The following is a 57,671-nucleotide window of genomic DNA, read 5'->3' on the forward strand; positions in this document are numbered from 1 at the left end:
ATTTTGCCTGAAGAGCACAGGGGACGCTCTCTTCATTCAATTTAGCCTTACTTCTTCAGATCGTTAAGCGGGAGTTAAGGAATAATAATTGCCGCTAGTTACTGAACTATTTCCTGCCATAACGGCCTAATTAAGAAGGAAATTAATTTTTACTTCACAATGATATAAAACGCCGATGTCTGCCGATTCTAATCAGCGAATTTTCCCTACAGCGGTTACCACAACAGACCGGCCGACTATTGCCATGCCGGTCGACAATGACCAACGGCAATGTTTTCAAGGACTCCGGGAAGTACAGGCTTGCGCTGACACCCTCACAGTATGGGAAAAAGCGCCTGGCAGCCCACCCTGCACATGGCAACAACTGAATTATACCGAATGGGGCCGCCAGCCTGCCGTTCATCGTGACAGGAAATATTACTCACACCAGACAGAGACTCCTCTGATCGCCGGGTTACGCGATCCCATAGACGCACTGAAGATCGGCCTATCAACATTGTGGGAAAAAATTAAACGCTTTTTTTCAGGTAAAGATCTGTTTTTCTTAAGCAGGCAGATAAAAGCAAACGCGCTGACTCACATACAAAACGGCATAAGGCCCTGTCAGGACAGTAAGCAGACAGACCGGGGAGGATTTATAAAACGCGGGCATGCTCACTTAGGCATTGCACTGCCAACCTGCGACAATGATAAGCTTTATATTGCTGTTGATCCGGCTGTTAACAAGCTTGGACCTGGTTACTCCCCCCAACTCCCCCCTGTTATTCCTGAGGGACTCGAAAATACGGACCTGGTATTGATCTCCCATGCCCACCTGGATCACTTTAAAGATCTCCCTCTCTACCGTCTCTACCCGCAAATGCCGACGCTTTTTGAACGGATCATCCAACCCTTTGAACAGTTCATTCGTCGTCTTTCCGGGCACCCTGAGGTCAATGTCGTTCCAACTGCCCCTATTAGAACCCGACTGTGTTTCCCCGCAGGCTCTGAACAAATAGATCCACTATTCAATGAAACCCTCGAAAATAACTGTAATGATGGTACACCTGTCGGCTTGGCAGCTGATGCCTTTGTGCCTTACACCATTAAACGACCCGGCAGTGATGATACCATCGCAACATTGGTCGCCATTCCCACCAAGCACTGGGCGGGTACAAACCCCTTAACCAACTTCCACAAAGCCCCAGGATTCGGTTATCTCTTGATGACGGAAAAAGAGTGCATTTTTGATGCAGGTGATACCGGTTACTCCCCTGAATTGTATGATGCCGTTGCAGCCATTGCGGCAAAGAATCCACATCCAGGGGGACCAAACTATGTGACGGCGCTTTTCAGTCCAGCAGGGCCAGATTTTGAACGCAAGCACATGGAAAAAACCCATCAGGCCACCATTGATACGGCAAGATGTATCACAAAGCTTCAGCTTATACCCTTTATTCAGGAACAAATCCGCAACGGCATCACCGACAAACAGCAGATACTGCGTGATTTCATGGCACAGACAGAATGCCATTTCATCCATTGGGGCCACTACAAACTTGGGCCTATTCACTTTGAAGACCCTTGGATTTGTTGGCTTAAACTGATCTTTGATTGCAATGATGTTGATGTTGATGTTGATGTTGATCTAGCCACGTTAGGCGAAGGTGCTACAGATCTGCAGCCTTTCATGGATAGCCCGGAATACCAGGCAACACAGATAGCGGTAAAAGCACAACTGAGAGCAGATATCGATCAGATCAATGCGTTGTTTGACGATGGACATCAACAACACTGGGATATGCAGGACATCGCCATGATCCTCATGAAAACCCTGCTCACTCAAGTCGCCACAAACCACGAAACGTCTTTCGGACACGAACAACACGGTAGCGTTGCTGAATGGGTCACCAGCGATTCCCACAGGATTCGGCCTGAAAATTTGGCGACACAGACACTGTCAAACTGGTTTTTCACCCATCCGGATGATCGATCAGAAAGGTCATTTCGTGGCATGTTTGAGCGTCCTCGCAACCCTAACCTTGCTGATAGGAATATTTCAAGCACCTCTCTGTCACGTGGGCAGCCTGTTCCTGCGCCTGATTTAAGCATCACCGTTCACTAACACAGTGCATAAAAAAACACCAAACACACAAGGAGCAAGGGATTCTTACTATTTGTTATTGCTATGTCATTGATTTTTAAGCAAATAAATTTTTTTGATGGGTTAGCATGTCTAACAATTTCGTACCCAATCGTCCTGAATCGGCTCAAAAGTACCCAAAAAGTACCCAAGCCCTGACAGGCAATTTGAAACTAACAATTTGTGAGTATCGGTAACGAGCCCATTGCCCCTACAACCCCGCTCCGGTAAAATCCCCCCGCTCACCGTATCGGTCAAGACGGGTACCTCCATCGTGATCGACGCACATGCGGTGAGTGCAGCGTGATCCATGACACGCGAGTCCGACCCTGGGAACCTGCCTAACCCGTGACCAGGGTTCGGGCGAACTAAAAAAAGGGCTCCTCGGCCCTTGTTCCTTTCTTGATCCCCTTCATACCATCACAATAAACTCACGGCCCCGTCGAAATCCTGCGCGGCCAGATGGATGTAACGCTGGCTGGTCTGAAGGCTGGAGTGCCCCATCAGCTTCGAGATATGCCAGGGGTTCGCACACTGCCTGGCCAGCAGTGTCCCGAAGGTGTGCCGGATGTCGTGGGGCTTGAAGTCCTCGATGCCCAGCGCTTCACAAATGCGCATGTGCTCCTTATACACACGGCCATAGTTATACCAGCGCTTCGGGAAGACCTTTCTGCCGGGCTCCCGGGTCAGCGACCCGATCACCTCGCGCACCTTGTCATGCATGGGCACCGCCCTGACCCTCAGCTTACGGGGCTGCCCCTTCCAGTGACGGAACACCAGTGCGTCTTCGGTCACATCCTGCCAGGTGAGATTGCGCAGCTCGCCGATGCGACAGCCGGTATAGAACAACACGGTCAGGAATCCGCGATAAAGCGCATCGGCCTCGGCCAGGTACGCCTCCCGTTCCCCGGGTTCGAGCCAGCGTACCCGTGCATCATCGATCCGGTCGAAGATGGGCCGGAAGATACCCGAGACCATCCTCGATTGCTCGCAGTAGTTGATTACGGCATTCAACTGCCGGAGTTCCCGCTCGATGGTGTTCGCCTTGTTCTTCGAGTGGAACCGTTTGATGTACCGGTTTACGCTCTCCTGGCAAAACAGGTGCGCCCGGACATCCTTCCAGTAATCTTGCATTCTCAGCAGGATATTGTGAGAGCGAAGCCCGAGCCTGAGTCCGGGCTTCTTGAGATAGGCGTCGACCAGATCAGCGATGGTGTACAGCTCGCGGTTGGTCTTGTCGTTCATGGCGTCATAGTAGAACTGCGCCATGAACTGCTCGGCCCGTCCGTAATCCTTACATCGGGTCGAGCGCCGTACCCGCTGGCCTCCGACTGTGCCGACCATCTGCCATGCTGATGAGTCGTCTCTCCGTGTCAGTTTCAGCGCCATGGTTTTACCTCCCTGTTAATGCTGCTCCCTGTTCAGCTCCTCTAACTTGTCAGCGATCAAGTACCGTCCTGGCTATCTCGCTTTCGCAAACAGATCCTTGAACTCAGACTCGTATTTCTCGTCATAGTTCTTGTCCCAGTCGATCGGCAGGCCGCCTGATGCCGCGACGTACTGCTCCGGCGACACTGACTCGTAACACTCTTTCAAGGCAATGGCCATCGCGGTCCGGGTCGGTACTTCGAGCCGCTTCTTGATATGGTGGATCATCACCTTCACCGTCGACAGCGTGACGCCGAGCCGCTCGGAAATCTCGTCGTTCCTGGCTCCGCGACAGAGCATCTGTGCCACGGCGTGGGCTTTGGTCGACAGTTTGAAAAAGCCCTGGAGCGCCGTGCTGTTCTCGGGCTCGCGTACAATCTCGGCTCTCGGCGCTGGCGACAACCCGCTACCGCTGGCCATGCGCCAGATGGTCGCCATGCTGTTCTGATGCATGTCGCCGAGCGCCTGGATCAATGCCATATGCTTTGCTTCGAGATCCCCGAGGCGGGTATTCAGCGTGTCAATCTCCGCCTTGAGTGATGCGACAGTCTCTTTCATGCGTGAGCCTCCAAAGCGTCCGTCCAGGAATTATCGTTCTGTTGTTTTGTTGACTGGTTGTTGTCCATCGGTTTAATAAAACCTTCCGATGTGCCTATTTGTACAGGAAATAGGTTACATCGTCACGCCAAAGGGAAATATATTTACCCTTTATGTCACTTTTACAACACACGATGATAAACCTTTGTTAGGGTAGAGTTACCCGCTGCATTGAAAGCCTCCGCCCGCTCCCGTCTATGCGGGCTTTTTTTGCCCGCTACAGCCGCCTTCCCAGCAGTATCTTCGCGATCTGTTCCAGTGCCACAGTGGTCAGGTCTTTGATGGCATGCACAACGACATGCCTGGGATAAAAGTTGCGCACGGCGCTGTCAACGATCCCGATACCCAGCACCTCGACGCCATCATCCTCGATATCCCTGATCGAACTGTACAGGTGCCGGGCTAACCGGGTGCGGTCATTGGTTCCATTGATCATCGGAGCGCCGTCGCTCAGGACCATCAGCACCTTGCGGGGTTCCGGCCTCACTCGCAGCCGGTCATAGGCCAGCAACAGACTCTCACCGTCACAGTTACAGACATAGGACTTGCAGGGTACCCGCTCGACAGCGACGAGACTGGTGCGACAGAGGTTCAACGGTTGATTGAACGCCTTGAAGATCGCCATGTTAATCGCTTCAAAACGGGTGAAGTTAAATCCCCGGGGATGCCGGGTGTCATAGTCATCACGCCGCATGTAAGCATCCATGCTCGACCGTAACTTCACCGTCGCCGTACTGTGCCGGTTGGTGCAGAACCCGAGGATTTCATACTGAACGTGGGTCTTTTCCAGCGCCTCGGCGATAGCGATCACCGATTGCATGGCGATGGTGTTCTTGCCGTTCCTGATCATTGAAGTGCTGAGGTCCACCAGCACGGTTACCGCCGTCTCGACATCGTTGTCCTCTTCGCGGAACCGATAGACATCATCCTCGGCGTTGTAGGCTCCGACCAACCGCCGGGGATCAAGGCGGCCTGCTTTCTGGCTGCCTACCCAGCGCACATCCCGCCGGGCGGCCAGCGCCGTCTCCAGTTTCCGGCGCATCACATTGATCTTGCCAGCGGTTTCGTTCACCGCCTCGTCGTAACGGCTGAGATTGTCCTTGTCCCGCATCAGGGTACCGATCTCGTCGTCGGTGGTCTTGTCACTCCACGTATCGAACTCGGTCGAGAAGGTGCGATACTCTGAACCATCGCCGGTATGGTCGGCAACGGCATCCTTGATCGCCGCCGTTACGTCACCCCGCAGTCCTTTGGTGCCGCCGACTTTCAAGCGTGGGTCGTCGTGGTCGGCATCATTCACTCCCGGCTTACCATCGCCATCACTGGGGGTGTCATCGTCGGCGGTATCGACCGAGTTATCACCCTCCGAGTCATCATGGCCGGTACCATTACCGTCATCGTCTGCATCATCGTCGCCGTCACTGTCTGGCTGCGAGCCACGGCCTGAGCTGTCCGAGTCACCCGATCCGTCACCGTCCGAGTCTGCATCCCCGGCGTCATCGCTATCACCCGTGTCCGTGTCTGAATACGCATCATCGTCTGGCTTATCGGTCCCGGGTTCCAACTCGACGATGGCATCGAAGATTTCGTCGGCGAGTGCGAGGGAGTCCTGTGTACTGGCAAGCCCGGTGATTCGAGCCGCCCAGTCGACACACATCCGGTATTGCCCGGCACTCATTCTGGCCTGCACTGCACCGAGGAAATCGCTGAGGTCGTCGCCCCTGAGGCCGTTGTTGACCCGTCCCATGTTGGCCAGCGTCACGGGGACAAAGGCGTACCATGGTGAGTCCGTGTCGCTCGCCATTGTCTCAAGCATCTGTCGACACACGGCATTGGCGACGGCGGTGAGGTTGTCAGTGGCTCCCTCATAGTCCTGCATCACGAGCCGTTCCATGCGGGGATCTTCGATGCCGTTGGCGATATCCTTCCTGAAGGGGGTTCCTGCTTCGATGGCTTGTCTGGCGTAGCTCTGGAACGCCTCCATGTCGGTGTAACGCAGGTGCCCCGTCTCGTGGTCGATGTAACCACGGCTCACGGCGACCTGGTTTTCGTCGAGGGTGGATTTCAGATCGAGGGAGGGATAGATGATCTTGTTGCCGTCGGTTCCCGCCATGTTGCCACGGAACACGATGTCGATCCGCTCGTTGCGACCGAAGGTTCTTGAAGTGCCCCGGCACTCGTGGGTGAAGTCCGACGCCTTCATGGATGTGGTTTTGCGTTTCATCTGTGTACTCCTTTACAAAAAACGGCCCTATGGCCGTCGAAAACTGGTGTGTCGTCCATGCCACACTGAAATCTGTAGCGGGTTAGTCTTTAAAACCCGGCACCGGGGAACACCCGCTGGGCGATGCCACGCAGAACGATCCGGTCCTCGGGGTTGGCGCGGTTCAGGATGGTGTTACTGATGGCGAGATTGATAGCGTCGGCAGTACCGATGCGAGTGTGGTAGAAGCTGTATTCCTGTGCCGCCCCGATGATGTTGCGCAACGAGACCGGCTCGGTCACTTCAACGCTGGTGAAAGCGACACGGTGCTCGTGGACATACTGCATGAGCTTGTCTGCCATGTCGTCATCAAGTGTCGGCACCTTGCTACGAAGTACGGCCAGTTCATCATCGCGGCGCATGTAATCGACGGGGATGAAGTTATGGAAGCGATTGAGCAGGGCTCTCGACAGCACCCGGGTACCCTGGTAGAGACCGCTGTCATCGCCCTGGCCCTGGGTGTTGCAGGCTGCGACGGCACGGAAGAACGGGTGTGCCTTGATGCGGCGACCGCCATCGTCGGTGATGGTTAGCTGGCCCTGATCGAGGGCGTTCTGGAGTGCGTACAACACATCTGGCCTGCCCACATCCAGTTCGTCGAGAAGCAGGATGGTCGGTGAGTTCATGGCCTGGGGGAGAACACCGTCGACGTACCTGGATACCGTGGTACCGTCGTCGTTATCGAGTTTGGTCTGGCCAACCAGATCGAGACGGGAGATATCGCCGTCGAAGTTGACCCGACGCATGGGCCAGTTCAATTTGGCGCAGACTTGCTGGGCGAGGGTGGTCTTGCCGGTACCGGTGTGGCCGTAGAGCCAGGCGTTCTTGCCTGCGACGATGGTCGAGAGATAGGGCAGCAGGGTATCGACGTTGAAGGCGTAGAACTCGTCGGCCTCCGGCACCCACGGATGCTCGCCGTCCCACTCGAAGTAAGGCACGTCGAAGTCGAGGGCGTTGCGGGTCTTCTCGTCGGTGGTGGGCACATTGAATACATCGCAGGCTTTGCGGTAGGTGATTTCGCCTGCCGGAATCGAGAGGTCGGTGTCGCTGTCGTAGGCGTCGATCTTGCCGGTGATCTTCGGGGTGTCGTCTGACATGCGCTTCAGCCTGGCGATCTCATCATCCTGCTGCTCGGCCAGATGGCGGAACTTCATGCCCATGTTGATCGCATCGACGAACTGGTTCATCGAATAGGGAGAGCCGGTCGCCCTGAGCAGGTTGTCGATGGCGCTCATGACACCGTCGTCACCATTGACTGTGAGGGGGTTGGGCAGCTCGAAGGCATCGGCTTTCGCTATCAGCTGGCTTTGCGCGGTGTCTGTAGAAGCGGCAGGCTCGGGGACTGCGGGTGCGTTCATGTCATCGTCCTTGAAGGTTGGTGTGGGTGCGGGATGACTGCCGCGTATTGCTTTGAACGCAGCATCAATGACGTCGATCGTCCATTCCTTGTGGCGACCGAAGGAGTCGGTGTTGTCGTTGAATGCGAGATCCTTGTCCGATATGGCGTCGATGAATTTCTGGAACACGTCGAGACGTTCGATCCTGTTCACCGTGATTGCCTTGACGATCATGAACACCAGCACCTTGTTGTGTACCTTGTCCCGGAAGCAGGTAGGCAGTGGCTTGTTGATCCGGATCGGGTGATCTGTGCGGTAAATCCAGTTGGACGTCTCGAATATGTGTTGCCAGTTGTATGACCTGTAGGCTTTCTTGAAGGCGAGATGCCACCACTTGCGCAGCTCGGCCCGGTTGTTTCGGTTGTCGTACAATTCCTTTGGCGAAGGTAACTCCCTCGCACTTTTACGAGTAGCCATTGTTGAACTCTCCCTGTTGGTTGCACCGTTGATGCCGGACAGCATCAGGCTCTGCACTGACTCATACTCTTTGAGTATCCCTGTGCGAGAACGGTTTAAGGGCTTGTGTTTACCAATGTCTAACCATTGGTCATGGTTTGCAAACTAACGCACTCAGGACATGAGCCAGGCGATCGGGTCGAAGGGGGATTCGGGGTGTGGTGCGGGCGTGATTTTGGTGTTCATGATGAACAGTAATTCGTTCGCTGTTGAGAACCCGTAGGCGTCGATCACACGGGATTCGAGGTTGTCCTTGAGAAACAGCAACGCCGGTTCCCAGTCGTTCAAGCCACCGTCGCTGGTGATTTGCAGAACACCGTCTTCCTCGACCGCCATGCGCAGACAGCCCAGCGCTACGCACACGGCGAAGTCGTAGGGTTTGCGGGCAGTTTTACAGAAATTGAAGTCATCGTTCCCTTTTTGCAGGATGTGAAAACCCTCGTGGCCGAGGTCGATCCTGTTACCATCCGGGTCGTCGGGATGGCACCCGTTGAACGACATGATGTTAGTCACCTCATCGCCATCGGATTCGAACAGGGTATGGGTTGTGAAAACCTGCCCGGCATCAGTGGCGACGATAGTCTTTTTGGCTGGGGATTTGTCGCATACAGCGAGCGCCAACGGTAATGGATCACCCGAGCAGGTAGCGTCGGTCTTTGGCAGCTTCGGGTAAACCTCGCACCACAATTGCCTGAAGGTGTGCCACTCACGCTCGGTGAAATGCTTACGCTCACCGTCCATCTTCCAGTAATGTGTATAGCCCATGATGAATCCTCCCTGTTATTCATCGAGAATGACTTGCTCTGAATAGCACCAGCGCCCCTCCCCGAAAGTGAACACGACGAGGTTGTCCCGCACCGCTTCGACATTGATCCGGTCGACGCTGACACCGTATTTCTCACGGGGCCTGGGTGTCAGCTCCATGCTGGCGATGGTTCCCGAGACGGGTTCGCCTCGTCCGAACGCTGGCCGGTATCGAATGGTGTCGCCGATGGTGAGGTGGGTTTTGCTCTTGTAGGCGTTGATAGGCATGGCTCGTCCTCCCTGTGGCCATGAAAAAATGGAGGCTGAAGCCTCCTTTTTCTTAACAGCGAGACAGGTCTCGTATCATTTGGAACTGTCTGGCCTGCTCGGGTGTTATTTCCTGAATCCCCTGCACTCGATAGACATACTCACCGCCATCCCGGCAGGCCCGCTGGTCGGGAAACTCGTCGAAGCAGGGTTCGTTATGACATTCATCGGTGAGCGCTTCAATACACGCCATGTCCTGATTCCTGGCCTGGATGACGTGATAGGTATGCTTTTCGTACTCACCAATGTGTAAACGGAGTCGCACGATGAAGAACCGGTATGGATTTTCCAGCCTCGGCAGCAGCGGTGCGTCGTCGTCGGAATGGATCTGTTCTGCACAGTAGGCATTGACCAGTTGCTGGACATGCACCTCGAAGGTGGTCAGGTCTGGCTTGCCGAGTTCGATGTACAGCCTGGCGGCGAGATTCCCGGCAATGTCGTCAACAAACACGCCCGGCGAGTTGAGGCCCTCTTCCCGGTTGAGGTAGGCCACCTCAATTGCCCTGGCATAGTCATACAACCAGAATACCGCCTCGCAATGACCATCATCATCCCCACTGATATCCATGAGGTTGCCATAGTATTCGTCGAGATAGTGAACGAAGTAGTACAGGTGGCAGGCAATGTTCCTGAAGTAGTTCAGATTGCAGGCGATGTGGTTTGAAACGGACTGGTTCATGATTGATTCTCCTCATGGGGCTATGTTGAACGATTCTTCGCGAACAAGGATGGCGTTGTCGTCTTGCACCGCGATAACCAGATCGATATGGATCACGCTGCCACCGTCCTCGTTGAGCTCATCCTTGAAGATGTCTCGCATGATGCCCAGAAAATCCTGAACGGCTTTCCTGTGCGACTCAGCCTCAATGAAGAAGACTTCGTTTTCATGAAATTCGAGACGCCCTACAACAAGGTAGTGATTCACATCACCACCCTATGTTCGTCGTAAAACTTGCGATGAGCGGCCTTGGCTGACTCGACAGTCACGTTCCTCCTTTGTTGGATGAGAGTCTTGATGATGTCTTCAAACCTGCGAAACCGGTTTTCGACTGTGCCGTCCCGGTAAACATTGACCTCTACGACCTCGGCCTCAAAACCGTCCACCATTTCTTCATCGACGTTGTGGAGATCCACTTCGGCCTCCCACTCAGAGGCGTAGAGGTTGAGGCAGTCTTTACCGGTTGAGTAATAATCACCCCACATCGTCGGGATGACGATGATATAGGCGGTTATGTAGTCCTGGTGTTGCATTGGTTTCCTTCCCTGTAGTCACAAACATATTGCCTTGAGCTGGGGCGATAGCGCCTTGCAGACAGCATCCCAGTTCCAGTCAGCCTCGGGCTGTTGCTTGATGATTTGCAGCGTAGCGTCTGACCTTGTGCCCAATCGCTCTGCAACCTGATAGACCGCACCGGGATCATCGCCTGCGGACGGGTCGGCGGAAAGAATGAGCATGCCGTCAACGATGACCGCGACGTCGTTTCCGTTCCGGGTGATTTCGATGATGGTTATAAGCACGGTGGTTCCTCCCTGTTGCCTACGTATGTATTGACCAGTCAGGGTCGCCGATGGTTCCGTGATTGAGCAGGACACCGTTGAAGTAGCCCCAACCCTGCTGGTCTGGCTCACCCGAGGGTATTCCATACTTGCCAACGTGGACGGTGTAGCGAGCAAATCCGATTTCCAACGGCAGGCCGGTAGGTTTGTCAATGTCATTGCTGTTAACACAGATAACCGTCTTCATCATGTGCCTGGCTTCGACGTTGTTCTCCCATTGCCATTGTTCGAGCGGGGTGTCATCGCGCTCATTCTCGGGCGTTAGGCATCGTTGCTGGTAACTGGCCTCCATGAGCCATGACGTGATGCGATCGCGGACATAGTCATACCTGCGCATGGCTTCGGCGACGGCCTGTTGGCTGATCGAGTCGGCAAATACGATCATGTGAAATCCTCCATGATTTGCTTGCGTTGATTGAGGGGAACGCGATGGCGTATGAATTGCTTGACCCTGTGCTGTCTGGCCTTTTCGATCCGTGCCCGTTCCTGTTGAGCGGCGTCGATGGCGGCGTCTTTGCACCAGTCTTCACCGATATAGCCCCGGCACGAGTCCAGTTCATTGCCATGGCGGTCGAGGATTCGATAGCACCAGCAATCGCCCCGTTGCCATGTGTCGTATTCTTCGAGGACAGCTCGCACGTATTTCTTGAGCGGAGTTTTCTTGTTGCCCTTGAACTCATCGACGATAGACCTGGTGGCCACGAGATAACCGTACAAACCACTGTCCCAGCCACACGAAAAAGGTTCGAGCGAGAAAGCCAGACCACTGTGGTCGTAGCAGTACACGGGAAATAAACGACAGTTACTTTCTCTGGCGTAGCGCTTGAGTTCGTCGGCGTCGTTGAAACCGTGGCGATTGCCATAGTGAGGGTGGAAGGACACGAGGGTAAGGTCGTCGTGGTCTTCCAGTGGGTCAGCGCAATCGTCGTCACGCTCGAAGACGATGCGTAGCTGTTCAAAATCGATGTCATCCATGACAGTGTTCTCCTGTAACGCACAAGCGCCGGTGTTGTGCCGGGTGTCGATTGGTCTTTCACCCGAGGGTCACCATACCTTTCAGGTATTCCTGTGCGAGAAAAGGGTTACCGGATGCGATACGACGGGATGAGTTTCCACTGCCCTCGTACCCACACGATCTCGTAGGTTGGCATGTCGACAGGTTGATCCCGCTGCTCGCGTTGTTGTTTGGGTTGACGTTGTGGTCTGTTCATCGTGTGGCTCCTCTGTGAATTTCAGGCGCAAAAAAACCCGCACAAGGCGGGTTGGTTTCGTCCTACGGGTGAATCACTCACCCATGATCATGCCCACGAGCGCGGCACGTTCGTCGATGTTCATGCCAGCGACCTCGGCCTTGAGCTGGTCGACGAGGCCAGGCTGGGTTTGTGCAGGTGATTCCTGCGCGAGAACCGCATCCATCGCGGCGAGCTTCTTCGGATCTTTGGTGCGGCTGCGGATCGTGCGCAGCTTGCCTGCGGGTATGCCCTCGTACCTGGCCATGAGCGCGTCGAGGCTTGTTTCGTTGCTGGCCTTCGGCTTGCCTCGCTTCGCGGCCTGCTCCTTCACCTGCGCTTCGACCTGCGCGGGAACCGTGCCACCGAGCGCCTTGACCGTCTCGACGGCGAACGGGTTGGGTTTCTTGCCCTTGGCCATACGCGACTCAATCCTGCGGGTGAGCTCTGCGCAAACGGCCTCGTCGCCGAGTTCTTTGCGTGCCTGCGCGATGTTGGCTTTCGAGATTGATTTGACGTCCATGTGTGAATCTCCTTCGCGATACTCGCGGAATCGGGGAAAACACCACCAGACCAGCTCCGGTGGCTCACGGCCCCTTCTCATACTCTTCGAGTATTCCTGCGTGTAAGGACGACGAGAGGCCGGATCATGTGTTACGGGTTGGGGGGTGAGGGGTGGCGCGGATTGTCCGAATCCGTGAACGCGACAGCGGGTGAGTGCAAAATGCCTTTCCTGTGCACAAATAGCGATTGAAAATCAACGAGTTACGGCATTTCCGTGTCGAAAACGTGTCACGCAGAGGAGAAAAAGACGGACGAGCGAGAGGCTACGATAGGGGGGGGCGGGGTCGGGACCGCCGACCGGAGTCCCGCCGACAGTTGCCATCCCTGGTACCGCGCGCATTGCCAGCAAAATCGGGGACTCAAGCTACGTTCGTATCCTTATCGTGGTTTGCATAACCGCCATGTCCTCCTATCCTTCCTGCCACATCAATGATACGGGCGGGTTGTATGTCACACACATTCACACTGGAAGAACAGGTAGAGCAAAACGCTCGCGGTATCGGGATCATTAACGACCTGCTGGAAAAACAGCGCGTCGCCATGGTCAAGCTGCTGAACAAGACAGATACCATCGAGGCCTACCAGGTCAAGCATGCCGAGATCATCGGCTCCCTTGCCACCAGGCTGGAGCTGTTCGAGACCCGGGTGGAGACCCGCTTCGCACAGGCCAACCAACGGTTCGACGACCTACACCAATCCCTGAACCACCTGACCGACAAACTGGACTCCGTCATCAGCCTGGTGGAACGCGCTCCCTGATCCCCATTGCCTATAATGCCCAGTACACACACGGCACGGGCAACAGACGATGACCGCCAGGGATAAGGATGTCCGGGCACCGGAGGAAGGCACCCCCCACCTCAAACCGGGCATGACCTTCGCCGAGATGGAAAGCCAGAAAGGGCGCATCGCCAATGGCGAGCGGCGTTCCGCCGTCGCGCAACACAAGACGGCCCGCAAAGACGCCGACCCCCGCCCCGCCAAACCCGGCGATGCGGCCATCACCCAGGGCGTCGACGCCCGCGACATCGCCCGCCTTCGCACCCGCCTCTACAACATCGTCACCGAACAGACCGAACGCGCCCTCGAAGTGATGGAAGGCAAGCGCTCCTGGAACCAGCAGCAGGTGAACCTCTACCGCGCCCTGCTGAACAAGTGCGTGCCGGACCTGAAGCACACCCTCAACGAGGTGCGCCACAACGACGCCACCAAACTCACCCGGGAAGAACTCGAAAAGATCATCCACGAGGATGACCGGGACGACACACCACCGGGCTAACGACAACAATGATACCAAACAGCGCCAGGGAACCCGGCCATGGGAATCATTGTCCACGTCACCTTTCACAGCAAGCGCAGCAGGATCAACGCTGATCCTCCCGTTCAGTCGTTACCTTCTCCTCTCGCATCCGGTACGCCGGGCGACCTGACCCGCCGAAGGTCACAGCCACACCGGGATGCACCCCATGATTTATAACCGCGAGAAAGCCCGCCTCCCGTCCACCCTGTCGGTTGAGGCGTTCGCTGACCGAATCCGCGAGATGAACACCCTCGACATCCCGAAAGAGGAGCGCATCCGGGCCTTCAGCGCCCACCTGCACAGGGTGATGGCGGACCACCTCACCGACCGGCAAACCGCCACCGAACTCTACGCCGCCTACCTGGCGAGAAAACAGGCGGAATAACCCGCATGACCCTTTCCCGCAAGGAGGCGGCCAGGCATTTACTCAAGCTCCACAAGGCGGAAGCCTCCTACGCCGGGTACATCGAGCTGCTGCACCCCGGCTTCACCCTGACCCCGTTCCAGCGCCTGCTGGTCACCGCCCTCGACCTGCTGGAAAAAGACGAACTGCGGGCGGACTTCCTCGACGTGCACCTCCGCGGCAAAACCCCGGACCTCAACGCCCGGACAATCAACAACCTCATGGTCAACATGCCGCCCCGGCACGGCAAGTCCTCCTACATCACTGTCGATTTCCCCAGCTACTACATGGGCCGCAACCCCTGCCGTTACACCATGTCCTGCTCCTATAACTCGGAACTGGCCACCGGCTTCGGTCGCCAGGTGCGCGAGAACGCCGCCAACCCGGTCACGGCCCAGGTGTTCCCGGCCTTCGGGATGAGCAAGACCAGCCGCGCCGCCGACGCCTGGCACACCACCCTCGGCGGGGCCTACTACGGGGTGGGCATCGGCGGCACCACCACGGGCCGACCGGCCAACCTGCTGATCATCGACGACCCGATCAAGTCGAGGGAAGAGGCGGAGTCCGCCACCATGCGGCGCAAGGTGTGGGACTTCTACACCGGCTCGCTCTCCAACCGTCGCCAGCCGGACGTGCAGGGCTCGCCCCCCAAGACCATCGTGGTGCTCACCCGCTGGCATGTGGACGACCTGGCCGGAAAGATCATGGAAACGGAGGAATGGAAAAACGGCGAATGGCTGCACATCAATTTCAGGGCCATCGAGGAGCGGGAGGTGATCGTCGAGCGCACGTCCAGGCGAGCACTGCCGGAAGACCACCCGGACTACCTGGACGCCAAAACCTTCCGGACCACATCCCCCTCCAAACGCTACATCGAGAAAAAAGCGATCCGCGACGTCCCGCTCTGGCCGGAACGCTTTCCGCTGGCATTCCTTTACGCCCAGCGCAAGCTCAACCCGCGTGACTTCGAATCCCTCTACCAGCAGAACCCCTATATTGAAGGGGGCAACATCCTCAAGTCCGAGTACTGGCGCTACTACGACCAGCCCCTCGACCATTACCTCTCGATCATCATGGCCGCCGACACAGCCTTCAAGAAGAACAGCCAGAATGACTACAGCGTGCTGGCCATCGGCGGGCTGACGCCCCACGGCGATATCCACCTGCTCGACCTGTTCCGTGGCCGGTGGGATTTCCCGGAGCTGAAACACAAGATCACCACCCTCTACGCGACCTGGCGATCACGGGGGATGCGGGCGGTGCATATCGAGGACGCGGCATCGGGCCAGAGCCTGATCCAGGAACTCCGCAAGAACAGCGGGGTGGCGATCGTGCCGAAGAAAGTGGAACGGGACAAGGTGGCCCGGGTCTCGTCGATCACGGACATCATCGAAGCAGGCCGGGTCTGGCTCCCGGCCACCGCGCCCTGGCTGGATGAGTTCATCAGTGAATGCCTGGCCTTTCCCGCCAGCACCCACGACGACCAGGTGGACGCCTTTTATATTCTCGTCGACGCACTCTCGCGTATCCACATGAGTCCTGCCGACTTCGACATCCCGATCAACCTGCGAGGTTCCCTGCGCCGCACCGGCACCTCAGCACTCGACGACCTCATGGCACCGGATCGGGAACCTGACCGCGACATCTCATGGACCAAAGACAAGGCCGACTCACCTTTCGGCGGTAGCCTCAACCACTCATTCGGTCTTAACTCAAAAAGCTGGAAGGGATGGGGGGGTTAAGCCGTCAATTCAACGAAGACCAACCTGACAATGGGCTTGAACAATCGCCCCCCTTCTTTTTACACAAACATTTTGTACCGTTACGATTGCTTCTCTGCATTACCAGTCAGTTTTTGATACACACCAAGGCCGATCACCACAAGAATTGCAGCGATCAGCAAGAAAGCCGGATACCTTAAATCACTGATATTTTTTTTCCCGGCATCAAAAATAAATACCAGGGCTTCCAGACTTACAGCGATAGCAATGATGGCGAGGAACTTTAATAAGGTATCTCTCTGTTTCGCGGGTGATTTCGCGCCACGGGCGCAAAGAACCTCTTCCTCCATCAAAAATCTGGAAACATCAAAAACTGCCATGGCAATAACAATCAAACCGATTGCATTCAGGAGAGCCTTTACCAGCAGGGTTTCTCCGTAAACGGATAACCAAATATCCAATAAGGCAACAATGATCATTGCGAGACTGATTGTAGCCAGACATAAGCTTATCAGACTATAAAAAACACGCCCCATCAGGTCCGTGATATCTTTTATGCCACTCATATTCACCCCGATACCCTTATTTGCTGCTAACAGGGACCGGACGCAACCTGAACGCTCCGCTAGTCCCACACCATGACTCATGCGGAGCAAGATGGACGTTGGTTTAAATCATTTTGTAGGCATATTTCTGCCCACCCCGGCCAAACAACGCTCCTGAAGTATTTGTGCAGTCATGATTTTGTCAAGACTGTCAGCGTTGACAGCGGCTGACAGGGTGTCGATAAGGCGAGCGGTGCATATCGAGGACGCGGCATCGAGCCAGAGCCTGATCCAGGAACTCCGCAAGAACAGCGGGGTGGCCATCGTGCCGAAGAAAGTGGAACGGAACAAGGTGGCCCGGGTCTCGTCGATCACGGACATCATAGAAGCAGGCCGGGTCTGGCTCCCGGCCACCGCTTCCTGGCTAGACGAGTTCATCGCCGAATGCCTGGCCTTCCCAGCGAGCACCCATGACGATCAGGTCGACGCTTTCTATATCCTCGTCGACGCACTCTCGCGCATTCACATGAGTCCCGCCGACTTCGACATCCCGATCAACCTGCGGGGTTCCCTGCACCGCACCGGCACCTCGGCCCTCGACGACCTTGTCCATGCACCAGAAAGACGCATAGGGTTTGCCGTCCTTCCGGTAGTGAATGTGGTCCGGTTCCCCCAGCAGCTTATCGACCAGCCGCTCGGTCCAGTACGGCCTGATGAGAATCCTTGACCGGAGGATCATTTCTTTTTCTTCGGTGATGATATTTCTCATGGATTGTCACTTCTTGTTCTGTCTTCGGGGTCAGCGCCGGGTGTCGACGTTTCGCCAGCGCGCTGTAGAAACGGCCAGGTTAACCTTATCAGATGTGGGGTGCGCTTGTACTGATGCTGTTCGTGGTTACGCTGTCAGGTTCGCTTACAGCTTCTGTTCAGCAGGGCATTTTTCAGGGAGAGCAGTGATTTTTTGAATTTGATAGGCAGGGCATTACTCTTGAATTGATATTTCAAATGTAATCAAGATTCAAGACCCTGCCCCGTTTACGGACGGATGTGGAAAGTTAGAATTACTGCCCAATATGTCAGAGATACCAATACATATTAACAGGAGAATATCCCCCTAAATACTTGATTAAGATGTTTTTAGGAGAAAATAAGATGCCTACTACCTCAGGAACACATCAGGACAGTCAACATTTTACCCTCCTGCGAAAAAGTCTGTCCGCTCCTGAACTTACAAAGCACAAAAGCAAGACAGCGTCATTTGCGGTTGAGAAAACAATTCAAAGTGACCAAAAACGAAATTTGGAAAATAGTAAAACACATAGTAAAAGTCTCACTACCTTTCAAATAAAAACACACAGCCCTGACCAGATACCATATGACCTGAATTCAGGTGACAAAAAAAATATGACGGAGAATACAAAAGAATTTCACACGCACGATTTAATAGTACACAAGACCACAGCGGAACAGTTCACAGACTGGGACAAAGAAAAGCAGTCACTTGGTGTCAGAGCATTATTCGAGACAGCATCATCAACCGTGTTTATCTACAGCAAAGAATCAGACTGTGATAAAGTTGAAAACTTATTTAAAGATACTACATCTCGTCATGCTGGCATTCTTCTATTCGGGTGCGTAGAAACAGGAAAGGAAGTTAGCTACAAGTTAATTTCAAATGATCAAGAGGTGATGCATATTCTATCCAATTACAATGAAAACCTATTCAAACAAACAGAAGAAGATCAGCAAATGCCGATGATTCTTGATAATACCTACGCAGTTACTGTAAGTCCAGATGTAATAATGCGATATACTACATCATCCAGAGTCGCTAGACTGCCTCATATAGAAACGGTTTTACAAAATAGTCGCTGGAGAAAGGACCCTGAGCTTTTAACGTCAACACTGAGTCAAAGCAGGGCTAATCCTGATATTGTACTACGTGGGGTTATTCAGGATGACGATAGACTGGTATCACCCGGTTATTTTTATTGTGACGCACATAATGCAATAACCCAGCAGTTAATCAATTTTCAGAGAACCAGACCATCAAACCCACTAAAACTGTCATTCCCGGCAATGGAAGGTAGAGGGGGGGTATTTTCTATTGGAGGCGTACCTTTTCACCAATACAATTCAAGGTCTTATAATGACTATTTATGCGCACATCTTGGCATTTTTATAAATACAGAAGAAGCCTTTCGCCCGGTATTAAAAGTTCCTGAAGGAGTCTCTGTTGTAGAGCTTACGCCTCAGAAACACCATAGTATGGTACCAGCTATAAAGTCTCGGCAGGAGCAGCCTATACCTGATTATATTCAGGTCTTGATGATGACTCTGGTTCAATACATTATTTCCAGTCTGGAATATCAGCGCGCCCTGCCAAGATGTGAAAGAATTCCTAAACCGTCATGTGATGCGAACACTGAAAAGTCAACTGATATTGATATTGAAAATGCAATTACGAGAATCAGTGGCAAGACCTTCCTAAAATGTCCAACAGCTACTGGTACGTATTCTGGCACAACTTGAACACCTATTCTGGTAACTCTTGAACACTTTTGCCGTTTTTCCAGAATCGGTGTTCAAGTAAACCAGAATATGCAACCGGTTGGATTCAAGCTTCCGGATTAGCCCTGAGAACAGAATTTTGCTTTGATGGGCAGTGGATTTGATGGACAGGTCTTCCCTGGTAAATCTCGATTTCAGATATTACCAAGGTTCAGAACAGGAATGCGACCTGTGTTGTTTTCCTACCGTCAGGCTTAACGGCTATCGGTTACACCATACCGGATACCGGCCTGACAACATCATTATTCAATGTAAGGGTGACAGTTTCTTTATCCTGAATGACTGAGATATCGTGGTCATGGTCAAACTGGTTTTCGTATTTCGTTGTCACTTCGAAAAACAACGCCATGACCCCGTTATCGTTGAAGACGGGATGCGTCACAGGAATTTGTACGTACCCCATCTGGACCAGCAAGTCCACCAGGTTAAGTACCCAGACCTAAGTTTTCTCAGCGCCCAAGCCCACGCCCTGCGAGCTGTAGGCGATAAAATATGAGGATATTTATGGCTGGGTACTTATCGCAATACGCACTGAAGCCATATCGCTCGTAGGTATCGCTCAGTGAACTGTTTATCTGTAGATCAAGTGCCATAAAGCCACCACGGTTAACATGATCAATGGGTGGTGCGAACCTGGTTATCCCAGACGGTGCCTTCCCAGTTTGAGATAAAGCCATTTTCCGCACAGCTATCACAAGCCCAAACCAAAACCCCGGCAGGGTTTAACCAGCCATCGATACAACCGGAACACCGGGACATGGTGTTACGGGAATGGCATTTTACATCCGTATTGATAAGAGGCAGGGAGAGTTCCCGGCTAAGCTCGGCGACGATACTGGTGATGAACACCGACATCAAACGCGCAGGCTCAGGCAATGCCTGAATGTGGGCCGGGTCTTCCGGTATATGGCGTAAGTCGGTCACGTAACTCATAGCACTCTCTCCCTGAGCATTTTGCACTTAATGTAGCTCAGGGTGGTAAGAGTTACCATTACGCACCACCGGCAACCTGTAACGCTCACAATGCCTGGGGATACGTTTGAATGGGCATGCAAGGCCAGAATTATCAATCTGAAGTGAGATTATGCATAGCCCCAACATTCAAGACCTGGCACCTTTTTCCTCGCCTTTGGATTTTAGATTTAGCTTTTTCCTACAATGATGCATGAATGCGCTTGTTTCAGATATAAACCTCTTGCCATTTTCGCCAGCCCAAATGGCCGGATCGTTAAGCGTTACTTCCAATGATTTTTCAAAGGACGCCGATGCGTTCTGGTAATTGCCAAGATAATATTCCCCCTCACCTTTCATGGAATAAGCGCTGGCCAACAAGAAATCACTAGGGTTCAGGCTTATTGCTTTTTGTGCATAACTGACACACCCGGAATAATCCTGCCTCTTTCGGCACCGGTTTGCCGAACCATGAATCCATATCGCCCTGAGATTGTTAAGCATATGTTTAACCCGATAATAATCAGCGGAGAACGCTTGCTGCGTTTATTGCGTTACTACGAAACATCACACCATGCAAATAAGGAGATGACAGATTGAATTAACAAAGTTGCAGCTTGCGATCATTTTAAACGTCGATGACAGAGACTGCCAAAAAAACAAGCATCGTCTCATAAGCGAAAACCAGTTCACCCAAACAGAGTTCATCAGGCAGGGTAAGTGGCTAGTCATACTGGAGATTTAAGCCCGCTTTAATATTCGATGCCTGATATAGGCTCCAACTCCTTTAGCAGGCAGTGAACCTCATAATGTGAATTATACTTGCTTTCTGAGCCTACCCATTCGTAATCACTTTCAGAATTTAGCTTAATAACCTTGAGGCATTTATCGGTGATCTTATAAGAATTTTCACTTACCTCCTCCATGTGCATAATGACCTGATATATTTCTTCAAAACTCCAGTAATAAACGATTTTAGGAAATCCTTCTTTATTCCCTAAGTCATATACATCGAATAACGGATCAAACCACAACTCTACGTCACTGGAAACAAAGTCACCAACTTTGTATGACGAATCCAATTTATTCAGGCTATAAAGCTTAATACCACAATCGACAACCCACGCGCCATCGCTTTTATATATGATTTCACCCTGCATTTGATATTTTGCTTTATCTTGATGGCGCAAATACTTTTTCTTTTCACCCAGCCTTAGTGAAGATGGATGAAAGTAAATTGCGAATGGATCTATATCTTCAAACAATTCAAATCGATTATCGTATACTGCCCAGTCTTCAACCATAATAGTAAGACTGAGTATTTTGTCTGCGTCCATAATTTAGCTATTAGTCGTTTAACTTGAATGATGATCGTGGATCTTGAAATAAAAGGTTAATTTGCAATAGCTTACAAACTTGCTCAACCTTCCTCTGCAATCTCATACCCGAGGTTTTTAGCCTGTGCGATAAATTTTGCCAAATTTCCTTTGCCCCACTGGTTCGAAATAGCATACTGAGATTCATCCGGGAATGTGATGACTTCTCCTTCTCCTAGAAAATGCCGTGTTAGCCCGTGACGTGAATAAGTGGCTTCGGCTTCGTCGAGTGTCACGAACAGACCGCTGCTTATTTTCTGAGGGAAAGCCACCAGCAATTCATCAATCGTGTTGGGTGAATGCTCTGAAAGCCATTGCTGTATGACAGCAAGTACCAGACGACGCTTGTTGAGCAAGGAGCCCATAAACTGGTAACGGGTGTAATCTTTCGACGATTGTCGTGCGACTCTGCGCTCTTCCGACTGTTGCTTGATTTTAACCTGATAACTTTCTGCTTCAGGGAGCGGGATGATTTGCTGAACATCAATTAATATCTGGCCATCGTGCTTGTAGGGAATCATACGGACGCAACGGATATCCAGGCTGCGTTCATTCAGCCAGATCACTGATGTCGTCAGCTCCTTGGAAAAGTTCGCAGACACCAGCACTATACGCACATCCATGCCAAATTGATCTTCCTGAGGCTCATCCCAGCCGAGAAACTCAAGCAGTTTGGTTTTGGCATCCGCATCAGTCTCGTTATCCGAAAGATGCTGCTGGAAAATTTCAACAGCACGGGCAAAGGTCAATGTAGACACCATGGCAGCATACCGAAGCGCCTGTAGCTCCATATGCTCGCCTTTTTCCGTACGCTTGAGTTCTATCACCACCAGGTTAGCGCTGCGGTCAATAGCCAGTAGATCAATCCTGCGCAATGAATCTGACCACTCCGATAACTCCTCGGCAATTACAAGGCAATTAGGGGCAACGGTTTCGATCTGATGCTTCAGCGCAGACTGCAAGTGTTGTCGTTCCAGGATACCTTCATCGTTAAAGGTGGTTTTTTCAATTTTTTTGAGTGTAGAATTGTTGAAACTATAAACGGGCATATTCAGACAAATCGTAAAGTTGTATTTAAAGAGGGGGCTTTCTTATTGATTTACACTTTGAACATCATAAGATCCAAGACGCACCCCTGTTTTCTTCATGTCGTTAATTTCTAACATTGATAATTTTACCAGCAGTTTTTCAATATTTTTCTTCACTGCCCCTTCCGCCATTTTTCGATATCTTATTGCCCCGATAACTTCATCACTTAGCGTCATGGCGCTTGATGATTTTATTTTTTCTCTAAGCAAAGCATGATTGCCTTGAGAGCTTTTTAGTTGATACTCTACTTCAATAGTAACTTCACTATCTAGCGCACCGATCAATTCAAAACTGATTAGGTCAGCTGATAATTGATAAGTTCCGAATTTCGAATAGAGATTTTGGTTTTGCAGACTTGCCACCAATGCGCTTCTGAAGTTGTCATTTGAAACAGTACCAAACTGATCCCAGCCTCCATTACTTTCATCTCCTCCGGAAACTGAGAAGACACTTATATCGCCTCCTAATGCGTGGTCAAAATAATCGTTACCACTGAAAATGTTTTCTTGCGGTGGGATAGACATGCTTTCAATTTTTGCACTTGAGACACAGCCTCCTAAAAATAAAAATGCAATTATTAGAAAACCAGCTTGTATTTTTTTCATATTAACTTCTTTTTGATTTGATCAAGAATCAAGAGCCGAACCCGCTTGTGTGTGCGACAGTCAAATTTAGTTAATAAATGTTCATGCTTTTGCACTGGCATCACCTCATATTGAGTTTATCATTAGGCTTTTGCATAAAACCTACGCCATCCGGCGACCTTGTAATAGCAACACCGGGATTATTTCTTGCCCAAAAAACTGCTTCTTCAAAAGAATCAAAGTGAACTGATGATTCAGAATAGTTGTTATTATTAGCAAAGTTATTCTTAATTGAAGGAATTGTTTGCTCTTCACTAAAAACCAACTTTCTTAAAGATGGTAATTTTTTAGCTTTTTCCCCTTTTTTTATAATTCTACCTAAGGTATTCCATTCTTCAACTGTTTTATATCCATCTTCAATCAAATCATACTCCCAATCATCATTCCAGCTAGGAGAATCCCAGGGTGCAAAATCAGCAGACATACCTGCTGATCCAAAAGTATCTTCCCAATCACCCATTTTTTACCTCACAAATCAATGATTGATTTTTCTTAAATGACATTTTTACAAACGTGTATGGTAAGCACCTAACGAGTCTGTTGAAAATCTAAGAATGAATCCATATTACCTTCATTATTAATGAATGAAATCTGCTTCAGCTTTCTACAGATATATCGTTTGATGATTCCGTATTTTATTTATCCGCTAATGGTTTAGCAAGCATTGAAGGCTTTATGGTGCAGAAAGGTCTCCGCAGAGACCTGTCACCGATACTTACAAGAAATCGTTGCCACTTTTTTAGGAAATCGTTCTCCATGCGGAGTGCCTCATTTTCCCGTTCAAGTTGCTTCAGACGATCAGGTTCAGGTGGCTGTTCAGGTCGTTCAATGGCTTTGAGATCGGCCGGTATCTTACGCTTATCTGCCACGAGCTTGCCCTCGAAGTATTCCTTGCGCCAACGGGACAACATAAAGGGATGGATGTCCAGTGATTGTGCAACATCCTTGATTAGCCTGTCGGGTTTGCAGGACATCAGTACAGCACCCACTTTAAATTCATTACTGTACTGACGTGTTTTCTTACCGGTCTTGTATGCGGGCATGACAGCCTCCGTTTTAGTGATTTGGCTGTCCACTAAAACGGGGGAAGTTCAGTCCCTTCTTGACGCAATTGTTAGGGCAATTTTCTATGATACTATTTCATCAATAGACCAAATTTTTTTGACGATATCCTTGTAAACCAAATGTCTCTCTTCTAGACATTGTTTGTTAAAATCTTCGTATGATTTGAGATTTAATAATGAAGTTTCTAAAAATCTTTCTACTTGAGGATTGTTTTCATAGAAGTCACTAGTCAGTGTCTGGGCAAGAATATTTTCACTGCTATATCGGGTAACTTTCTCGGAGTATGGTTTTTCTTGTAGACTTCTGTTACGTGACCGTGGTAGTAGAATCAAACCCCCAAGCATATTTCTTTTTGTCTTATATTCTGATTCAGAATCGAAGTCATTATTAGTGGTTGCACCGGTGAAAACACCGTATTCATCAGCTAGGATATGCTCAATGTCAAATGTTCGGCTTGTTCTCTTTCTATCAATGTATACATCATAACCGACTGAGTTTGTTTGCTCTACTCCTTCTTCGATGTATGCAGCAAGCCTTGCAAGAACATTGAGTAAACTTTTTGTTGAAGCCTTTGAATATGTGAAATTGTCGACTTCGTCAAAAGAAAGGCCAGAGTCTGAAGCATGTTTGACAAATATTTCTTTTAACTCTTCTTCCGTTTTGTCACGTATTTTTAGGCATAAAGAGAATAATATATCTTTCAAATTGTCGTAGGTGTTCTTCTTTAGGTTGACTGCCCTAAGTGATGTATAATAGTCAAGATATTTCGAAACTAATTGTATTTTTCGTTCCGCAACACTGTCAGAATCATCAAGCTTAATTGCCGATAAAATTAACATGCTTTGCATTGTTATATCTTTGCTGGAATTGTAATAAATATGATGATATCCATCTGTAAATTCACTTGAGTATTTCTGAACCTTTAGATAAAGGTCTACATATTTCTTGAAGTTATCAAGTACAAAGCTTTGATAATCGTCACCTGTATTGATCCCAACACCATCCTTATTATCTAGGAGCCATCGGTGATAAGAGTCACCAATATTTTCAAAGTCTTTCTTTTCTTCCCCGGCTGCTTTTCCTCTAATGTTTTTAGCATATTTTGCCCTTAACCAGGTTCTTAAAAAGTTTGCATCTTCATCATTATCAATCTTCTTTAATTCTCTTATCTTATCTTCCCAAAGAGCATGTGCTTCACCATGCTTGACTGAGTGTGTTATCTTAGAAAGCAGAAAACCTTTTAACATTTCAGATGGTGTGAGGTTAAGTCCTCGATCATTCATCGTAACAAATACTTTGTGTGCGTCATGTTCAGTTGGTACTACTATTTCAAATAGAACCACTTTCTCTGCTACCCAGTCAGAGAAATAAGCGAAATATTCATCTTTTATTTTGTCATTCAAAATTGATTCTATATCATTAAAGCGATGAAATAAGTTTTTAGTTCCTTCGCTTGCTTCTCCTACGAAATCAAATGATCTACTACCTTCGTCATCAATTTCTGATAGTTTATTTATTAATTCTGCTCTATCGTTATCCGCTTCAAAATTTAATACTCGTTCACCGTACGACTCCGTTTGTATCAAGCTTGTGTAGTCAGTAATATTCAGAGCTTCAGCAGCCCTTCTTCTTTGTAATGAGTAAATAAAAAATAGAGTGAGTGAAGTTAGTCGTTGTTGTCCATCAATAATTATTTTTCTTGATGTCGCGCTATCTGTTGTAGTTAGTACTGTCCCTAAAAAATAGCTTTTATATTGTGCAACTCTATCCCTGCCATGTGACTCTTCAAAATGATTTAAGAATTCTTCCTGTAGATCATTTAGTAGCTCTTCAAACTGTTTTCTTTTCCACCGGTACTCTCTTTGATAAAAGGGTACTTTATATGTTTTTCCTAATACTTCTTTAATTGAACGTAAATGGTGATTAATTTCTGTCATAATTTAGTACTCGAAATTTTGATGATGAAGTGAGCCCTAACGCCGTTTTCAGCGGCGCCGCAGGCGTCCGCTGGAAAACTTTGTTAGCTGTGACCCACACATTCCGATGCTGAGCATTTTTGCCCCACCGTGCTGGCCACGATTTATTTAACAACTCTGAATCAAAAAACTTTAAAAACACACGGGCTCAGAGTTTTTTTTGCCCCAGAGGTTTTCTCTGCTTTTTGCGCTGGCGTGGCACCAGGAAATAGGCACAAGCTCATTTGCCAGCGGCACCAAAATTGAAGCTCTGCATACTGCGGAAGCTGGCATAAAAGAAAAGCTCATGCACTGGCCTCTTTCGCCAGCTTTGCACAAAACCAGAAATGTTGAAACTTTGAACAATGTTTAATTTAAAGCTGAGCCAAAAATATTTCCAACCAGTTTGAAACTGAAGATTTGACGAGCCGAGATTTACTCTGAAGCTTTTGCTGTCGTAGCACGAAAATAATTTAGACGCACGTTTTTAGCGACAGCAACCACTGAGCTAAAAAGACCTACAAGCGAATACTAAAGCTGATTATGCAAACCATTTTTCAACAGAATGAACTGCTAACAGCTATTATACTTCAAGCGAGTAATATTAGATTTTGAACTCACCCGATAAATATTACTAAAAACCTTTCTTATTAACTCAGCTGAGTCATATCAGTTTTCCACTGGGAACTGGCAACTTGTTGAAGATACATTGGAAACATGTGTCATTTCACTATCACTCCAATATTTCTCAAAACATTTATTTCCCGGTATCAGACCAACACCACAGTATAAGCGAACAGTATCATGTAGCGTATGTCGGTTCGCCTGATGGACGTTGTTCACCATCCGCTTTTGAACAAACCACGCTACCGCCCGAAGGGGTCGCACGATCGCTTCAGGATCTGCGGAGCGTGGGCCTCGGTAGCTCGGCGTTCAAATTTTCGTTCGGGAAAAATCCGGAATCTAACCACGTTTTGTGTGCCAAGGCTATTGGTTGAACGGGCAGGAAGGCAGGTGTTTTCACGGTTATCGGTGTTGCTTATTGTCACCCCGTGGAAGCGTTGACACGCCACCATTCCATTTACCTGCCCTGATCGTCTTGTCTGAATGCAATCTTGCCAGCAAGACTCACGCCCCGCACTCGCATTCTTGCGCCACCATCAACATTATCTTCTCGTAAAACGCAGGGTGCACATACGCAAGGTCAAACCCCGGTATCATCTGCTTCAGATGGATATCCACCATGAGTTCATCCGGTATCCGCCCATGGCCGCTGGTGCTGTCCATGGTGCAGCTGACCGCCACCTGGCTGATGCCTAATGCCTGGGAAAGGGTCAGTGGCGACAGGGGCTTCCAGCTCGACTGCGCGATCAGCCGCCCCCGCTCGAACGTCTCACGGAACCGGGCACGCATCCCTTTCTCATGGGCGTCCAGTGTATACACGGTGGGCTTCGGAAACGCAGGCGGGTGTGCCTTTCGGTAAAGCCGCAACACCTCCTCCGTCGCCGTGGGAGGAACCGCTTTCTCCTCACGGGTCTTGTTTCTGAATGACTCCCATTCCTTACGGGTCAGGATCATCGCGCACTCCTCATCAGGCGTTACTGCTCACCCGCCGGATCTTCCGTAACCGGGGCATGCAGAGCGGTGTGATATGTTCCTTGATGACCGGCTCACTGACGTTGATCCCCCAGCGCTTCAGCGTGCGGAGATAACCGCCGACCCGGTCACCCTCCAGCATCAGCAATTCCCACTCCTCGCGGCTCAGGTCGAAATTCATCCTGACCGCCTCGCAGAGTGCCATCACTTTACTCCTGGCAGCGACACATGCAAGGGCGATCGTGCTTCCATCCCTGCGCGGCACCTCGAAGGCCACCACATAATTCCGGTCGAAATCAGGCATCATGCACTCCCCCGTAACCGGTAATCATCCAGGGAACATTCATCCCATTTCCTCACCCGGCCTGCCCTGACCAGGGTATGCGGGTTCATCACGCGCACGGTCTTCACCCGGCAACCGGATTTCCGGGCAAACAGCCCGACACACTGCAACAGCTCGGCCCGGTGGTCCATCATGTCGCCCTGCACATTCAGCAGGTCGATGCGGGTTTCCCCTATGTGGATATCCAGCCGCCACTGCCGCCGGGTCAGTGGGTGTACCAACAGGACATTGTTGTGTTTTTCCCTGCGGCAGGGGGGCCTGCTGCTGGCGTTCCTGATGATGACCGGCTGCCTCACCACCCCGGAAGGCTTCACAACCGGCGCTTCGACCTGTTCCGGCTTCGGCCCGGCAACGGTGTTGCGCGGCCTGCTGGCGACCGGCAGTGTCTCCGTTTCCCCGTGCCTGGTGAAACGCCTCGCACGGTTTTCCCGGAATACATGGACAAACGGCTCCGTCCCGTCCGCCCCGTTGCGTACCGATGCAATCCCTTCCTTCCCCGCCTTCCGGTACAACCCCCGCACCCGGGACAGGATCGCGTTCACCCGCTGCTGCGACGTGAAGTTCAGGGGCGAGTAATCGCATACACGCTCTTTCACGCCGTCAATCACCGTCGAGAAGCGGTACACCACCTGGCCGTCTTTCACCACCAGCTCCGGCACAAACCGGTTATCGAACCCCAGGTCGATGGCGTAAGCGTCGTTGCGGTAATAGTCAGGCAGCAGTACAGACAAGAAGACCAGCGCCTCATTCAACACATCGGACACCCGGCGTTCCCCGAACGGAAAGTACCGGCTGATATCCGCACGGATATGTTTCTGCGGGGCATTCACCATCAGCCCGTGAATGCTGTTGCCCTGGCCATGCAGCGTCACATAGAGCGGGAGGGCGATGGTTTCACCGCCAATCCGGACGCTGTACATCGGCAACCGGTGGTGCCCCACATCCACATACCAGACCGCATTCTCTTTCTTCCGATAGGCGCTTGATGCCATCGCCGCTCCTTCCTGTCGGTTCTTATTACTGGCACTCACACTAACCTAAAGCGCTATTGGAGACAACCTAGGGACGACACAAAGCAAACCTGAAACCACAATAATTGCAACCAGGGAATGGATTACATGGACTCACTCACGGACGGCGTCATCGTCGACCTGTCAAACCTGGCAGGTCTCCTCACGAATTACGAAGACATCTCCTCGCACCTGCACGAAGACCAGGAGCGCAAGATCGTCGACTACGTCAAGTCGATGCTCAGGATGAGCCACGCCAAAATCTCCAAACGCTACGACCACTGGCAGGAAGCCGACCGCGCCCACGATGTCTATGTCCCGCCGGATGCCACCGACTTCCGCGAAAAAGCTGTCATCTCCGACACCCGCGCCGTTGCCGACACCGTTCTCACCTACATGATGAGCGCCCTGGCCGGGCGTAATCCCATGTTCCAGCTCGAAGGTCTCGACCGTGACTCGCGCAAAACCGGATCAGTGCTCGAACGCATCCTGCATCAGCAAATGCGCCGTGGTGCAGGCGAGGCCCGACTGGCCCAGATGATGCTCGACAATATCCGCTACGGGATATCGCCCACCAAGATCGTCTGGGATAACCAGAACAACACCAACAAAATGATCAACTTCGACCCGCGCCGGACCTTCCCTGATCCGCGTATCACCTGGGGCGACTGGGAGCGAATGCAGTTCTGTGTCTTCGTCGACTACGCCTCCACCAGCGCCCTCGTGCAGTCCGGCCTGTACCCGCGCCTCAAGCACGATCCGAAGCTCCGTACCCGGCAGGCCAACCCCAAGTCCGGCTGGGAGGCCCACCGCTGGAACCGCGAGGAAGGCCGTGGCTACTCCATCGACCCCACCGATCCCCTGGAGAAAGAGAACAGCGCCAACGGTTCCTTCACCCTGGGCGACGCCCGCGTCGTCGATGAAGCCTGGGTGCGCCTGGCCGGTTACGAAATCGGGATGCCAAACATCGAACAAATCTGGCTCGTGATGACCATCGTCGACGAATCCCACGTCATCCGGTTACAGCTCAATCCTTATGGCCGACAGTTCCCGATCAACCTGGGCGGATTCTTCCTCGACGGCCACAAGACATTCCCCCAGGGTCTCTACGACGTCATGCTTCCCATGCACAACATCGCCACCTGGCTCATGCGATCGCGCATCGACAACGTGCAGGCCGCATTGAACAACCTGATCTTCGCCGACCCGACCCAGGTCTCCATCCCGGACCTCATCGACCGCAATCCCTGGGGCGTGGTCCGCACCATGCCCGGCTCCAAACCCGGCGACGGTGTCTTCATCGCGCAAGTGCCCGACGTTACCCGTGGCCACTGGAATGACATTCAGGCGCTTAACGAACTCAAGCAGCGGGTCAGTGCCGCCTCCGACGCACAGCAGGGCGTACCCACGACGGACGTGCGCACCGCCACTGAAATCCAGCGCATGACCCAGCTCGGCAGCCAGCGCCTCGGTATTCTCTCCCGCATCGCCAGCGCCACGATTATGCGGCCCTGTGTACGGATGATGGTCGGCAACATTCAGGATGCGATCGAAGTCTCCGGCTCGATCCGAATGGACCCGTACAACACGCCGGGCAACCTGGCCGACATGATCAACGACGGCTACCTCGACTACAACGCCCTCGATCTCCAGGGCAACGTCGATTACCTGGTCGTCGACGGCACGCTACCTATCGAGCCAACGCGCTCTCCCGAAGTCTGGATGAACATGATCCAGATCCTCACGAACACCGGCCTGAACATGGAATACAAAGTGGGCCGCATCGCTGAAGAAGCGATCCGCGCCATCGGCATCTCCGACCTCGACCAGTTCCGCATCTCCGAAGAAGAACGCCAGCAGGGCATGTCGCCCTCACAGCAGATGGCCATGATGGAGAAGATGCGCGGAGCCAGCGTGCAGCCGCAAGAGAACGTCCAGCGCGAAGTGGAAAAAGGCAACCTCATACCCGCGAGGCAGGCAGGATGAACCTCGAACAGATCAGAAAGAACCTCGACCCTCTCACCGCCCAGTACATCGACATGCTCAATGCCGAACGCAAGGCCGAACTCGACGCGCTCAGGGAAACAGTCAACCGCGAGTTCAGGGCCATTAAGCAGCGCCTCGACGAACTGGGCCAGCACTCCATCACCCAACACGAGGTCGACAAGTACTCGCTGACCAAAGCCAAGGTCATTCGCCTGATGAAGCAGCTCGGGATTTACGAGGACAAGGAATGAGCCAGACACGCCCCACCGGAGACCAGATACGGTTTACCAGCCAGTATACCGGCGAACATATCCTCGACCTCTACCTCGAAGCCTGCGAGAAATCCGGTCGGCAGCTACCGGACATGCTCGACGACCTGTTCGACGAGAGCGGCGTTCTCAAGGCCAGTATCGAGCTGCGCTACAACGTCGCCACGAAATACCTGGAGTACCGGAACGGGGATTACGTCGACCCCGAAACCGGCTGGGTCGCCCTCGACACCTTGAGTTTCTTCAACACCCGAGGCGACTATGCTGACGCCACCGATTACAACAACCTGGACATCGTCAATTACAACAATGGCGTCATGATCTGCTCCGAGGCTCATACCTCGTCCGGCCCGACCCCGGACATGACCCGATTCAATGTCATTTTTGACCCCACCTATATCGACAACGCCACCGCACAGGTCAAAGCCGACAAGAACGCCACCGCCGCCAGCGCCCAGTCGGTCGCTGACACGAAAGCCGCCATCGACAGTATCAAGGCCGATATCGACACCCAGGCCGCAACGGTCACGCAATCCGAGACCAATGCCGCCCAGTCTGAAACCCAAGCTGCCGCCTCGGCGACAAGTGCCAGCACCGATGCAGGCCAGGTCAGCACCGACAGGTCCACCGTCCAAACCCTGCGCGATGAAACCCACGCATTCCGCAATGAAACCGAAGTCTTCAGAAACGAAGCCTCAACCTATGTGGGTTCCCTCCAGGGCACCATCTCGGAATTCGGCGCGATCGACCTGTCCGCCAATACCTATCCCACCAAACCGGCTACCTCCGCCGTCTGGTTTGTCTCCGTCGGCGGTACCGTCGACGCAATCGAATACCGCGCTGGCGATTCACTGTTCTACTCACTGGTCGACGATGCCTTCTATCGCACCGGCAAGGGGCTTGACGGCACGGACGGCCTTTCCGCCTACCAGGTCTGGCTTAACAATGGCGGCAGCGGTACCGAACAGGACTTCATCGACAGTCTCAAGGGGGTACCGGGTGACAAAGGCGATACCGGCGACATTGGAGACAGCGCCTACCAGGTCTGGCTCGATGCCGGTAACTCGGGCACGGAGGCGGATTTCATCGATTCCCTGAAAGGTGATCCCGGCGATAAGGGGTCACCAGGGCCGGGGTTGCCCCCCGGCGGTACCGCAGGGCAGATGATCGAAAAGGTCGATGGTACGGATTACAACACCCAATGGGTCGATCCCGCCAGCGGCGGCCTGTCGTCTGTCTATATGTGCAATTTGAACTTACACTCGGATGTGACCAATTTCCCGCTGACCGTGGGCTATGTGTGGGTCGCACATGGATCTGATGTCGTTTATTCCAATAGCAAGTGGTATTTCGCCACCGCTGGCATCTATGAGGTGTTTGTACAGATAAAATGCCTGAAAACCTTTACCACCCTGACAATAAAGCATGGCTCTTCATCCATAGCCACAATGACAGAAGAAAATGGCAGATATACCAATACCTCGCAGATTATCAGTGTCAGCAGTAACGATTATATTGAGCTGATCCTCACCGGCTCGATAACCAACAGCAGACCCAACAGTTACTTAACCATCAAGAAACTGGTTTGAATGGGCCAGGGTTCCGTGGCCAATCAGTCGCCACAAACGTCCCGCAGGGACGACACACATCCCAAACACTCATTAACCTTACAGGAAAGCCTCAACCGTACCCGACACCATGACCGAGCAACGCTTACAGCAGATTGAGAGCAAACTCGACAAGATTGCCGAAACCCTGATCAAGCTGGCTCGCGTCGAAGAACGTGTCGCTGCGATCATGGAAGAGAATCGCACGCTCAGAGCCAACCTCGCCGACAACACCCGCAAGATTCAAGAAGTCGAGAAAAGTCAGTCCAGTTCACGCTACGTCGAACGTCTGGTCTGGCTTATCACTGCCACGATTATCGGGGCATACCTCACCGGCAAATCCATAGGTGCATTATGATGTCCATGACCCTGATTTACTCCACCTCCAACCTGATCTGTCTCGGCATCGGTCTTGCCGTCGGCACCCACCTGGCCAGGAAATGAACGCAAGGGACGCACTCAAAGCCCTGGATGATCTCAAGGCATCGCCGGGCTGGGAATATCTTACCCAGGTCATGCAGGACGAAATCGTCCAGACCGCGTTCGCCATCGCCGAAGACCCGGTCATGACCGAGCGTGAACTGGATTTCCGTCGTGGTGCCATGTTCGCCGCGAAGAAACTCCTCCACCTGCCCGATCAGTTAATCCTCCGCCTCAGTTCCGACTCCATCCTCGATAACGCCAGGAAGGACGACACGCGCTAAACCCTGTCGCTATCGTTAAATCAACCCAATGACTCCGCCAAGGCTGAGAAAGGAATCTCTATGAATCCCGAAGACCAACAAGCAGTAGATCGTATCGCCGCCGCCCAACTCGGCGCAGAACCCAGGCAAGGCCCGGAGAAATCCGACGCGACGCCCGAGGAACAGGCTGTCGAGAGGGCCGCGCCGAAGACCGAGGACAAAAAGGGCGACGAAGCGCCTGTCATCTACGAAGTTGAGTTCGGAGAAAACGACAAGCGTCAGCTTACCCCGCAGCAGATCAAAGCCACCTTTGAGCGCTACGCCTCACAGAACTACAAGAACCAGCAGATGAAACCTGTGAACCAGGTCATCGACGCCATCATGAACAAGTACAACGCCAAGCCAGAAACTCTGGCCAAAGCGCTGATCGAGATGGAAAAAGGTTACAACAAGCAACAAAACCCTCAGCAAACACAGCAGTCAAATCCACAAAGCGACGACCCCGATCCGTTCAAGACCTGGGAAGACGAGAACTCGGCCAGCCTCCCTCCTGGCTATCGGGAAATGAACGGCCAGATGAAGCAGCTCGCGCAACAGAACATGCAGCTTCAGCAAATGCTTCAGCAAGTCCTGGCCAAATCCCAGGGTGTCGCCGACGCCGCCAAGCAGGGCCAGCAGCAGGCCGCCAACCAGAACAACATGAATATCCGCCAGCAGATCGCGAACAACCTCGATCGCGCCCAGCAGCAGGTCGGCATCGACAGCAAGGATGCCCAGGAGTTCATGACCTTCGCCGCCGAGCGGGGCTACACCCTCGAAGACTTTGTCGACCCGCACATGACCCTGACCGTCATGAACGATTACAAGGCGAACAAAGATGGCCCCGAGATGACCCGGCTGCGTGAGATCATGCAGCGCCGACAAGCCTACACCGGCACGGTCGAGGGTGGGCCGGGCGCGGGCGGCGAACCTGCAAAGCAAGACCCCGCCCTTGCCGATATTGACCGCCTGGCCACCGCCGCCTTCAACCGTCGCAACCCCCGGTAACGACCAGGCCGGAGGCATCCGGCCCTTTCCCGGAAACCATCAGCCCCGTTAAAAACAGGCAGCAGAAAGGACGACACCACCAAAACCTGCGTCTTAAAATTACCCCATAGCTCGCCACGGCCAGCTCACCCAACCCTCTGCGACGGGAATCCCGCAGAAAAAAAACCGTTTTTTTCCCAACATCCCGTAAAGGACTACGACTATGCCGGTAGGAATCCAGGGGTTGAGGGGGACCGGTGAGTTTGACCAGGATCACCGCCCGCTCAACTACCGCGAATTGTACAGCCTGTTAGAGCCGAACGGCTCTGCGCCCCTGAATGCCCTCCTGTCCATGACGGCCAGCGAGAGCACTGACGACCCGGAATACAAGAACTTCCGCGACGAGCTACCCGACCGGACGTTTGCGGTCGACAACGCTGGCGGCTACGACGCCGCTGCGACCACCATTTCCGTCGACGCCGTACCGCAAGTGGGTTTCGTCGTAAAAGGCTCGCTGATCGTCAACGTCACCACCGGCGAAGTGATGCATGCAACGGCTGACGGTGACGCCACCAGCGGTACCGTCCAGGTCGTCCGTAACATCGGCGGCACCGCGTTCGCCATTTCCGACAATGACGACCTGATCGTCGCCGGTTTCGCCGCGAAGGAAGGTGATGTATCGCCGAACGCCGTATCGTTCGACGCTGACGTTGCCAGCAACTACACGCAAATCTTCCGTACCCCTTACAAGGTCACGGAAACCTTGCGCCACACGCGCCTGCGTACCGGCTCCAAGGAAGATGAAGCCCAGGTGAAAGCCCTCAAGCTGCACATGAGCGACATTGAGCGTGCCATGTTCTTCGGTCGCAAGCACATCACCGATCCCAACAGCAACCAGCCTACCCGTTACACGGGCGGCCTGCTGTCGAACATCTCCAACGTCGTCGACTGTGCGGGTAACACTACCGCGAACACGATGACGGAAGAAGAGTTCGACGATCTGCTGATCTCCTCAATCTTCGCCTACGGTTCTGACACCAAGATCATGTTCGTCGGTGCCAAGGTTGCAGGCCACATCCAGCAGTTCGGCAAGGATCGCTGGCAACCCACGCAGCTCGAAGGCACCTATGGTGTGAACCTGACCGGTTACAAGACCTACGCCGGTACCCTGGCGGTGCATCTGCACCCGCAGTTCCGCCAGATCCCCGGTCTCGAAGATACGGCAGTCATCATCGACTTCCCCGATCTGTGCTATCGCTACCTCGAAGGTCGTGACACGCACCTGCTGAAAGATCGCCAGGGCACCGATGAAGATGCGGTCAAGCACGAGTACCTGACCGAGTGTGGCCTGGAACTCAAGCAGGACAAGACCCACGCCATCATCAAGAACTGGAAGCTGCGTAAGTAACAGCCTCCGCTAACCGAAGGGCCAGTCCGCGTGCGAACGCCCTGGCCCTTTTCTTTACCAGGGACGACCATGACAGCGAAAATGGAGAAGGGGCAAACCGTTAATGTCCCTGCCACAAAAAAGAAGCCAGCCTCGAAGAAAGCCGTCATCGAGCCAGCACCGAAAAAGTTTGTCGAATACATCGCCACGGAAGCGCACGCGACGAATCACGTTATCCGTACCGTCGACACCCTCTGGCGGGCCAAATCCATCGACACCACCGGCCACTATATCTGGCGCATTCCGGCAGAAGATGTCGAGCGGTTTGAGAAGCACCATGCGTTTGTCCAGGGCCGGGTCAAGCGTCATGGCAAGTGATACCAGCCTCAACCCTCATATCAGGGATAACCATAGCGACCTGCAAGCACTGACCCGTAGCGCCATCCGGCGTTATGGGGACTTTGCCCCGAACACGATCGAGGGCGAAGCGGCGCTTATGTTCGTCGAACTGGCCAACATGATCGTCGACGAAATCAACCAGCACCCGTATTGGCTGGATGATCCGATCGAATACTATACCCACATGACCGACGCCCGTCCGATCCCGGACATGATCATCACCAACGGCCTGCTATTCCAGTATTCGCTTCAGCAGGGCAGCCCCAAATCCAACCTGTACGGCCCGATGTTTTACCAGACCATGAACAAGCGCCTGTACCAGAAAAATTTCGGTACCGGCAAGATTGCATTGCAGGTACATGACCGATGAGCCTGATCACGTCGAGCGCACAGGTACCCACCAAGGTTTCCGCCTATGAAAACTTCCTCGGCCTGGATACCTCACGGGATTCCATCGCCCTCGACACCGGCACCGAGCAACACCTGATCGAACTCGACAACGCATTCTGTGACTGGCGTGGCCAGATCGTCCGCGATCCCAGCGCCGACAAACGCAACGCCGACAGTTTTCCCGTCACCCATATCCGTCACGCCGCGCCTGATGCTGTGGCATGGTCCGAGATTCGCGGCGACGGCATCGCGCTCAACAGTGAGGACGGCCACCTCGAAACCGCGATCTATCCGGCGAACGCCGTGGTCTCATCCACCACTTACAACCGCAAGGCAATCTTTACCGCCTTCGGCCTGCCCAGCTACGGCTACGACGGCACTGCCTGGACTCGCCTGCAATCCAATCACCTCGACACCATCCGGCCTGCATTCATGGCCAGTGTTCAACGCCGTTTGGTCGTCGCCGGTTCCCAGGGATTCGAGACACGGGTCTTCATCTCCCGCGTCGACAACGAAGACATCTTTCCCGACGACGAACCGGACAACTCTGAGAACGTCCTTCGCGCTGGTTACATCGACATCGCCAACCTGCTCGGCACTGCCGACGCCATCACCGGCCTGGCCAGCTTCGAACAGGACCGTCTGGCTATCTTCACCAATGACCGGACATTCATATACAGACTTGACCCCAACATTGAATACTGGGCTGTCGATGACAGGGCCAACATCAACGTCGGCTGTACCTCGCACAACTCCGTCGTCCGTGCAGGGTCCGATCTCCTGTTCTGTTCCCGTGACGGCGTACACTCCATCAAAAGAAGTATCGAGAACGGCATACTCCTGTACTCGGTTACCATGTCCGAGAAGATCGACACGCTATACCGCGAGCTTTTTCGCAGTGTCAGCAACCCCCAGGAAATATCCGCAGTCTGGAACCCCGACGAGAATCAGTATCACATCTTCTTCCCGCAACCTGGCGGTACCGATGCCAAGCGATTAACCCTGACCGTGAACAACATGGTCGAGATCACCGAGCCTGCCGCGACCAAGTGGTCAACCGGATCATTCCTGAATGCAAGATGTGGCGACTTCCTCGGCGGTAGCCTGACCTACGGTACCTCGGGCGGCGTCTATACCATCAACAACATCGAAGACGCCGGTGAAGTCGCACCGCAGATGACCATCACCACGCCGATCCTCTGGCATGGTTCGGTCAATACCATGAAGGACACCTACTCGCTGATTTTGCAGGCGGCGGGTAGCGGCGACATCACCCTCATCGCCTATGACGAACTGAACAACGCACTGGGCAGCACGATCATCACCGTCAGCGAAACCCCGGACGACAACAACTTTCCCGACGTGCCATTATCAACCCAGTATGAGTGGTTGTTTCAGTACCGGTACAAGGGCGTGAAACTGCGCCTGACGACGACAGGCAACGGATTGCTTCGCATCATCGGCTTTGCGGTCACCGTCAAGACAGCGTAGAGGCAAAGGATGGCCAGGTTACGACAGCAATTTCCCCAGAACTACATCACCTCCGGCAACATCTCGCAGGAGTTCGAAAGCGTTATTCGCTACCTCAACTCCGCCGAGCTGGGTAATCACACCATCGCAGAATTGCTGCGCATATTGTTCGACGATGAGGGACGTTTCATCGGGCCGGTCGAACTGCGCCGTGACGCCTCAAGCGGCATCGAATACCGCGTCGGTAGCTACAGCGATCCCGACAATGGCTGGAAAGTTCTGGCATCCCTCGAAGAACTCCGGGGTGAACCGGGTCAATCCGTGGGAGAAGTTGGCGCACCGATATTCTTTGCCAGGCTGGACTATACCGGTGACGACGCCACCACGGTTTTCAGTTACGCCCACGACGAATCCGACGACGTGCTGGTATTTCTCGACGGATTCCTCCAGACCCCGACCACTCACTACACCACATCACCAACCAACGGCAATGTTACCTTTGTAGCAGCACCAACCAACGGCCAGCTCATCACCTTTTATCGGGTTCGTGCCGCCGCCATCTCTGGCTACCAGCGCACAGACACCGTCACCGACAGCACCCAGGCGGCATTCCCGTTCGAGTTCAGCGATGACACGCAGATCATGGTGTACCGTAACGGCATCATGCAGCGCCCTGGCGGTAGCCATGACTACACCGCCCAGCCGGAATCGAACACGATCACCTTCAACACAGCCTTACCCGCAGGCAACCTGGTCACAATACTGACCGGCGAGAACATCGCGTCCCAAACCCTGACCGGTTTCATGTTCGAGGCACACTTTGTGAACCCGGCCACCGGCCTGATCCGGTTGGACAAGGTTGAGCTGGCCGATGACGCTATCGGACAAGAGAAGGTCAACGGACTGGTGACGGCGCTTTCCAACAAAGCGGTCCTCCATATCAGCGCAACCACCCCTGTCGATGCAGAGACCGGCCACTTCTGGCTGAACACGGCCAGGAATCCCAACCAGTTATTCATCTATGACGGTGTGCAGTGGTTGGCCACGACACCGGACGCCGCGTTACCAACATTCAGCACCTCCAATGCTGGCCAGTACGTCCGTCTCAACGGTACCGGCACCGGGTATGAGTACGGCGCGATCGACTTCAGTGGCCTGATCGAGAAGAACACCAAGGGTGCAGCCAACGGGGTCGCGAGCCTCGACTCATCCGGCCATATCCCGACCAGCCAGTTACCGGAAGTGCTGTCGCAATCCTCAGTCTTCAGGATTGTCGACGGGGTAGTCTCCGATGGCGACATTACCTTTACCCGTATCTTCCGCCAACGAGTCCGGGTCGAGGCGATATCCCTTCGCCTGACCTCCGGCACCTGTACCGCCGAGCTGATCGTCAACGGCGTGGTCGTGGGTTCTGCCCATGCTGTCAGTTCAACCCCGATCGAAATCACGCTCGGCTCCATTGTCGAGATCGACGCGACCGCCAGCAGTAAAACCATCGGTCTCAGGATCACCAACGCCAGCTCGCCAGACACCCTGGATGCGGCCATTGCCATCAGCAACCTGACACTATGAAGATCGGTATCGACGACTCCGGTATTATCCAGCGATGGGTGGAGACATGCCTCGACTGTCCGTCCCTCGGGCCTGCCGTTTCATTTTTTGTGGAAAAGAACGACCAGCTTCTCGCTGGGATTACGCTGTACAACTACACGAAAAACGATATCCACATAGCGGTTTATGCCACAACACCCCGGTTCCTGACACGCACCTTGATGGCCAATGTATTCGGTTACTGCTTCGACCAGTTACAGGTTGACCGCATCACCACCACCGTACAGGTATCCAACAGCCACGCAAACCGGTTCAACCAGAGGATTGGTTTTGTGAAAGAGGGGCGGGTTCGCCGTGCCATCAGTGGGGAGGATGCCGTTCTCTACGGCATGTTACGGGAGGATTGCCGTTGGCTGAAAGGAGTGAGCAATGGGTAAGAAAAGCGGTAACGATTATACGCCGCCACCTGCACCAGAAGAGAAATACGCCACCCAGATCGGGCATTTCTCCCGCCAGGAAAACCAGCGCCGTGAGCAGGAAGCAAACGCCTGGAACGACAGCGTCAGCGCTTTCAATAACCAGCTCCAGGGCTTCGCCGACCAGGGGAACGACTTTCTGAGCCAGGCTCGCGGCCTGAGCTTCGCCGACCAGGACGCCATCAATACACTGCGTACCGATGTGTACAGCACACAGGACCAGTTCAATGCGCTGAACTGGACAGGAGGCAACGAGCCGCTGTTCCAGTCCTCACAGTACGGGTTCACGTTGGGCAACAACTATTACGGTGCCAATGTCGGTGGCCTGGCCACGCCCGACACCCTCGACGCACCGGATCTCGCCCAGAGATCCAGCTACGGCAATGCCTTCTCAGGCACCCTCGACATCCTGAACAGCCTCGACAGCCAGTACAGCCAGGAGCAGCAGCGCTACCAGGGTTTTCAGGCCAACCAGCGTACCCTGGCCGACCAGTACAACCAGACATTCAATACCCTCGGCATCGCCAACGATACGGCCATGAACACGCTGGAGCGCAATATCCAGAACGCGCTGGCGGACAATCAGGGATTCACCAGCGAACTCAACACCGACTTCAGCCGGTCAACCGGATTATTCAACGACACCCTGGCCGGTATCGCCGACCTCCGTTCCCAGCGCGAGGCAGAGCAGCAGCGAATCAATGACTTCCAGACCCGGATGAACACCCTTGCCGGTACCTATGGCCAGACCCTCGACGGCCTCGACATCACCCATGCCGACGGGATCATCAACCTCAACTCGGATATCGAGAGCACCCTGGCCAATGTACGAGGCTTCAGTTCAGAACTCAGTCCTGATCTCTCAGCCCAGCTCGAAGCCCTGTCCGGCCTCGACAACCGGGTCGACAGCCTCCAGCTTGAGCGCAACCTGGAACTCCGGCGCATTGCTGACGCCGAGGCCAATGCCCGCAACCAGTCGATCCAGATCGCCGACCTGGCCAATGCTTCCGGCATCTACAACCAGGCCAACCTCGACAGCGCCTACGAGCGACTGGCGCAACAACAGTCGGCCTTGAGCGACTTCAATTCGGTCCTCGACTACGACTTCAGCGACGAGAACAGCCTGCTCACCTCGACCCAGGGCATCCTCGACTCGCTCACCAACCAGCGCACGAACACCGTCGACAACCTGTTCAACTCGGCCACGGAACTTGGCCAGTCGATCCAGTCGGCCCAGGACTGGGACGAGGCCGCCCTTCGGGAGCTGAAAGCCCAGGCGCTCGCAGGCCAGACCAGCGCCAATAACTTTATGGGTGGCCGTGCCGGTGATCTCCAGACCGCCTACGGCGACACGGTTTCCTCGATCAATGACAGGCTGCAAGCACTGTTCGACACGCGATCCACCATCGAGAGCGACGCCCAGGCATTTCAGGGTACCCTCGACGATACAACGATCACCTCCCTCGACCAGCTAAAAATCCTCGAAGACCAGTTCTCGGGCATCAACAGCCAGTACGGCCAGTACAACGCCGCGCAGGCCCAGGACGAAGTCGATGCCATCTCGCAGTTATTATCAGGCGAAAGGACTCGCCTGGAAGCGGACGCCGAAGCGGCTGCCAGGGCCGAACTCGCAGGCCAGGTGGAAGTGTCAAACGCGCTGGACCAGTTCGGCAACCTGACCCTGACCGGCCTGCCGTTCCGTGATCCCCTGACCGTGCTGGAATACAAAGCCTGGCTGGAGAAAAACGGTAACGAGGAAGACGCCGATAACCCGGCCATGATCAGCGCCTTCGCCCGCGCTCTCGGGCTGAACAGTTAAGGAGGACTTATGGAGCCCTTCAGTGCCGTCCTGATGGGGGCGGGTGCCCTTTCCAGTTTTTTCGGTTCCAGCGATGCCGCCAGGCAGGCCGAGAACCAGATGGCCATGCAGGCGGACGCACTGGCGCTCCAGCGTCGTCAATCCGAACTGGCGAGTTCGCTGGCCGTACAAGAGCTGGAGTACCAGCGCTGGCTTAACGACATCCAGCTCGGGCAGAACCAGTTCAACCAGCAGCAAGCCCTCAACGCCTTTGATTATTACCGGCAGCTCCAGGCATCGGATCGCAGCCAACAGCAGGCCGAGCAGGATTACTTTCGCGACCGCCAGACCCATTACGACCAGCTCGCCGCCAACCAGCGGGCATTCGACATTGAGCAGTTGCTCCAGAACCAGCAGCTCACCGCCGACCAGCGCCAGTATGCCATTGACCAGTTCGACTGGGCCAAGGGTATCGCTGCCGGGGAGCGCCAGACCGATCTCGACAACTACAACGCCGCGCTCCAGCAGTTGCTCGACGAGCGTAACTACGACATCCAGCGCCAGACCCTTCTCGACAGTCAGGCCCAGGGCGAGCGTCAGTTCATGCTCGACGAACGCTCGCGCATCCAGGGACTCACCGACGACCTGGCCACGGAACTCGACGCCCTGCGCACCCGGCTCGGAGCCTTGCCGACGGCCAACCGTTATACCGAGGCGGACGTCGAGAGCGAGGCCCAGGATCGCTGGGCTACCTACCAGGCCAACGTGGACCGCGCCGCCGACCGGATCGGCTCGATCAACGAAGCGGCCATGATCTCAGGCGGCATCGACGCCAGCACTACCGGAGCCACCCGTCGCGCCGAAGTGGCCTCGCGCATGGCGGACGAATACAACAACGCCTATGTTCGCGCCTACGATGATGCGGCCAAGTACATCGGCGGGTTACAACAGATCGAGAATACCGGCGTGCAGCAGGCGATCCAGGAGCGCATGGCCAGCGTCGACGAAATCATCAAGGCCAACGGCACGGTTCTCAACTACAACATGAACCTGCCCAATGCGCCGAGCGCCATGTCGCCCACGATCAATACAACGTCCGCCGCCTACGACCGCAATATCCAGTCGGCCTTGACTGGCGCACCGGTCAACATCGGCTCGGGCGTCTATACCCAGCCGGTCAGCCAGGGTTATGCCAGCCAGATCAACATCCCCAGCGCCGCTGGCTTCCAGTATTCAGGGGATGGCACGGCCAGCACGCAAATACCCGGCACCCAGCTCGGCGCACTGATCAACGCCGCCACCAATTCAACCAACGCCTTCGTCAACAACTCCGGCAACCTGGCCAACACCTACACGAACATGGCCAACAACCAGGCCAGCCAGCTCGGCAGCATCCTGGCCGACTTCACCCGGCAGGGTATGAACGGCCAGCCCAGCATGGCCAGCCAGAGCCGGGACTGGATGAGCAACGCATGGAGCTAAGGAGGGATCATGCTTAACATCCCATGGGGTAACGTCTACGGCGGCTACCGCGACCGCAATGAGCAGGTCGAGGACCGGCGCAATGTCCAGCGCAAGGCCAACATCGACAGCATGGCTGCCATGCAGCAGATCATCGCCCAGTCACCGGGGATCACCCCGGAACAGGCGGCAGGTCTCTACCGGCAGATGAACCCCGGAGCGCCGAGCGACTGGATCGCCGATTACGTCAACCGGCAGAACCAGGAATACACGCACAAACAGCAGTTGCAGCAACGGCAGGAACAGCGCCAGGTCCGCACCTCCCGCCTCGCCAACATGCAGGCGATGCAGCAGTTGATCGCCAACTCGCCGGGCATGACCCCGGAACAGGGCATCGAACTCTGGAAAAAGATGGACCCCAACGCACCGGGAGAGTGGGTCGCCAACTTCATCGAGCGCCAGAACCAGCAACACGCCGTCAAGCAGCAGCAAAACCAGCTCGCAATGCGCTCCCAGGAGATGCAGTTCATGGGCCAGGTGGACGCCATGCGTGACAACCTCATCATGCAGCTCGGCAATGACGCCTCTCCCCAACAGCTCGGGCAAGCCCTGGTCGGCCAGCTCGGGCAGGGATCGGAACAATACGTACAACGCTCCCTGTCTGGCGTGCAGAACCTCGGCCAGCATCGCCAAACCCTGATGACCAAAGCCCTCGGAAGCCAGATGGATACCATCAAAAGCCTTCCGGTCGCTGCCCGTGGTGATTACCTGCGCCAACAATTCCCCGGCTTCGGCGATGAACTCGCCATGCAGTACGAGAACGACGCCCGTTACGAGATCCTCAAGGGGCTGGGTGAACGGCCCGAGGTATTCAGCCAGCTCAGTGATGACGAACTCCTGGCGAGGGCCAACAGGGAGCGTGAGCGACAGGGGTTGGCCGATGAATTTAGCATCGACGAGATCAACCAGACCCTCGGCAGCCCGGCCTACCGTGACGCCGCCTACAAGCAGCAAAAACGCATGTATGACAAGGGGATGCTTGAGCGCGAGGAAAGGGCGGCTGACCGGTTCGCGGAAAGGAAAGGGATGCAGTCGGAGCGGATCAAGCTGAACGCGCAGGCTGTCCTCGAAAAAGATTCCAACCCTGCCGCCGCCGCACTCGGTATCAGCCGGAAATACCTGCTTGACGATGACACCATCGACTTCGTGATTACCTACCTCAAGGACAACGAAGAAGCCCTTGAGGAGATGATGCCTTCGGCCATCGAGAGCATGGTGATTTCCGCCGCCATGCAGTCGGGGTATTCGTCCGGCTTTACGGATGAGCAGGGCTTCGTGAACCAACAGATGTCGAGGTACAGCCAGGGAGCGCGGCCACCGCTTCCCTCCTTTGAAGGCCGGTTCAAGGAATATGACAAGGATATCGCGTCGGTTTTCACCCCGGATGTGATGATCAAAGCCTTCACGGATGACAGGCGGCACATCGTTGAAGGTGCCTACGATCCGGCCATTGCGTCGGATGTCGCCAGGGTCAGGGACATCGTCGAGGCTGACTTCGAGCAACAGAAGCAGGCATTCATCCAGCGCATAGACCAGCACATCAGCGAAGTGGAGGCGGCCATCGACAACCCCCGCTACTTCGGCATGTACGGCAACGAAAAAGACCGGCTCAGTGACACCCTCTCCCGCCTCTACCGGCAGAAAGAGATACTGCGCCAGACACCGGCACCGGATTACGAGATCAGCAGCACGCTGATCAAAGACCCGACCGGTTACAGATAAAGGGTTATACCTTTGTCGTATTTAAGATTATGGTGATCAGTTATATGATTATTGCTGCTTTGACAAACACGTTGGATGAATACATTGATTTAATATTTTTTCTTATTTTTCAAAAATGCGTTAATTATTTTTTATAACGTAGTTTCGCATGCAAAGACGCAATACTCATACAGGGAGGTAATACCATGTTTTTATCGTGTGTAAAAAGAAACAATAGCATTAGTGACAGTGGTTATTCGACAGGTTCCAGTGATTCGATAAAATCAGAAGGTTCAACCGGAAGCCGGGGAGTTGTCGAGCATAGAGGAAACGCATCCATTCCTAACAACCCTGCTTATGCGGACAATGCTGAGCTTGTTGCCCGTCATATTCGCGTCAGCGAAGGAGTGCAATCACTCATTGAGGAAAATCTTCGTCTGCGACAACAGCATCCTGAAATAACCGCAAAACTTGACGAGGAGAAAAGCAATAAGCGAAAGTTTTTTGAAGCTCCCAAAGAAGTTCGGCCAGAACCTGAAGTGCATTTTTTTCATGATCGCTATGGAAGATTGATGGTACGGACTGGTTGAATAATAGCTGTCACATTTTCTATCCAATAACAGTAGATCAAACTGAAAGGCTGTTCTGATCGAGGGTAGAAAGAGCGATTGGTATTATATTGAGTAGTTTTATAAGGACGACACGCTCCAGGCTCCTTCCTAAGATTGTCGTAACAATCTGGAAAGGAAACTGGAGCACCTTTCGTGACGGACATCAACGACCTTCGCCTCGGTCCCAGGGGCGGCGACCTCTCTTCTTCGGACTACACCCAGAACCTCGACGTCAGCAACGTCTTCCGCGACTCACGCTTCCTCGACGATGTGCGTAATTTCTACCGCGAGGAAAAAGGCGAGGAGTTCACCAGTGACCAGGACATGCTCAAGCGCTGGTACGAGGATCGCTTATGGGCCGAGACCAACACCGTCTCCGCCGCCCGCAACTGGTACGCCGCCGAGACTGCCTCCAAGGATCAACGCGCCCGTCGCCGCAGGCTCCAGACCGTCTATAACCGGATGCCGAGCTTCTGGGAAGAAGGAGGGGCCATCGACCGGTTCGGTGCAGGCCATGTGTTCGGCGAGGCGGCGCTCTCCATGCTGGCCGATCCGGTCAACCTGCTCGGTGGCACTGCCGCCGTCAAGGCCGGAGGTCTCGCCACCGCAAAAGGGATGTCGAAGGGAGCCGCCACATGGGCAGCCGTGAAGGCCGGTGCCAAACAGGAAGCCCTGGTCAACGCCGGAATCTCTGGCGGCGTCGACGCCATGATCCAGAAGCGGGACCAGGAACTCGGGCTGCAAGACGAGTTCTCCTATGGCCAGCTTGCCGGTGCGGCGACCATCGGTGGCGGAGCCGGTGGCATTATGGGTGCCCTCATGGGTGCCGTGGCCTCGCGCACCGGTATCCAGATCGGTGAGGAGGCTGCAAAAAAACTGGTGGACGCGGGCTACACCCCCAAGCAGATCGAGGAGATGCCGGACAGCACCCTCAAGGAACTGATCTCATTCCGGCCCAGGGTGAAGGAGGTGGCGTGGGACAGGATCACGGACGGTGAGGCCAGCGCCGCCGAGCGTGACATCGACAGTATCAATGCCCAGCTCAACGACGAGATCCCCGACGAGCCGGATGTTCTGCCGCACCGGATGGAACTGGAAAACCAGTACGCCGCACTGCGCGAAGAGTACCGCAAAGCCCTGGCCAACGGTGACGAGGAGATGGCCAGCGAACTGATGCTGCGCCAGCGTGCCCAGGTCTCGCTGATCACCGAGCGCAAGAACCTCGATAATCTTAGCGACCAGTTAAAAACATCCAGCGATAAGGGCGACAATGAGAACGTAAAGAAAATTCTCACCGCTCAGGATGAAGCGATTGCCCGCGCTACCAAATACAAGCAGCACATCGACAACGAAAACTGGAGCTTCTTCAAACCCGAGAAAGAAGAAGCCAAAAACAAAACAACCAAAGCGGAAACCACAACAGAACAACCCGCAACGGACACAGCGCCAAAGGCCGACGCCGACGGCGAACCGAACGTGTCACCGGAGCCGGACCCGGAACCCACCCCCTCCTCAACCGACGATCCGGCTCCGGTCGACACGACCAAACCAGAAGTAAAAACCCAGTCTGCACCCAAGGCCGACATCAAGAAGGATGCCGGGGGTGGTACCTCGCCTTACCCGAAATGGGTCGATGACGACATCATCCGTATGCTGGGCGATGAGTTATCTGTCACTCCAGAACAGATCGCCAAGAGCAAACAACCTGGCCGGTTAATGTCCCGCCTGATGAAGAAGCGGGGCATCACGCCACCCAAGGGTACCGCCGCCGAAGACCTGGCCAAAGCCGCCAAGCTCCCGAAGGACGTCCTCGACCAGTGGCGGGAAGTCTACGAAGGCATGGAGCTGGAACGGGCTTTCGACCTGGCGGGCATGAAAGGCAGCAAGGAACAGAAAGCCCTCCGTCGCGCCGCCTATCGGGAAATCTACGAGAACAGGGGACTCGGCGACTGGGCCGACGAACTGGTCATCATCTCCCGCTGGCCAGATATGCCACAAGGGCCGGGCAAGAACCCGGTCCGGGTCAAGACCAAAGGCCGTGGCAAGCTCAACCCCGACGAGCCGATCTACAGGAAAAGCGCGACCGAGTACCACGACCAGCACCAGCGCGAACTCGATAACCCCCGCAATGCCCAGGGCATCATCAAGCCCGGCAAAAAACTCGGCGGTGAGGTCAACGGCGAAGGCTACGTCGTCACCCGTGACACTGCCGGTACCGACGAACCCACACTGCGCCTCGAAGAGATTCGCATCGCTGGCCAGCACGCCATCAAGACCGGCAGCATTGCCAACGGTTCACGCTTTAAAGAGGGCCGGTTTGAAGAAGAGTTCTTCTCAGCCATCCCGAAGAAGCCGGTCAAACTCGGCACCAAAACACTCAAGGAAACCAAAGACGGTCGCAAGGTCTTCACCGATGAATGGTCGAAGCGTGGCGAGCGGGTTTATTACGATCCCACCACCGACAAGGTTTACGCCACCATCGGCGATGCCCGTAGCGCCCGCCGTGGCGGGGTGAGCCATGAGACCCCGATCTATAACAAGGGCGAGCAGTCCAGCGCACCCAAGCAAGAAGCCGGACCCAGCCAGGAATCCCTCGATCAGCTTGTCGAGGAATGGAAGCAAGAGAAGTCCCAGGTCCGCCGTGGCAATCTCAGCGAAGACGAGTTCGACGATCTCTGGGGCAGGAACAACCGGGGCAAGACCTTTGATTACGAGGCTTACGCCGCCCGCCAAAAGAAACTGAGCGGCAAGTTCGACGAGCCTGAACCGGTTTCTGAAAGCGTTTCAGCCACCAAAAGCGACGCCGACCTTATGGTCGATGCCGCGAAAGCGTTTGCCGCAGGAGACAAGGATGCGATTGCCCGCGCCGTTCGTGACATTGAAAGCCGCAAGCTCCAGCAGACCGCATCGCAAGCCGCTGAAGACAAAGCCCGCACCGCGAAGGCGATCACCAAAACCGGCAACCAGGCCGGTTACGATGTACCACCTGGCCGTCGCCTGGCTATCCGTCCTCGTAGCGGTAAGCCTGACACCATCGCTTTCCAGGCACGAGTTCTCAGCGATAAACAACTCAACGATCCTGACGGCGTCAAAGCCCTCCTCGGCAAAGGGAAGGCGGAAGAGTTCGAGATAGGTCACGTCGAAGAAGGTTCACGTTCTTTCAGTAAGCGGGCAGGCAATACCTTCGAGCCGCTGAACTCTGAAAAGACCAAGGCCATGCGCAACAAGGCGCAGGCCGAGAAGGCATCACGGCCCGAAGCAATTAACAGGGAGCCGATGAGCCGCCGTGAGTCTGTCAATCAATCCATCCGTATCGACACGCTCACCCAGAAGGAAATCGACGCTCTTGATTACGGCGGGATGCCCATAGCCGGGCATAACCAATTCAGCATAAGCAGCCTTGATGTGCTGATCACCTCACTGGAGCCAGCGCAAGGTCTCACCCGGCGAAGCCAGATCACGGAGCACATCGAACACCTGCGAACCCTGTACGATTTACTGAATCGTCATGCACCGAACGGGATCATGAAGGATGTGGGCAACCGCGCCGACATTGAAAAGAATATCGACAAGATATTCAGGGAATACTCCGACAAAGAAAAAGACCTGGCTTACCAGCTCCTTAACAGGATCGAGAAAGCCCACGGGGTTCTGCCCGATATCAGGCCGGGCGAGAACCGCCTGGAACCGTTCGACAACACGGTCAATGTCGATCCCTTTAACGATGATCTGAATTACGCCCCACAAATGAACGTCCTCTTTCACGAGGTCGGGCACTGGGCTTATCTCAACCTGCTGACCTCTGCCGATAAGCTGGAGTTCTGGAATGTCATGTCCAGAATGTACGACAACAACGGCACCATCGACATCAATAAAATGGTCGACATGATCCCGGCAGGTGACGCCATCAGAAAAGGAGTCTTCGGCAATGACACGGTCAAGACAAACGACTTCCTGAACAGAGCCACAAGCCCCCAGGAAATATTCGCCCAGCAGTTTGATATGTGGGTCAACCGCAAGCTGGCCGACGTATCCCCCGAGAACGAGAAAATCCTCAAGCAACTCTGGTCGAAGATCACCAATTACATCAAGGCTATCTTCGATCGCTACTGGCGCAAGCAGCCGATCGACCCGAATCTTGAACCGATCTTTGCCAAGATTCTCCCGGACGACGCCGACATCAAGGCTCGCTCTGGCGGTCCGGTTCACGAGTTAAGCAAGGCACCCGATCCGACCACGGTGATCGGCGCACATATCCACAAGACTCTGACCCGTCTCGACGAGGCGGAACTGGCGGCGCAAGACCTGATCGCCATGGCCGAGACCGGCAACATCCACCCCGAGGCGGGGATGGATCTCGCCACCACACTATTCAGCCTCCAGCGCTTCGGTCCGATCAAGTCTGCCAGACTCACGCCGGTTGTACGCCGAGCCAGTAACCAACTCTTTTATGCCCTCAAGGGTGAAGGCAGTCTCAGCGAACATATCACCGTCAGCGCAAAAGAGACTGACGATGAGGCCATGTCCCGACTGCACGAGTCCGGCCTGCTTTCCTTCGACGATGACGGTAAAGCCTCACTCAATGGTTCGATCATTAATTTCGGCGACGCCAATCCCGATGACATCCGTACTCTCATGTACGAGGGTCGGGGCGATGCACCACCAATCCTGGAAGTGATCGACCGTGTCAGGAAAGCATTACAGAACAGCTACCGTGAAGCCGAAGATATCCGCCTGGCCGACGACCTGAACACCAGGAAGCGCTGGAAAGATTACGGCAACCGCATCGACGCCACACCGGAAGAGAAAGCGGCCAGGAAGCAGGCGAAGGCCGAGGACGCCGAGAAAAAGAAATCCCGGCGCAAGACCATGAGCGCCAATCGCAAGATCAACAACGCCCTGGCTGAAGTGAAAGATGTGCCCAAGCCCAAGCGTCAGCGCGGCGGTCGCACCCTCGGCAAGATCAAGTCCGCCATCAAGATCGAGAGCAAAGAAGAACTCGAAGAACTGGTGCTGAAGTGGGAGGGTACCGAGCTGGCCGACGGCGTTGCCCTGGAACTCCTGAAGAAGATCAAGGCCAGCCCGCTCCGTCCCGAGAAGTACCGCAAGGTCAGGAAAGAAGTGCGCCAAGGCCGCATCGACGCCCTGGCTGAACTGTTCAATCAGGCGATCAAGGATGCCGACTCCGGCCTGATCGACGAAATACTCTGGACGATGCAGTACCGGGCAGGCAAGAACGACCCGGACTTCGACGTTAAACTCCTGCCGTCCGAGTGGCCGGTACTCCGGGCTGTCGAGCGGGATATCCAGTGGAACACCGGCCATCCCTGGGATGACGGTGTACCCCCTGAAGCGCCGATGTCGATCCGCACCCTGGCCAGCTACATCACCCACCGCAACCCCGAGCTACAGGATGTCGCCCGTACCCTGGCTACCCGTGCCATGAGCCTGATCGGCAAGGACAGCCCCGACCTGGGCGATATCTACCGCCTGACCGGTAAGCCAATCAACCCTGTCAAACAGGGAGCGATCATGGACTTCACCGACGAAGGTTTCAAAACCCTGCGCTCGGATCTCCGTCGTCTCTCGAACGGCCTGACCAAAGCCGGGACGTCGAGCGAGGATGTCACGAGATCCCTCGCACGCCTGGCGATGCGAGCAGCCCTCGACGATTCCGCCCGGTACCGCGTCGACGATTTTTCGAGCGAGAAATTCCTCGACGCCGTCCTCGATCACCTGGGCGAAAAAAAATCCCTCGACACGCTGTTCGACACGGGCGACGACCAGCTCGACAGTTTCCTCGTCAGCCAGGTCGAGAAGATCCGGGAGGCTGCCGCCTATCTCTCCAACGGCCTGATTGGCCGCGACGATATCAAGCGCCAGTTCCGCCCGCTCACGCTGTACGGGGATATGTTTGCCCGATCCGGCAGTGACCGCGCCCGGTACGACGAGACACCTGACGTCACGCTGGATGACTGGAACCTGAACGGCGGCATCATGGAGAGCATTCTCGACAAGGATGGCCCGCTCCAGCCCCTTAACTTCCCGTCCATCGGCGACGCCCTGGAAAAAGCAGGCGCACCCAAGCGCCTGACGCAAGTACTCGGTGACATCATCAAGCAGCGCCCCTTAAACGAGAACGGGGTCGAAGCCATCGCCGAGTTCCACGCGATGAGCTACAAGGGCTACACACCGAAAGGGCTGAACACGTTCGGCTTCCAGCTCCGGTCGAACTCGCGCCGACTCCGTGACGTCGGCATGAAGTGGTTCGCTGACTTCCTGGCCCCCGAGCATGGCACCGGCCACTTCGAACGGGTGAACTCTGTGCTCTCCGCCAAGGTACAGCCGATCATCGACGCGCTGCACAAATTACCTGACGCCGGTAACGCCCTGCATCGCTATGCCCGAGGCGTCAACGTCAAGAAACAGCCTGACAGTTTTCAGCGTATCGTCGACGCCATGCGTGTTGACCCTGACTCCAAGGCCGGACAGCGTGCCGTCGCCAAACTCAAAGGCCAGGAGAAGGGTGTTTATGAAATGCTGCGTGACGCCTTCGCCTACGAGAAAGATTTGCTCAAGGACATCGGCATCCCGCTCGGCGACATCAAAGGTTACTTCCCGCAAATCTGGCGGGGTGACATGATCACCAAACATTACGACGAGTTCGTCTCCGAGCTGGCCAGGTACTTCAGGACCGAGCATGAACTGACCCCCGAGTTCGGACCGATCACACCGGAAGAGGCGATCACGAAAGCCAAAGAAGTCGCCATGCGACTGACCGAAGAGGATGGCGTTTACAGCCCGCCGATCGGTGCAAGCTCCCGTGAAAGCCGCTCCGATCACCTCGACTATGCCCGTATGCTTCGACTGGAAAAACACCCGGAGTTCCTGAAGCAATCGAGCCTGGGCAAGTATATGGAGCAAGACCTCGAATCCGTCCTGGTCAAATACTTCGACTCATCCACTCGCCGCTTCGACCTTTATAACAAGTACGGCGAAGGCAACCACGCATTCTATGAATACATGGATATCATGCGTGGTGGTGTGAAAGAAGCCGTCGGATTGCTCACCTCCAACAAGGTTCGTCGCTACGGACAGCGTGAGTTAAAGGACGGCCACGTCGAAGACTCCACAAAGTCCGTGAAGATCATGTCGACGCCATTCACGAATGACTACTCCGCACAGCAGGCGCTCAAGCAGGTCATCTCTGTAATGCAGCGTGACGGCAAAGAAGCGGGCCGCGAGTTCCTGAAAGGTCTGTCGAAGACACCGGACAACCCGCACTGGAACCGCCGCGTCAATGCCGTCATCGAAGGTCTGGCCGACAGTCACTATGGCCAGACGCGGGTGCATGACAAAGATATCAAGCACGCGATCGGAACCTTCAACGCCACACAGCACAAACCGATCAGCCAGGACAGCCCCTTCTTCGAGGCGCAGCAGAGCTTTTCGAGCTGGGTCCGGGCATTCAACTCGGTTACGCTCCTGGGCTTTGTTACCCTGACCTCAACCTCCGACCTGGCGTTACCACTGGTACGGTCTGGCAACTTTCGTTCGTACATGCAGGCCGTGAAGAAAATGTCCAGTGACCCGGACTACCGCGACGCCATTCGCAATATCGGTGTCGCTGTCGAGTCAATGACGCACCAGCGTATGCAGCAGCTCTACGGCAACGACGGCGGCAAGATATCCACCGCCTTCTTTAATGCCGTCGGTCTGACCCAGTGGACTGACTCAATGCGCAAGCTCTCCGGTGCCGTGGGCATGGAGACCTTCAAGGCCGAAATCCAGAAAGCCCGCAAGCATATCAATCCGAAAGGGTTCAGAAAGGATGGCTCGATCGACTGGGCGTTGCAGCCCAAGCAGTTCAAGTCAGCACACAACTATCTCAAGGACTTCGGTCTCGAACAGTTTGTGTTCAACAAGGCCAAGGTCGATGACTCATTAATGAAGCAGTCGTCCGTTCGTGAGGCAGTTATCAAGTTTGCTAACGAGACCATCTTCACGCCGAACCAGAACGACATCCCGCTCTGGGCACAAACCCCGATAGGTCGGGTGTTGTACCAGTTCAAAAGTTTCCCGACCATGATGATGAGAATGGTCAAAAAAGCGATCATGCAGGCCAAGAACGATGGCAACCCCTGGCCACTCCTTTACCTGATCGCCGCGACCCCTGCCGTCGGTGCAGGCTCCCTGGCCCTCAAGGATCTCGCCCAGATGCGAGGCGGAGACGATGGCCGCAGCGCCGAGTTCCGGGAGCGCAGCTTTAACAAGCTGGCCGAGGAACTGGGTTACGACCCTGTCTTCCACGGCAAGGACGTCGACAAGTTCTTTGGCTGGTATGCCGAGGGACTGTTGCAGGCCGGTGCCCTGGGTCTGATCGCTGACACCATCCACAACGTCGCCGCCCAAAACGACAACGGGGCATACGGCAGGATGCGTCAGTTCTCCGCCCTGTTCGGACCCACCTTCGGTCTCAGCGTCGACGCATTCAATATTGCCGAAGGTCTCGGCGACGACAACGAAGACTCCAACGCCAAGGAGCGTACCGCTGCCCGCAGTCTCGCGACCCGCATACCCGTACTCGGCGGCATCCGGTCCATCCGTGAAGGAGCCGTCGATGAAATCGCAGGCGAGAAGAAGGAACGCGGCAGCAGGTTCGATTGGGACTAAGGACGACATAACCCCTGTTCACTATCGACAATGTCGGTATGGACAGGGAACGTCTCACACCTCACTTCAAGCGATCTGAAATTGCGTGCCGCTGCGGTTGCGGTACCTGCTTTGTCACGGCTCGATCGCTCACCAAACTCGAACGGTTCCGATGGATCGTCAACTGTCCGGTCATCATCAACTCGGCCTGTCGCTGCCCACGCCATAACCGCAAGGTCGGCGGCGCTCCGCTATCGAGACACCGATCAACCCGACACCGGCCCAGTGATGCCTTTGATGTTCGCATCACCCGCAAGCTCACCAGGGAAAGAATCATTCAGGCCGCAGTACGGGCCGGATTCAAAGGCATGGGTATTCGTTACCGCACCTTTGTACACCTCGACGACAGGGACAGGATAGCCAGATGGTAGAACTACTCACAGCCGCAGCAGGCGGTTCAATCACCGGCATTATCGGCTCACTCATTGGTCGTGTATTCGGCTACCTGGAGAAGCGCGAGGAGATCAAGGAAAAGAAACTGGAGTTTGACCAGGAATTAAAACTCATCCAGTACCAGGGCAAGATCGAGGCCGATGAGCGCGAGGATGAGCTGGCTTTAACCGTCGAGCAAAACGACATGATGCTTCAGCACGCCAGCTATCAGCATGACTCGGCCATCGGTGAAGCGGATCGGTGGGTTATTAATATTCTGAGGTTGGTCCGGCCAGTCCTGACATTACTTCTCATCGTCCTGGCCGGTTACATTTCAATTGCGGGCGACTTCGAGCAGAGCGACATCGACGGTGACATCGTCTACCTGGCTACTATGGCGGTGAGTTGGTGGTTTGGTGATCGCGGCAAGCGCTGACCGGTGACGTGAATTTATTCCCCGTCGTCATCCGCGGCGTAAGGATCAATCCGCTCGACCAGCACACAGCGCTCCCGGTCCACTATCCAGATGTCATAGTTCAGCGGGTCGACCGCCCTGGCGAAATGAAAAATACTCGGGTTCCTGCGCTCGCCGGTTTCCCATGCCGTCAGGGTCTTGTGATAAAGACCGCACGCCCCGGCCAGCTCCCGTAATGACCAGCCCCGTTCCCGTCGCCATTGCCGCAGCCAGCGACCCAGTTGAGATGGCTTCGCCATGTAACCCTCCCTGGTTGATGTCCCCCGTGACGTGGGGGAGGCGACCGGTTCAGGAGATTAGAGATTCCCGCGCTACATCGAGGCGATCTCCCACCGGTTGCGGGTGTTTTTCATGCTCAGCCCACCGCCCGCCGGGACTGTCTGCCCACACCGATAACGCCTGCTACTGGCAGTTAACGGCCTCCCGGCAGCAAGGGTTCTCACAACGACCGCGCTTTCGCCCGGTATTGCCGGTAATCACTGCAATGACAATCTTCGCTGACGCGCCGGTTCCTGTGCGTACACCACCAGTCCCGGTTCGAATCCAGCGGTTTTGCGTACTGGCACGCCGAGCATTCCGGATGGGGCTCTGCCTCACCCCAGCACACTCCGCGCTTGAAACACCCCTTGCAGCGCCAGTCGCTTTTGTCGGTCGCGATCATCTCCGCTTCGTTGTTGATGACCCGGTGAATACGGTCATGCAGGAAAGACCACTCAAACGGATCGAACGCGACCGTCTCGGCATGGTACACCGAACGGTTCTTATTGTATCCAACCAACAGGCTGCGTGTGCATCCGGAAAGGCCCATATACATTGTGACCTGATCGTAATAGTGCCGGTGCGACACCCTGACGCCGTACTTCCGAAACCGGTCGAATGCGTGCTGGTTCATGCTCTTGATTTCAAGGACCAGCACCTCGTCACCGGCCACCACCTGGCCGTCGGTATGCGCACGTATGTGGCCGCCATGGGCCAGGTACTCAAACGGCTTGCTGGTGACCGGGTCGACAGGGAGGAACCTGACGCCGAGTGACGCCTCCGCCCGCTTGAGGTCCGCCATGACGATCGCTTCGAGCCGGTGCCCGAGCGCAAAGATCCGCTTGAGCTGCGGATCAGGCTCGACATTGGGAAAGCCACGGAGGTTGTACGCGATCGCCGCATCGCAACGGTGGCCGATCACCGATGCGCCGATATACTTCCTCGCACGAGATTCAGTCTCGTCCCGGTACGACTGGTCGATGGCCTCAAGAATCTCCGGGGCGGTGACGCTCATCGTCCGAAATCAGGGATATCGTCGTCGAATGCATCACTGCCGCCGGTTTGCTGCGCGTAGAGCTGCCTTGTGTGCGAATGGGCCGTCTTCAGCCGTTGATCAGCCGGAGCGGCAGTCTCGGGCTTCGGCCCCAACACCTCCACACCCGGCATGAGCCGGAAGTAGCCGTTCCACGGGTCGAGTTCCCCGCCGCCGCGCTTTACCTCGCCCTGGGCATTGGTCCAGGGTTCACCTTCGACAATATTCACACCCACCGACAGGCCGTTCAGGTGCGAGACTTCATCGAACAGGTCAGGATTCGGATAACCGGATACCTGCAACAGCTTCTTGAGTTGCTTGAGCGCAATTTCACGGGGCTTCGGGTTGCGGTGAAAGATATTGAGGCGGTCGGTGATCATGCCCCGCCCACCCTTGTCGTGCAGTTCGATCGACAGCATCCGGTCGTTGGCCTTGGACATCTCGATCCTTGCGTTTTTGATCACGCAGGCATACTGGCCAGGACGGAGGCGGTTGCCGTCAGGGGTAACACCGGAAAGGTCTAAGCCAAGTCCCATCGTAAGCTCCTTTTACGATTGCGTTTGCGGATGTGTTTCGAATGCAGCCCCGTCCCTGTCCATCCGGGTGAACAACTGGGTAATGTCGTCACAGTCCTCCACCGGCTTCAGCCGACGTTTCGGGTCGCGGGCCTTGCCATGCCACCCCTTGACCTCG

Annotated in this window: 57 protein-coding genes (1 of these 57 running past the window's edge); 27 read left to right on the top strand and 30 right to left on the bottom strand. The window is 54.5% G+C overall.

The features are described from left to right. The first annotated feature begins 496 nt into the window (after positions 1-496). On the top strand, positions 497-2,104 hold the full coding sequence (locus ABD892_RS25215; RefSeq protein WP_345199085.1) for an MBL fold metallo-hydrolase: 1,608 nt from the start codon (positions 497-499) through the stop codon (positions 2,102-2,104). 438 nt (positions 2,105-2,542) lie between these two features. Here ABD892_RS25215 and ABD892_RS25220 read toward each other — a convergent pair whose 3' ends face one another. From ABD892_RS25220 to ABD892_RS25280, 13 genes are all read right to left on the bottom strand, one after another. Then, complete coding sequence (locus ABD892_RS25220) at positions 2,543-3,511, bottom strand: tyrosine-type recombinase/integrase (RefSeq protein ID WP_345199086.1); 969 nt, start codon at positions 3,509-3,511, stop codon at positions 2,543-2,545. A gap of 72 nt (positions 3,512-3,583) precedes the next feature. Beyond that, on the bottom strand, positions 3,584-4,108 hold the full coding sequence (locus tag ABD892_RS25225; RefSeq protein ID WP_345199088.1) for a helix-turn-helix domain-containing protein: 525 nt from the start codon (positions 4,106-4,108) through the stop codon (positions 3,584-3,586). Positions 4,109-4,364: 256 nt separating this feature from the next. Further along, entirely contained in the window at positions 4,365-6,371 is a 2,007-nt protein-coding gene (locus ABD892_RS25230) for a cobaltochelatase CobT-related protein (protein ID WP_345199089.1), read from the bottom strand. An 89-nt stretch (positions 6,372-6,460) separates the two neighbouring features. Beyond that, positions 6,461-8,281 carry an AAA family ATPase gene (locus tag ABD892_RS25235; protein ID WP_345199090.1) on the bottom strand — a complete coding sequence of 607 codons (1,821 nt, stop codon included), beginning with the start codon at positions 8,279-8,281 and terminating at the stop codon, positions 6,461-6,463. A gap of 96 nt (positions 8,282-8,377) precedes the next feature. Next, a complete protein-coding gene (locus tag ABD892_RS25240) occupies positions 8,378-9,028 on the bottom strand; it encodes a hypothetical protein (protein WP_345199091.1) in 651 nt (216 codons plus the stop codon). Between the two features lie 15 nt (positions 9,029-9,043). After that, on the bottom strand, positions 9,044-9,295 hold the full coding sequence (locus ABD892_RS25245) for a hypothetical protein (RefSeq protein WP_345199093.1): 252 nt from the start codon (positions 9,293-9,295) through the stop codon (positions 9,044-9,046). A gap of 52 nt (positions 9,296-9,347) precedes the next feature. Further along, the gene (locus tag ABD892_RS25250) at positions 9,348-10,013 is read right to left on the bottom strand and encodes a hypothetical protein (RefSeq protein ID WP_345199094.1); all 666 of its coding nucleotides are present in this window, start codon (positions 10,011-10,013) and stop codon (positions 9,348-9,350) included. Between the two features lie 12 nt (positions 10,014-10,025). Next, positions 10,026-10,259, bottom strand: a complete 234-nt coding sequence (locus tag ABD892_RS25255) for a hypothetical protein (protein ID WP_345199095.1) — start codon at positions 10,257-10,259, stop codon at positions 10,026-10,028. After that, the gene (locus tag ABD892_RS25260; protein ID WP_345199096.1) at positions 10,256-10,585 is read right to left on the bottom strand and encodes a hypothetical protein; all 330 of its coding nucleotides are present in this window, start codon (positions 10,583-10,585) and stop codon (positions 10,256-10,258) included. The genes ABD892_RS25255 and ABD892_RS25260 overlap by 4 nt, the downstream gene beginning before the upstream one ends. A gap of 18 nt (positions 10,586-10,603) precedes the next feature. Then, positions 10,604-10,852: a hypothetical protein gene (locus tag ABD892_RS25265; RefSeq protein ID WP_345199097.1), complete on the bottom strand. Its 249-nt coding sequence runs from the start codon at positions 10,850-10,852 to the stop codon at positions 10,604-10,606. A 19-nt stretch (positions 10,853-10,871) separates the two neighbouring features. Further along, on the bottom strand, positions 10,872-11,276 hold the full coding sequence (locus ABD892_RS25270) for a hypothetical protein (RefSeq protein WP_345199098.1): 405 nt from the start codon (positions 11,274-11,276) through the stop codon (positions 10,872-10,874). Further along, positions 11,273-11,866, bottom strand: coding sequence for a hypothetical protein (locus ABD892_RS25275; protein WP_345199099.1), 594 nt, complete (start codon positions 11,864-11,866; stop codon positions 11,273-11,275). Before ABD892_RS25275 ends, ABD892_RS25270 begins: the two co-directional genes overlap by 4 nt. Positions 11,867-12,175: 309 nt before the next feature. After that, a complete protein-coding gene (locus ABD892_RS25280) occupies positions 12,176-12,643 on the bottom strand; it encodes a hypothetical protein (RefSeq protein WP_345199100.1) in 468 nt (155 codons plus the stop codon). Positions 12,644-13,131: 488 nt separating this feature from the next. Here ABD892_RS25280 and ABD892_RS25285 point away from each other — a divergent pair, with 488 nt between their 5' ends. From ABD892_RS25285 to terL (ABD892_RS25305), 5 genes are read left to right on the top strand one after another with little or no spacing between them, the layout of a single operon-like run. Continuing rightward, positions 13,132-13,443, top strand: coding sequence for a hypothetical protein (locus ABD892_RS25285; RefSeq protein ID WP_345199101.1), 312 nt, complete (start codon positions 13,132-13,134; stop codon positions 13,441-13,443). Between the two features lie 49 nt (positions 13,444-13,492). After that, positions 13,493-13,963 (top strand): hypothetical protein, encoded by a 471-nt coding sequence (locus ABD892_RS25290; RefSeq protein ID WP_345199102.1) that lies wholly within the window; start codon positions 13,493-13,495, stop codon positions 13,961-13,963. Between the two features lie 39 nt (positions 13,964-14,002). Continuing rightward, positions 14,003-14,161 (top strand): hypothetical protein, encoded by a 159-nt coding sequence (locus tag ABD892_RS25295; RefSeq protein WP_345199104.1) that lies wholly within the window; start codon positions 14,003-14,005, stop codon positions 14,159-14,161. Further along, the gene (locus ABD892_RS25300; protein ID WP_345199105.1) at positions 14,151-14,369 is read left to right on the top strand and encodes a hypothetical protein; all 219 of its coding nucleotides are present in this window, start codon (positions 14,151-14,153) and stop codon (positions 14,367-14,369) included. The genes ABD892_RS25295 and ABD892_RS25300 overlap by 11 nt, the downstream gene beginning before the upstream one ends. Positions 14,370-14,374: 5 nt before the next feature. Beyond that, entirely contained in the window at positions 14,375-16,129 is a 1,755-nt protein-coding gene (terL, locus tag ABD892_RS25305; protein ID WP_345199106.1) for a phage terminase large subunit, read from the top strand. 80 nt (positions 16,130-16,209) lie between these two features. Here terL (ABD892_RS25305) and ABD892_RS25310 read toward each other — a convergent pair whose 3' ends face one another. Then, positions 16,210-16,674 carry a general glycosylation pathway protein gene (locus ABD892_RS25310; protein ID WP_345199107.1) on the bottom strand — a complete coding sequence of 155 codons (465 nt, stop codon included), beginning with the start codon at positions 16,672-16,674 and terminating at the stop codon, positions 16,210-16,212. A 172-nt stretch (positions 16,675-16,846) separates the two neighbouring features. Between ABD892_RS25310 and terL (ABD892_RS25315) the strand changes: the two genes are divergently transcribed. Beyond that, on the top strand, positions 16,847-17,380 hold the full coding sequence (gene terL, locus ABD892_RS25315; protein WP_345199108.1) for a phage terminase large subunit: 534 nt from the start codon (positions 16,847-16,849) through the stop codon (positions 17,378-17,380). 425 nt (positions 17,381-17,805) lie between these two features. Continuing rightward, positions 17,806-19,185: a hypothetical protein gene (locus ABD892_RS25320; RefSeq protein ID WP_345199109.1), complete on the top strand. Its 1,380-nt coding sequence runs from the start codon at positions 17,806-17,808 to the stop codon at positions 19,183-19,185. Positions 19,186-19,432: 247 nt separating this feature from the next. On the opposite strand, the gene ABD892_RS25325 is transcribed toward ABD892_RS25320, so the two are convergent. From ABD892_RS25325 to ABD892_RS25380, 12 genes are all read right to left on the bottom strand, one after another. Beyond that, positions 19,433-19,627 carry a hypothetical protein gene (locus tag ABD892_RS25325; RefSeq protein WP_345199110.1) on the bottom strand — a complete coding sequence of 65 codons (195 nt, stop codon included), beginning with the start codon at positions 19,625-19,627 and terminating at the stop codon, positions 19,433-19,435. Between the two features lie 212 nt (positions 19,628-19,839). Next, a complete protein-coding gene (locus tag ABD892_RS25330) occupies positions 19,840-20,157 on the bottom strand; it encodes a hypothetical protein (RefSeq protein ID WP_345199111.1) in 318 nt (105 codons plus the stop codon). Positions 20,158-20,325: 168 nt separating this feature from the next. Beyond that, the gene (locus ABD892_RS25335; protein ID WP_345199112.1) at positions 20,326-20,679 is read right to left on the bottom strand and encodes a hypothetical protein; all 354 of its coding nucleotides are present in this window, start codon (positions 20,677-20,679) and stop codon (positions 20,326-20,328) included. A gap of 248 nt (positions 20,680-20,927) precedes the next feature. Next, positions 20,928-21,512 carry a hypothetical protein gene (locus ABD892_RS25340; protein WP_345199113.1) on the bottom strand — a complete coding sequence of 195 codons (585 nt, stop codon included), beginning with the start codon at positions 21,510-21,512 and terminating at the stop codon, positions 20,928-20,930. 83 nt (positions 21,513-21,595) lie between these two features. Further along, entirely contained in the window at positions 21,596-22,600 is a 1,005-nt protein-coding gene (locus ABD892_RS25345; RefSeq protein WP_345199114.1) for a hypothetical protein, read from the bottom strand. Between the two features lie 42 nt (positions 22,601-22,642). Further along, positions 22,643-23,245, bottom strand: coding sequence for a hypothetical protein (locus ABD892_RS25350; RefSeq protein ID WP_345199115.1), 603 nt, complete (start codon positions 23,243-23,245; stop codon positions 22,643-22,645). Positions 23,246-23,345: 100 nt separating this feature from the next. Continuing rightward, positions 23,346-23,744: a hypothetical protein gene (locus ABD892_RS25355; RefSeq protein ID WP_345199116.1), complete on the bottom strand. Its 399-nt coding sequence runs from the start codon at positions 23,742-23,744 to the stop codon at positions 23,346-23,348. A 175-nt stretch (positions 23,745-23,919) separates the two neighbouring features. Further along, positions 23,920-24,327 (bottom strand): transposase, encoded by a 408-nt coding sequence (locus ABD892_RS25360; protein ID WP_345199118.1) that lies wholly within the window; start codon positions 24,325-24,327, stop codon positions 23,920-23,922. 84 nt (positions 24,328-24,411) lie between these two features. Then, positions 24,412-26,286 (bottom strand): GmrSD restriction endonuclease domain-containing protein, encoded by a 1,875-nt coding sequence (locus ABD892_RS25365; protein ID WP_345199119.1) that lies wholly within the window; start codon positions 26,284-26,286, stop codon positions 24,412-24,414. 1,146 nt (positions 26,287-27,432) lie between these two features. Further along, positions 27,433-27,882: a hypothetical protein gene (locus ABD892_RS25370; protein ID WP_345199120.1), complete on the bottom strand. Its 450-nt coding sequence runs from the start codon at positions 27,880-27,882 to the stop codon at positions 27,433-27,435. A gap of 13 nt (positions 27,883-27,895) precedes the next feature. Further along, complete coding sequence (locus tag ABD892_RS25375; RefSeq protein WP_345199121.1) at positions 27,896-28,105, bottom strand: hypothetical protein; 210 nt, start codon at positions 28,103-28,105, stop codon at positions 27,896-27,898. A 98-nt stretch (positions 28,106-28,203) separates the two neighbouring features. Then, positions 28,204-29,235 carry a hypothetical protein gene (locus tag ABD892_RS25380; protein WP_345199122.1) on the bottom strand — a complete coding sequence of 344 codons (1,032 nt, stop codon included), beginning with the start codon at positions 29,233-29,235 and terminating at the stop codon, positions 28,204-28,206. Between the two features lie 126 nt (positions 29,236-29,361). On the opposite strand from ABD892_RS25380, the gene ABD892_RS25385 reads away from it, so the two are divergent. The 19 genes from ABD892_RS25385 to ABD892_RS25475 all read left to right on the top strand — a co-directional run bounded on the left by ABD892_RS25385 (position 29,362) and on the right by ABD892_RS25475 (position 55,648). Next, entirely contained in the window at positions 29,362-31,239 is a 1,878-nt protein-coding gene (locus tag ABD892_RS25385) for a portal protein (protein WP_345199123.1), read from the top strand. Next, positions 31,236-31,490, top strand: a complete 255-nt coding sequence (locus tag ABD892_RS25390) for a hypothetical protein (RefSeq protein ID WP_345199124.1) — start codon at positions 31,236-31,238, stop codon at positions 31,488-31,490. The genes ABD892_RS25385 and ABD892_RS25390 overlap by 4 nt, the downstream gene beginning before the upstream one ends. Next, positions 31,487-33,097, top strand: a complete 1,611-nt coding sequence (locus ABD892_RS25395) for a hypothetical protein (protein ID WP_345199125.1) — start codon at positions 31,487-31,489, stop codon at positions 33,095-33,097. The genes ABD892_RS25390 and ABD892_RS25395 overlap by 4 nt, the downstream gene beginning before the upstream one ends. Positions 33,098-33,206: 109 nt before the next feature. Further along, positions 33,207-33,473 (top strand): hypothetical protein, encoded by a 267-nt coding sequence (locus ABD892_RS25400; protein WP_345199127.1) that lies wholly within the window; start codon positions 33,207-33,209, stop codon positions 33,471-33,473. An 82-nt stretch (positions 33,474-33,555) separates the two neighbouring features. After that, positions 33,556-33,819 (top strand): hypothetical protein, encoded by a 264-nt coding sequence (locus ABD892_RS25405; RefSeq protein ID WP_345199128.1) that lies wholly within the window; start codon positions 33,556-33,558, stop codon positions 33,817-33,819. 60 nt (positions 33,820-33,879) lie between these two features. Beyond that, positions 33,880-34,845, top strand: a complete 966-nt coding sequence (locus tag ABD892_RS25410; RefSeq protein ID WP_345199129.1) for a hypothetical protein — start codon at positions 33,880-33,882, stop codon at positions 34,843-34,845. A 202-nt stretch (positions 34,846-35,047) separates the two neighbouring features. Continuing rightward, entirely contained in the window at positions 35,048-36,232 is a 1,185-nt protein-coding gene (locus ABD892_RS25415; protein WP_345199131.1) for an SU10 major capsid protein, read from the top strand. Positions 36,233-36,301: 69 nt separating this feature from the next. Beyond that, the gene (locus ABD892_RS25420; protein ID WP_345199132.1) at positions 36,302-36,589 is read left to right on the top strand and encodes a hypothetical protein; all 288 of its coding nucleotides are present in this window, start codon (positions 36,302-36,304) and stop codon (positions 36,587-36,589) included. Further along, positions 36,579-36,980 carry a hypothetical protein gene (locus ABD892_RS25425; RefSeq protein WP_345199133.1) on the top strand — a complete coding sequence of 134 codons (402 nt, stop codon included), beginning with the start codon at positions 36,579-36,581 and terminating at the stop codon, positions 36,978-36,980. Before ABD892_RS25420 ends, ABD892_RS25425 begins: the two co-directional genes overlap by 11 nt. Then, on the top strand, positions 36,977-38,491 hold the full coding sequence (locus tag ABD892_RS25430; protein ID WP_345199135.1) for a hypothetical protein: 1,515 nt from the start codon (positions 36,977-36,979) through the stop codon (positions 38,489-38,491). The genes ABD892_RS25425 and ABD892_RS25430 overlap by 4 nt, the downstream gene beginning before the upstream one ends. Positions 38,492-38,500: 9 nt before the next feature. Continuing rightward, positions 38,501-40,042, top strand: a complete 1,542-nt coding sequence (locus ABD892_RS25435) for a hypothetical protein (protein WP_345199136.1) — start codon at positions 38,501-38,503, stop codon at positions 40,040-40,042. Then, entirely contained in the window at positions 40,039-40,458 is a 420-nt protein-coding gene (locus tag ABD892_RS25440; RefSeq protein ID WP_345199137.1) for a GNAT family N-acetyltransferase, read from the top strand. The genes ABD892_RS25435 and ABD892_RS25440 overlap by 4 nt, the downstream gene beginning before the upstream one ends. Further along, positions 40,451-42,316, top strand: coding sequence for a hypothetical protein (locus ABD892_RS25445; protein WP_345199138.1), 1,866 nt, complete (start codon positions 40,451-40,453; stop codon positions 42,314-42,316). The genes ABD892_RS25440 and ABD892_RS25445 overlap by 8 nt, the downstream gene beginning before the upstream one ends. A 9-nt stretch (positions 42,317-42,325) precedes the next feature. Beyond that, positions 42,326-43,777: a hypothetical protein gene (locus tag ABD892_RS25450; RefSeq protein WP_345199140.1), complete on the top strand. Its 1,452-nt coding sequence runs from the start codon at positions 42,326-42,328 to the stop codon at positions 43,775-43,777. Between the two features lie 9 nt (positions 43,778-43,786). Next, entirely contained in the window at positions 43,787-45,538 is a 1,752-nt protein-coding gene (locus tag ABD892_RS25455; protein ID WP_345199141.1) for a hypothetical protein, read from the top strand. Between the two features lie 185 nt (positions 45,539-45,723). Then, on the top strand, positions 45,724-46,107 hold the full coding sequence (locus tag ABD892_RS25460) for a hypothetical protein (protein WP_345199142.1): 384 nt from the start codon (positions 45,724-45,726) through the stop codon (positions 46,105-46,107). Positions 46,108-46,281: 174 nt separating this feature from the next. Then, positions 46,282-54,801, top strand: coding sequence for a hypothetical protein (locus ABD892_RS25465; protein WP_345199143.1), 8,520 nt, complete (start codon positions 46,282-46,284; stop codon positions 54,799-54,801). A gap of 38 nt (positions 54,802-54,839) precedes the next feature. Then, positions 54,840-55,211, top strand: coding sequence for a D-Ala-D-Ala carboxypeptidase family metallohydrolase (locus ABD892_RS25470; protein ID WP_345199145.1), 372 nt, complete (start codon positions 54,840-54,842; stop codon positions 55,209-55,211). Next, a complete protein-coding gene (locus ABD892_RS25475; RefSeq protein ID WP_345199146.1) occupies positions 55,205-55,648 on the top strand; it encodes a hypothetical protein in 444 nt (147 codons plus the stop codon). Before ABD892_RS25470 ends, ABD892_RS25475 begins: the two co-directional genes overlap by 7 nt. Before the next feature lie 14 nt (positions 55,649-55,662). Here the strand turns inward: ABD892_RS25475 and ABD892_RS25480 are convergent, their stop codons facing one another. The 4 genes from ABD892_RS25480 to ABD892_RS25495 form a co-directional block, all read right to left on the bottom strand. Continuing rightward, positions 55,663-55,926: a helix-turn-helix domain-containing protein gene (locus ABD892_RS25480; RefSeq protein ID WP_345199147.1), complete on the bottom strand. Its 264-nt coding sequence runs from the start codon at positions 55,924-55,926 to the stop codon at positions 55,663-55,665. A gap of 200 nt (positions 55,927-56,126) precedes the next feature. Then, on the bottom strand, positions 56,127-56,960 hold the full coding sequence (locus ABD892_RS25485) for a hypothetical protein (RefSeq protein WP_345199148.1): 834 nt from the start codon (positions 56,958-56,960) through the stop codon (positions 56,127-56,129). After that, complete coding sequence (locus tag ABD892_RS25490) at positions 56,957-57,514, bottom strand: hypothetical protein (RefSeq protein WP_345199149.1); 558 nt, start codon at positions 57,512-57,514, stop codon at positions 56,957-56,959. Before ABD892_RS25490 ends, ABD892_RS25485 begins: the two co-directional genes overlap by 4 nt. A 12-nt stretch (positions 57,515-57,526) precedes the next feature. After that, positions 57,527-57,671 carry the final stretch of an AAA family ATPase gene (locus tag ABD892_RS25495; protein WP_345199151.1) on the bottom strand. Its footprint extends 635 nt past the window's final position, so only the last 145 of its 780 coding nucleotides appear in the window; its start codon lies beyond the right edge, outside the window; it ends in the stop codon at positions 57,527-57,529.

Source organism: Kistimonas scapharcae (genome assembly GCF_039540975.1).
GTDB lineage: Bacteria > Pseudomonadota > Gammaproteobacteria > Pseudomonadales > Endozoicomonadaceae > Kistimonas > Kistimonas scapharcae.

Excerpts from the sequence above, each read along its gene's own strand:
- ABD892_RS25220 (WP_345199086.1), bottom strand. The coding sequence starts at position 3,511 with ATGGCGCTGAAACTGACACGGAGAGACGACTCATCAGCATGGCAGATG.
- ABD892_RS25225 (WP_345199088.1), bottom strand. The coding sequence starts at position 4,108 with ATGAAAGAGACTGTCGCATCACTCAAGGCGGAGATTGACACGCTGAAT.
- ABD892_RS25230 (WP_345199089.1), bottom strand. The coding sequence starts at position 6,371 with ATGAAACGCAAAACCACATCCATGAAGGCGTCGGACTTCACCCACGAG.
- ABD892_RS25240 (WP_345199091.1), bottom strand. The coding sequence starts at position 9,028 with ATGGGCTATACACATTACTGGAAGATGGACGGTGAGCGTAAGCATTTC.
- ABD892_RS25245 (WP_345199093.1), bottom strand. The coding sequence starts at position 9,295 with ATGCCTATCAACGCCTACAAGAGCAAAACCCACCTCACCATCGGCGAC.
- ABD892_RS25250 (WP_345199094.1), bottom strand. The coding sequence starts at position 10,013 with ATGAACCAGTCCGTTTCAAACCACATCGCCTGCAATCTGAACTACTTC.
- ABD892_RS25260 (WP_345199096.1), bottom strand. The coding sequence starts at position 10,585 with ATGCAACACCAGGACTACATAACCGCCTATATCATCGTCATCCCGACG.
- ABD892_RS25270 (WP_345199098.1), bottom strand. The coding sequence starts at position 11,276 with ATGATCGTATTTGCCGACTCGATCAGCCAACAGGCCGTCGCCGAAGCC.
- ABD892_RS25275 (WP_345199099.1), bottom strand. The coding sequence starts at position 11,866 with ATGGATGACATCGATTTTGAACAGCTACGCATCGTCTTCGAGCGTGAC.
- ABD892_RS25280 (WP_345199100.1), bottom strand. The coding sequence starts at position 12,643 with ATGGACGTCAAATCAATCTCGAAAGCCAACATCGCGCAGGCACGCAAA.
- ABD892_RS25285 (WP_345199101.1), top strand. The coding sequence starts at position 13,132 with ATGTCACACACATTCACACTGGAAGAACAGGTAGAGCAAAACGCTCGC.
- ABD892_RS25290 (WP_345199102.1), top strand. The coding sequence starts at position 13,493 with ATGACCGCCAGGGATAAGGATGTCCGGGCACCGGAGGAAGGCACCCCC.
- ABD892_RS25295 (WP_345199104.1), top strand. The coding sequence starts at position 14,003 with ATGGGAATCATTGTCCACGTCACCTTTCACAGCAAGCGCAGCAGGATC.
- ABD892_RS25300 (WP_345199105.1), top strand. The coding sequence starts at position 14,151 with ATGATTTATAACCGCGAGAAAGCCCGCCTCCCGTCCACCCTGTCGGTT.
- terL (WP_345199106.1), top strand. The coding sequence starts at position 14,375 with ATGACCCTTTCCCGCAAGGAGGCGGCCAGGCATTTACTCAAGCTCCAC.
- ABD892_RS25310 (WP_345199107.1), bottom strand. The coding sequence starts at position 16,674 with ATGAGTGGCATAAAAGATATCACGGACCTGATGGGGCGTGTTTTTTAT.
- terL (WP_345199108.1), top strand. The coding sequence starts at position 16,847 with ATGATTTTGTCAAGACTGTCAGCGTTGACAGCGGCTGACAGGGTGTCG.
- ABD892_RS25320 (WP_345199109.1), top strand. The coding sequence starts at position 17,806 with ATGCCTACTACCTCAGGAACACATCAGGACAGTCAACATTTTACCCTC.
- ABD892_RS25325 (WP_345199110.1), bottom strand. The coding sequence starts at position 19,627 with ATGGGGTACGTACAAATTCCTGTGACGCATCCCGTCTTCAACGATAAC.
- ABD892_RS25330 (WP_345199111.1), bottom strand. The coding sequence starts at position 20,157 with ATGAGTTACGTGACCGACTTACGCCATATACCGGAAGACCCGGCCCAC.
- ABD892_RS25335 (WP_345199112.1), bottom strand. The coding sequence starts at position 20,679 with ATGCTTAACAATCTCAGGGCGATATGGATTCATGGTTCGGCAAACCGG.
- ABD892_RS25340 (WP_345199113.1), bottom strand. The coding sequence starts at position 21,512 with ATGGACGCAGACAAAATACTCAGTCTTACTATTATGGTTGAAGACTGG.
- ABD892_RS25345 (WP_345199114.1), bottom strand. The coding sequence starts at position 22,600 with ATGCCCGTTTATAGTTTCAACAATTCTACACTCAAAAAAATTGAAAAA.
- ABD892_RS25350 (WP_345199115.1), bottom strand. The coding sequence starts at position 23,245 with ATGAAAAAAATACAAGCTGGTTTTCTAATAATTGCATTTTTATTTTTA.
- ABD892_RS25355 (WP_345199116.1), bottom strand. The coding sequence starts at position 23,744 with ATGGGTGATTGGGAAGATACTTTTGGATCAGCAGGTATGTCTGCTGAT.
- ABD892_RS25360 (WP_345199118.1), bottom strand. The coding sequence starts at position 24,327 with ATGCCCGCATACAAGACCGGTAAGAAAACACGTCAGTACAGTAATGAA.
- ABD892_RS25365 (WP_345199119.1), bottom strand. The coding sequence starts at position 26,286 with ATGACAGAAATTAATCACCATTTACGTTCAATTAAAGAAGTATTAGGA.
- ABD892_RS25370 (WP_345199120.1), bottom strand. The coding sequence starts at position 27,882 with ATGATCCTGACCCGTAAGGAATGGGAGTCATTCAGAAACAAGACCCGT.
- ABD892_RS25375 (WP_345199121.1), bottom strand. The coding sequence starts at position 28,105 with ATGGCACTCTGCGAGGCGGTCAGGATGAATTTCGACCTGAGCCGCGAG.
- ABD892_RS25380 (WP_345199122.1), bottom strand. The coding sequence starts at position 29,235 with ATGGCATCAAGCGCCTATCGGAAGAAAGAGAATGCGGTCTGGTATGTG.
- ABD892_RS25385 (WP_345199123.1), top strand. The coding sequence starts at position 29,362 with ATGGACTCACTCACGGACGGCGTCATCGTCGACCTGTCAAACCTGGCA.
- ABD892_RS25390 (WP_345199124.1), top strand. The coding sequence starts at position 31,236 with ATGAACCTCGAACAGATCAGAAAGAACCTCGACCCTCTCACCGCCCAG.
- ABD892_RS25395 (WP_345199125.1), top strand. The coding sequence starts at position 31,487 with ATGAGCCAGACACGCCCCACCGGAGACCAGATACGGTTTACCAGCCAG.
- ABD892_RS25400 (WP_345199127.1), top strand. The coding sequence starts at position 33,207 with ATGACCGAGCAACGCTTACAGCAGATTGAGAGCAAACTCGACAAGATT.
- ABD892_RS25405 (WP_345199128.1), top strand. The coding sequence starts at position 33,556 with ATGAACGCAAGGGACGCACTCAAAGCCCTGGATGATCTCAAGGCATCG.
- ABD892_RS25410 (WP_345199129.1), top strand. The coding sequence starts at position 33,880 with ATGAATCCCGAAGACCAACAAGCAGTAGATCGTATCGCCGCCGCCCAA.
- ABD892_RS25415 (WP_345199131.1), top strand. The coding sequence starts at position 35,048 with ATGCCGGTAGGAATCCAGGGGTTGAGGGGGACCGGTGAGTTTGACCAG.
- ABD892_RS25420 (WP_345199132.1), top strand. The coding sequence starts at position 36,302 with ATGACAGCGAAAATGGAGAAGGGGCAAACCGTTAATGTCCCTGCCACA.
- ABD892_RS25425 (WP_345199133.1), top strand. The coding sequence starts at position 36,579 with ATGGCAAGTGATACCAGCCTCAACCCTCATATCAGGGATAACCATAGC.
- ABD892_RS25430 (WP_345199135.1), top strand. The coding sequence starts at position 36,977 with ATGAGCCTGATCACGTCGAGCGCACAGGTACCCACCAAGGTTTCCGCC.
- ABD892_RS25435 (WP_345199136.1), top strand. The coding sequence starts at position 38,501 with ATGGCCAGGTTACGACAGCAATTTCCCCAGAACTACATCACCTCCGGC.
- ABD892_RS25440 (WP_345199137.1), top strand. The coding sequence starts at position 40,039 with ATGAAGATCGGTATCGACGACTCCGGTATTATCCAGCGATGGGTGGAG.
- ABD892_RS25445 (WP_345199138.1), top strand. The coding sequence starts at position 40,451 with ATGGGTAAGAAAAGCGGTAACGATTATACGCCGCCACCTGCACCAGAA.
- ABD892_RS25450 (WP_345199140.1), top strand. The coding sequence starts at position 42,326 with ATGGAGCCCTTCAGTGCCGTCCTGATGGGGGCGGGTGCCCTTTCCAGT.
- ABD892_RS25455 (WP_345199141.1), top strand. The coding sequence starts at position 43,787 with ATGCTTAACATCCCATGGGGTAACGTCTACGGCGGCTACCGCGACCGC.
- ABD892_RS25460 (WP_345199142.1), top strand. The coding sequence starts at position 45,724 with ATGTTTTTATCGTGTGTAAAAAGAAACAATAGCATTAGTGACAGTGGT.
- ABD892_RS25470 (WP_345199145.1), top strand. The coding sequence starts at position 54,840 with ATGGACAGGGAACGTCTCACACCTCACTTCAAGCGATCTGAAATTGCG.
- ABD892_RS25475 (WP_345199146.1), top strand. The coding sequence starts at position 55,205 with ATGGTAGAACTACTCACAGCCGCAGCAGGCGGTTCAATCACCGGCATT.
- ABD892_RS25480 (WP_345199147.1), bottom strand. The coding sequence starts at position 55,926 with ATGGCGAAGCCATCTCAACTGGGTCGCTGGCTGCGGCAATGGCGACGG.
- ABD892_RS25485 (WP_345199148.1), bottom strand. The coding sequence starts at position 56,960 with ATGAGCGTCACCGCCCCGGAGATTCTTGAGGCCATCGACCAGTCGTAC.
- ABD892_RS25490 (WP_345199149.1), bottom strand. The coding sequence starts at position 57,514 with ATGGGACTTGGCTTAGACCTTTCCGGTGTTACCCCTGACGGCAACCGC.